Origin of the sequence: Pseudomonas sp. LP_7_YM (genome assembly GCF_004364435.1) — a bacterium.
GTDB lineage: Bacteria > Pseudomonadota > Gammaproteobacteria > Pseudomonadales > Pseudomonadaceae > Aquipseudomonas.
This window is the reverse complement of the sequence record NZ_SOCT01000013.1, coordinates 1-57,671: the sequence shown is the minus strand read 5'-3', so window position 1 is coordinate 57,671 and position 57,671 is coordinate 1. Positions and strand designations below refer to the sequence as shown.

The following is a 57,671-nucleotide window of genomic DNA, read 5'->3' as shown; positions in this document are numbered from 1 at the left end:
TCCGCAATGAGACATGGAACGGCTACACCTGGCAGGTGCTCCTGTCACCGCAAGTCATCGGCTGGGGCCTGATTTGCGCGTTGCTGTTCTCGCTGGTAATCGAAAGCTTCGTCCTGTTTATCGACTGGGTGTTCGTGGGGCGGCATCACGTGCGTCCGGTCAATCGCGACTCGCGTTAAGGGTGCCGTTGTCGGGGTCCTGACAGCAATTCTGTGGGAGCGATTCATACGCAAGCAGCCAGTGCAAGCGACATAAATGCAGGGTTGATCAAGCGCATCGCCAGTGAATTCCCCCACAGAAAATGGCTGCGCGCCTGGGCGCGAGGTCCGTGCAGCGATGAATTCCGGGGCGGATTTCTTCCAGCAGACGACAGCGGTGCCAGCGCTGCAAAGACAAGCGTTGCAGGCGTACACTCAGCGTGTCCTTCACCTTCATCCGCACAGGAGACAAGCCTTGGGCCGCCTGTTATTGAATTGCGATATTGGCGAAAGCTACGGCGCCTGGACCATGGGGCTCGACGCCGAAGTCATGCCTTACATCGATTGCGCCAACATCGCCTGCGGCTTTCACGCCGGAGACCCCAGTGTCATGCGCAAGACGGTGGCCTTGGCGTTGAGTCACAACGTCACCCTCGGCGCGCACCCGGCATACCCCGATCTGGTCGGGTTCGGACGTCGCTCCATGGCGTGCACGACGCAGGAAATCCAGGACCTGCTGCATTATCAGATTGGCGCGCTCGATGGCGTCTGTCGTGCCCAGGGCGGGCGCGTCAGCTATGTCAAACCTCATGGCGCGATGTACAACGACATGATGGCCAATCCCGCCCAGCTGCGTGCGGTGATCGAGGGTATCGCACGCTACAGCCCGCAATTGCCGCTGATGTTGCTGTCGATGCGCGACAACAGCGTAGCGCAGGCCATCGCCGATGAGTTCAGCGTCACGCTGTGGTTCGAAGCCTTTGCCGACCGGGCCTATGACAGTGTTGGCCGGCTGGTTTCACGGACTTTGCCAGGCGCGGTGCATCATGACCCGGAGCTGATCGTTGGTCAGGCCCTTACCTTATCCCGCGGGCAAGCCCTGATCGCCAGCGACGGCAGCGAACTGCTGCTGAAGGTCGATACACTCTGCGTGCACGGTGACAACGCCAGTTCCATCGCGGCGGTGCAGCGCATACGCGAGGCCTTGAGCAAGACGTCCGGTTCATGAATCCGCGTATCGAAGTCGTCGCAATCGACTGCCTGATGGTGCGCCTGTTCGACGCCATAGATGAGGCCAACATGCCGTGGATGCTCGCCGCCAGCCTGCGCCTGCACGAGGGCTTTGGCGCGCATCTGATTGATCTGGTGCCGTCCTACACCACCTTGATGGTGCATTACGACCTGATAGCGCTGGATCCGCAGCAGGCCCGTGAAATCATCGTCAACGTGTTGCACGACCTGTCGCCCGGCGCCGCAAGCGGCGGCAGGCAGCACGTGTTGCCAGTCTGGTACGACCTCAGCGTCGGGCCCGAACTGAGGTTACTGTCCGAGCGCAGCGGGTTGCCGGTGGGCGAAGTGATCAAGCGTCACAGCCAGCGCGAGTATCAGGTGTTCGCCTTGGGTTTCGCGCCGGGCTTCGCGTTTATGGGATTGGTTGAAGACGCCCTCGCCGCGCCACGCATCAAGACCCCGCGCAAACGGGTCGCGGCGGGGAGCGTGGGCATCGCCGAACGGCAGACCGCCGCCTACCCGCTGGAATCGCCCGGCGGCTGGAATATCCTCGGCCGCACCCCGGCCATGCTGTTTGATCGTGAAATTGATGGCTACAGCCTCATGCAGCCCGGCGATATGGTGCGTTTCGCGGCCATCGATCACGACGAATTCATTCGTCTGGGCGGCGACGATACCCCGCTGGAAGCGCTGCTATGAGTGCGCTGACGGTTAAACACAGTACGCCGTTGTGCCAACTGCAGGACGCCGGCCGCTTCGGCGTGCGTCATCTGGGCGTGACCCAAGGCGGCGCGCTGGATTGGGTATCCATGGCCTGGGCCAACAAACTGCTGAACAACCCGCCGCATGCTGCAGTGATCGAAGTGACGCTGGGTGGCCTGACCCTGATTGCCGAAGAGGACTGCTGCCTAGCCCTGGCCGGCGCGGACCTCGGCGCCTTGCTCGACGAGCGCCCGATTACACCGTGGCGCAGCTTTTTTCTGCGCAAGGGCCAGCAACTGCGCTTCATCCAGCCGATTTCCGGCGCGCGGGCCTACCTCGCAGCGCCTGGCGGTTTCGATGCACTCGAGGTACTGGGCAGCTGCGCCACAGTCGGCAGAGAAGGGCTGGGGGGGCTGGACGGCTCCGGCAAGGCGCTGCGCGAAGGTGATCAACTGAACTACTCGGGTACCTCATTTGAGCTGCAAGTGCTTGCCGATCATCTGACCCCCGACTTGAACGATCAGCGGCCTCTGGACGTCGTGCTCGGCGCGCAGATCGGCCAGTTCAGTGGGACGAGTCTGTTCGACGCCTTCAACAGCGACTGGACACTCGACAGCCGCGCTGATCGCATGGGCATGCGTCTGATGGGGCCGGAACTGGTCTACCAGGGCAGACCGATGATCTCCGAAGGCATCCCACTGGGCGCAATTCAGGTTCCACCCGACGGCCAGCCCATCATTCTGCTCAACGACCGGCAGACCATTGGCGGCTACCCAAGGCTGGGCGCTTTGACCCCGCTGTCCCTGGCACGACTGGCGCAGAAACTGCCGGGGACTGTGGTGCGCGTGAGGGCGGTGGTGCAGGAAGTGGCGCGCCGAGAGCAGGTCCGGTTTGTAAAGCGGTTTCAGGTCTGAAGCTGCAGATCGACGTGAAACGTGCACAAGACGTCGCAGGTTACGACGGCAGCGAACGCGGTGAGGTCAGTCAATATCTTCGTGGCTGACACACCGCGTTCCTGCAGTCTCAGCATCACTTCGCCAAATACCGCATCCCTTCTTCCAGCCCGCGCAACGTCAGCGGATACATCTGATCTTCGATCAGATCGCGCACGATGTTGGTCGAGGTGGTGTAGGCCCAGGCGTCCTTGGGATAGGGGTTGATCCAGATGATCTTCTTGAACTTGGCCATGAACCGGTGCATCCAGACGTAGCCTGCTTCTTCGTTCCAGTGCTCGACGCTGCCGCCGGGTTGGGTGATTTCATAAGGCGCCATGGCGGCGTCGCCGATGAAGATCACTTTGTAGTCGGCGCCGTATTTGTGCAGCAGATCCTGGGTGCTGGTGCGTTCGGAGGTGCGGCGCAGGTTGTTCTTCCACACCGATTCGTAGATGAAGTTATGGAAATAGAAATACTCCATGTGCTTGAACTCGGTCTTGCAGGCCGAGAACAACTCTTCGCAGATTTTTACGTGGGCATCCATCGAGCCGCCGATGTCGAACAGCAGCAATAGCTTGATCGTGTTGCGTCGCTCCGGGCGCATCTGGATATTCAGCAGGCCGGCATCGCGGGCGGTGTGGTCGATGGTGCTATCGATGTCCAGCTCGTCAGCGGCGCCTTGGCGGGCAAATTTGCGCAGCCTGCGCAGCGCGACTTTTATATTGCGCGTGCCAAGCTCGACCTGATCATCGAGGTTCTTGTACTCGCGCTGCTCCCAGACCTTGGCCGCCTTGCCCTGGCGCTTGCCTGCGTCGCCGACGCGAATACCTTCAGGGTTATATCCGCCGGAACCGAACGGGCTGGTGCCGCCGGTGCCGATCCACTTGTTGCCACCGGCGTGGCGTTCTTTCTGTTCTTCCAGACGCTTTTTGAATGCTTCGATGAGTTTGTCCAGACCGCCTAGGGACTGAATCTGCGCACGCTCCTCGTCGGTCAACGAACGCTCAAATTCCTTGCGCAGCCAGTCTTCGGGGATCAGCGCCTGCAAATGATCGTCGAGCTTTTCCAGCCCGTTGAAATAGGCGCCGAAGGCCCGGTCGAATTTGTCGAAGTGGCGCTCGTCCTTGACCAGAATCGTGCGCGACAAGTAATAAAACTCGTCCATGTCGGCGAAGGTGACGCGCTGCTTCAAGGCATTGATCAGGTCTAGCAGCTCGCGCACCGAGACCGGCACTTTGGCTGCGCGCATTTCATTGAACAGGTTAAGCAGCATGGCAAACGCCCTTATCGATTACCGCGACGGCTCATGAACGCCAGACGCTCCAACAGCTGGACGTCCTGTTCGTTCTTGACCAGCGCCCCGGCCAGCGGCGGAATGGCCTTGGTCGGATCGCGTTCGCGCAGTACCGCTTCACTAATGTTGTCGGCCATGAGCAGTTTCAGCCAGTCCACCAGCTCGGAGGTCGAAGGTTTTTTCTTCAGGCCCGGCACCTTGCGCACGTCGAAGAACACGTCCAATGCTTCGCTGACCAGATCCTTCTTGATGTCCGGGTAGTGCATATCGACGATCTGCTGCAGCGTACTGCGATCCGGGAAGGCGATGTAGTGAAAGAAGCAGCGACGCAGGAAGGCATCTGGCAGTTCTTTTTCGTTGTTTGAGGTAATGATGATGATCGGGCGCTTTTTGGCCTTGATCGTCTCGTCGGTCTCGTAAACGTAGAACTCCATCTTGTCGAGTTCCTGCAACAGGTCGTTGGGAAACTCGATATCGGCCTTGTCGATTTCATCGATCAGCAGAATCACTCGCTCCTCGGATTCAAAAGCCTCCCAGAGCTTTCCTTTCTTCAGGTAATTGCGTATGTCGTGGACCTTGTCGACACCCATTTGTGAATCACGCAGACGGCTGACCGCATCGTATTCGTACAGCCCCTGATGCGCTTTAGTGGTCGACTTGATATGCCAGGTGATCAACTTCGCGCCAAAGGATTCGGCCAGTTGTTCGGCGAGCATGGTTTTGCCTGTGCCCGGCTCGCCCTTGACCAGCAGTGGGCGCTCAAGCGTGATGGCGGCGTTGACGGCAAGCTTCAGGTCGTCAGTGGCGACGTAGGCGCGGGTGCCTTCGAACTTCATCGAAAAATCCTCGAACAGGGCGTGCGGACCACGGGCCGGACGCCGAAAAGAATGCAGCGACTATAACGCGCACGCTGCTCGGCTGTGAACGCACACGCTTTATTCAGTCGCTCAATGGCGGGTCGCGATTTGACCGCAGAGAAAATTGTAACGCTGATTTCTGTATAGCCAAATTGGCTATGTATTGCGCAGCATGCAATCCAATACAGTGCAGGGGCGGCGACGGATGAGACCACCCGCAGCTTCATCGGCTGGCGCGCGCGGACCGGATTGCCCCTGGTATTGGCGGCTGAAGCGCTCGGAGTCAGCACCCGCAGCATCACTCGTTACAGCAATGCCCGAGAAGCGACGCCGCGCACGTTGCGCCTTGGCGTGTATCGGTTGGGACTCGCTGCAGAGTCAAGGGCAGGGCGGCATTCTTGGTGCAGAACACCGCCCTGTTTATGGCGTTGAGTCAGAGGGCAAGACGGATTGCCAGTCCGTCACTTCGCCTCGCTTTTGCCACTGTCATACCGCGTATTGAATGCCTGAACGAAAGCGTTGCGCAGAATCTGCAGAAACGCCTGAAAGGCACTGATGTCCTGCTTGTGAACACTGCCGCTGAGTTCCACGCGGGTGGCGAACTGGTTCTTGCTCTGATTCTTCAAGAGGGTCTGGCTGCCGCCGACGATGGCTTCCCAGACCGAGCGGAAGAAGCCCTTGTTCTGATTCTCGACGTCCTGCTGCCAGTTGAAGATATCCACGTCGCGCAGCAGGGGTTTGATGTAACCACTGAGCTGACCTTTATTGGCCTGGGCTTCGATGATGAGGTCGCCGTTGCCTGCGTTGAAGTCGAACTTGCCGTAGGCCGAGGCGAAATCGTTCATGCGTTTTAACTGCAGGCCGGTGACCCGCAGTTTGAAATCGAAGTCTTCAAAGTTGCTGAACGGGTCGAACGTGGCGTTGGTTTCCAGTGGTGCATGCCCCAATAGCATGGCCTTGCCCTCGAACCGCGCGTCGCGCTTGCCAGCGGTGTCGACGACGTTGGTCAGGTTATAAAGGCTGGCATTGACCTTGTCGGCCTCGATTTTCACCTTGGGCGTGGAGGTGAAGTTGCTGAACGTGATTTTGCCGTCGTCGATCCGGACCTCGTTAAGCGTAATCGGCAGTAGCTTGTTCAACTGTGCGCGCCAGTCAGTGCCGGCACCGGTCTGCGATTGTTGTTTGTTTGCGCCGCCATCGACGAAATTAAGTTCGGGGCTGACGAACGCGACCTTTGCCACCACCGCATGGTCGTACCAGAGCGAATGCCAGCTGACAGCTATATCGATCACCGGCACCTTGAGCAGCGGCACCGGGACCTTGCCGTCGACCTTGACGATGTTCAGGCCATTGATCTTGTAAGCGCCGCGCCACAATGCCAGATCGACATCCGTCACTTGTCCCCGATAGTCGCCCATGTCGGCGAGTTTTTCGTTGAGGTAGTTACGCACCACGTAGGGCAGCGCGATGTGCAAGGCAATCAACAACACAACCAGTCCCAGGACTGTCCACAGTGGCCAGCTATAGCGACGTTTCATGGCGGTACTCTCCGGTTTTCCTACGTTTGTTGACTACCGACGCCGCCGTCCGTTCGCATGACTGGACTCAATATGCACCCAAGGCATAGGCTTTGCGTTTTTCCCCACCTGCACGAGGACCCGGTCATGAGCCGTATTTACGCAGACAACGCCCATTCCATCGGCAATACGCCGCTGGTGCAGATCAACCGAATCGCGCCGCGCGGGGTCACGATTCTGGCCAAGATCGAAGGGCGTAATCCGGGGTATTCGGTCAAATGCCGTATCGGCGCGAACATGATCTGGGACGCCGAGAGCAGGGGCGCACTCAAGCCCGGCATGACCATCGTCGAGCCGACCTCCGGCAATACCGGTATCGGTCTGGCTTTCGTTGCCGCAGCCCGTGGCTATAAATTGGTGCTGACCATGCCCGCGTCCATGAGCATCGAGCGGCGCAAGGTGCTCAAGGCGCTGGGTGCCGAACTGGAACTGACCGAGCCTGCCAAGGGCATGAAAGGCGCAATCGCCAAGGCTGAAGAACTGGTGGCCAGCGATCCAGGCAAGTACTTCATGCCCGGGCAGTTCGAAAACCCGGCCAACCCGGCGATTCACGAAAAGACCACCGGTCCGGAAATCTGGAACGACACCGACGGCGCAATTGACGTGTTGGTAGCAGGCGTCGGCACGGGCGGCACCATCACCGGCGTATCGCGCTACATCAAGCACACCATGGGCAAGCCGATCACCTCGGTGGCCGTGGAACCGATGATCTCGCCGATCATCACCCAGGCTTTGGCGGGCGAGGAAATCACCCCCAGCCCGCACAAGATCCAGGGGATTGGCGCAGGCTTCATCCCGAAGAATCTTGATCTGTCGATCATCGACAAGGTCGAGTTGGTCAGCGATGAAGAAGCCAAGGCGATGGCGCTGCGCCTGATGCAGGAAGAGGGGATTCTCTGTGGCATTTCCTGCGGCGCGGCGATGCAGGCAGCCGTGCGTCTGGCAGAAAAGCCGGAAATGCAGGGCAAGACCATCGTCGTGATCCTGCCCGACTCTGGCGAGCGCTACCTGTCGAGCATGCTGTTCAGCGACCTGTTCACGGAACAAGAACTGGCCCAATAGTCGTATTGGCGAAGTCTTCGGCTTTTTACCTGGGCGACGAAGGCTTATGATGGCCGCCATTCAGAACCTTTCGTGCACCTGCTCCAGGTCAAGCGACAGGGTTGTGCAGCCATTTAGACTGCCCCATAGCGACGGTCGCCTGTGCTGATACCCGCCTTCGTTTAGACGCTGGCGGTGCGCAGACCAAGCGTTCAACGGATGTCGCCGTTGACGGCGCAACGACACTGTTCCAAGGAGAGCTTCATGACCTTTTCTTTCGCTGCCAAAGCGGCGATTCTGCTGCTGTTCATCGGCAGCACGCTGTACGTGCATCTGCGCGGCAAGGCGCGTCTGCCGGTGCTGCGCCAGTTCGTGAACCACTCCGCATTGTTTGCTCCGTACAACGCCTTGATGTACCTGTTCTCCAGCGTGCCATCCAGACCTTATCTGGATCGCAGCAAGTTCCCTGAACTCGATGTGTTGCGCGACAACTGGGAGACCATTCGCGACGAGGCCATGCACCTCTTTGATGAGGGGTACATTCGCGCCGCCGCCAAGGATAACGACGCCGGTTTCGGTTCGTTCTTCAAAAAAGGCTGGAAGCGGTTTTACCTGAAGTGGTACGACAAACCGCTGCCGTCCGCCGAAACACTGTGCCCGAAGACGGTCGAGCTGGTCAGCCGTATTCCCAACGTCAAGGGCGCGATGTTTGCCCTGTTGCCCGGTGGCAGTCACCTCAACCCGCACCGCGATCCTTTCGCCGGTTCGTTGCGTTACCACCTGGGCCTGTCGACACCCAACTCCGACGATTGCCGGATCTTCGTCGATGGCAAGGTCTACGCCTGGCGCGACGGTGAAGACGTGATGTTCGACGAGACCTACGTGCACTGGGTCAAGAACGAAACCGACGTCACTCGCGTGATCCTGTTCTGTGACATCGAGCGTCCGTTGAGCAACCGCTTCATGACGTCGGTCAACCGCAGCGTCAGCGCTTTCCTCGGCCGCGCCACTGCGCCGCAGAATACCGATGACGAACGCGTCGGCGGGATCAATCAGGCCTATGCCTACAGCAAGCGGTTCAGTAACGGCATCAGCGGCAAGGTCAAACAGTTCAAACGCGCCAACCCCAAGGCCTATCGCATCCTGCGTCCGGTACTGGCAGTCATCGTGCTGGCTTTGCTGGGCTACTGGCTGTTCGGCTGATCACTAGACGTTGCGTCCTGCACCGCGCGCTGGTTATATTCAGCGCCGGTGTTTTGAAACAAGTCGAAACATCCCTCCCCATTTCGAAGAAGACCAGCGCATGCCTGCTTCCCATTCGCCATTCGTGTTCAGGACTGCAGCATTTGCTGTGGGCGAGCCGTGCGGGTGCCAGCAGGCTTTCTACATCACGCGCTATCCACCTCCCTCTCCTGTGACCGGCCCGGTTGCGTGCGTTGTCTCGCCGCCAGCCTTGGTTGTGCTGGGCTGATTGACGGCTCTGATGCTGTCGAATCACGCCTGCAAGCCGCCAACAAAACATCAGTGAATCCGGTTTACGCCGGGTCCGATTTTGTCTGAATCACAGGTGATATCCATGTTTGCTAAGAAAACGCTGGCCTCTATGGCCACGACTACGCTGTTCGTGCTGCTCTGGAGCAGCGGGGCGATTGTCTCCAAGTGGGGCCTGACCCACGCATCGCCTTTCGCATTTCTGTTGTTCCGATTTTTGCTGTCGCTGATGGCGTTGGCGATTCTGATCCCCGCTCTTGGCTACACACTTCCCGTCACGCGCCAATCGATGCGCTACGCCCTGATGACCGGCGCGGTGCTGCTTGGCGCTTACCAGATCTGCTACCTGCTGGCGCTGGACATGAAGGTCGCGCCCGGCGTGATGGCGACCATCATGGGGGTGCAGCCCATCCTCACCGCGGTATTGGTCGAACGCAGCCGCTCGTGGTCACGCACATTTGGCTTGGGCATGGGGCTGGCAGGCTTGGTGCTGGTGGTGTTTCAAGGCATTGGAGACGGCGGCTCGTTGGCCGGAATGCTGTTCGGCGTGCTGGGCATGTTGAGCATGACCGGCGGCTCGATCATGCAGAAACGCATCACCGATAACCCGCTCGGTACACTGCCGGTCCAGTACTTAGCCGGTACGCTTGTCTGCGCGGTGTTTGTGCCTTTCCAGCCGTTTCACTTCGAGCACAGCGTCGGCTTCTATGTGCCGGTCCTGTACATGGCCCTGGTCGTGTCGGTGCTGGCGACCTTCCTGCTGTATCGGCTGATCGCTCAGGGCAATCTGGTCAATGTCACCAGCCTGTTCTATCTGGTGCCAGCGGTGACGGCGATCATGGATTACCTGATCTTCGGCAATCGCCTGGCACTGCTGAGCATGCTGGGCATGGTACTGATTGTGGTGGGACTGGTGTTTGTGTTCAGGAAGGTGAAGTAGGAGGCATCGCCACTTCTAGCGCTGGACGCTAACCGCGCAGGAGCCGACAGCCGGCTCCTGCACGAGGGCGCGTTGCTTGAGCTACAAGACAAACCGCGTCACCAACCCATTCAAATCCACTGCCAGTCGCGACAGCTCCTGGCTGGCGGCGGAGGTTTGCGTGGCGCCCGCCGCAGTCTGGGTCGACAGGTCGCGAATGTTTACCAGGCTGCGATCCACCTCCCGCGCCACCAGCGACTGCTGCTCGGCGGCGCTGGCGATCACCAGGTTGCGCTGGTTGATCTGCGAGATCGCGGCGGTGATCTTTTGCAGTGCCTGGCCTGCGTTGCTCGCCCGTTGCAGCGTCTGTTCGGCCTGACTGGTGCTGTTCTGCATGGCGTCGACCGTATCTTGGGTACCGGTCTGGATGCCGCTGATCATTTCCTCGATTTCCCGGGTTGAATCCTGAGTGCGCTGCGCCAGTGAGCGTACTTCATCAGCGACCACCGCAAACCCGCGGCCTGCCTCACCGGCACGCGCCGCTTCGATGGCCGCGTTGAGCGCCAGCAGGTTGGTCTGCCCGGCGATGCCGCGAATCACTTCCAGCACCTTGCTGATGTCCTGCGACTGACCCGCCAGCCCCTGTGCCTGGGTGGATGCATTCATCACTTCGCCCACCAGCCCCTGGATCGACTCGATGGTTTCGCTCACTTGCCGTTGCCCATGCTGGCTGTCGGCATCGGAAGCTTTTGATGCCTCTGAGGTTGCCACTGCGTTGTTCGCCACTTCGTCCACCGCTGTGCTCATCTGCGTCACGGCGGTTGCGGCCAGCTCGATTTCGTCGTTCTGCGCCTGAAGGCTGCGCGTGCTTTGTTCCATCACCGAGGTCATTTCTTCGGCCGCCGATGCCAGTTGCTGCGATGATTCGCTGATGCCGCGAATGGTCGAGCGCAGGTTTTGTTGCATGGCCGACAAGGCTGTCAGCAGCTGCGCGGGTTCATCGTTGCCCTGATGCTCAAAGGAGGCGGTGAGATTGCCGCCGGCAATGGTTTGCGCCACCTCCAGAGCCTCGCTGATCGGCTGACGATGCTGCGTGTCAGTGCCCAGGCAAGCCATAGGCTCAGGAGCAGGGAGAGAACGATGGCTGAGGCCAGGATGGTTTGCGACCTGTCATACAGGCTGGCGGCGTCTTTGGCGGCGGTGTCGGCGCCTTTCTGATTGAGCTGGATCATGGACTTCAGCGCAGAATCAAGTTTGCCGCCGATGGGGGCCAGTTGCGTATTGAGCAGCGTATTGGCCTGTTCGGTCTGACCGGCGTCGATGTGGGCAGCGACCTGATCGAGTACGCGTTGATACGTGTCAAACACGCCCTGGACATCATTGAGTAGCGCCAGCTCCTGCGCAGAATCGCTGAGCCGTTTGTAGTCGCTGAAATGCCTGCCCCAATTGGCGCGCTCCTCGGCGATCACGGCCTGGCTTTTCCGGTGGCTGGCGGCATCGCTGTTGGCGATCAGGCGCAAGGCCTCGATGCGGATGGTCATGACGTTATCTGCGGCGTCATGTATGGCCTCGATCTTTGGCATCCAGGTTTGTTCGATCACTTCGGCGCTGGTGCGCAATGCGGCCATCTTACCCAGGCTGAATACGCCGAACGACGCCAGCAACACTCCAACCAGCCCGAAACCCAGGCCAGCCCTGATTCCAATACGCATGTTTCTGATGAACATCTACAGCTCCTTCGTTTTTGCATTTCAAGGGTCCTCCAAGCCTTTTCTTGTTTTTAAGGGATGGCTCAGCGCACCTGTATATCAAATGGCCATTGCTTACAGAAGCGCGCGATTTTGATTGCAGAGGGCATTTTTTAGACGTGACGATGCATTGCCGGACTTATAAAGAGGCGCAGCAGGGTGAGGCTGCAAGGAACTCCAGCCAAAACGGCTTAAAGATTCGCAGGCATTTTTTACATCGCTGGCAAGCGCGGGCTCTGTTTTCGAGCTTACGGTCGATCAAAAACATGTATTGCTAAACAATTGCTGGCGTCCGCGTCGAACGGGCGGGTGATTGGGTAGCGCTTGTTGCTGTTCGGGCCAGCCTCAAGGGCTAATTCAAACTCACATGCCGACTCAACAATGCCCGCAGTGCTGCAGGCTTCACCGGTTTGGCCAGGTATTCCAGGCCCGCCGCGTGTACCTGAGCCACCAGTTCGGGTCTGCCGTCGGCGCTGATTAGCACGCCGGGCACCGGCTGGCCCAGCTGTGTACGCAGCCAGGCCATCAGTTCGGTGCCGGTCTCGCCGTGGTCCAGGTGGTAGTCCACCAGGGCCAGGTGGGGACGAATGCCCTGGTCCAGCAGGGCTTGGCATTCCTCCCGGTTGCGCGCTGTCCATACCTGACAACCCCAGCGGCTGAGCAGGCTGTTCATGCCGATCAGGATGCTGTCTTCATTGTCGATGCACAGCACCTGGGTGCCATTGAGCACGGCACGTTGCAGTTCGGCGCTTGCTGATTGCGGCAAGGTCTGGCTTGGCGCCAGCGGCACGGTGACGCTGAACACACTGCCTTTGCCAGACCAGGAGCGCACCTCAAGGGTGTGACCGAGAACCCGACACAAGCCATCGGCAATCGCCAGGCCCAACCCCAGGCCTTTTTCGGCCCGGGTCTGGTGGCTGTCCAGGCGTTTGAATTCCTCGAAAATCACCTGACGCTTGTCCTCCGGGATCCCAGGCCCGCGATCCCAGACTTCCAGGCTAAGGTCGGTGCCCTTGCGCCGCACGCCCAGCAGAATCGGACCCTTCGCATAACGGAAGGCGTTGGTCAGAAAATTCTGCAACACGCGACGCAGCAGCTTCACGTCGCTGGCGATTGGCAGGCGACTGCCTCGAACGCGGAAACTCAAACCCTGCTCCTGAGCCAACGCCTTGAACTCCGCCCCCAAGGTGTCGAACAGCGTGTTAAGCGCAAATGGCGCGAGGGTAGGGGTGAACTTGCCGTTTTCCAGGCGAGAGATATCCAGCAGGTCGCTGATCAAATCCTCGGCCGAGCGCAACGAACTGTCCAGGTGCTGAATCAGCTTTTGTGCTTCGTCGGGAATGTTGTTATCGACGTGCAGTAGCGCAGCGGAGAACAGCCGAGCGGCGTTCATCGGTTGCATCAGGTCATGACTGACCGCCGCCAGAAAACGGGTCTTCGACTGGTTGGCCGCTTCTGCATGGGCCTTGGCATCGGTGAGCGCGACATTCAGTTGTGACAGCTCGCGGGTACGTTCGGCGACGCGCTGTTCCAGGCTTTCGTTAACGCCCTTGAGTGCCTGCTCGGCCTCACGGAAGGCGGTGATGTCGGTAAAACTCATGACAAAACCGCCGCCGGGCATGGGATTGCCGATCAACTCGATCACCCGGCCATTGGGGAACAGCCGCTCGGAGGTGTGCGCACGACCCTGACGCATCCAGTGCAAGCGGCGAGCGACGTGCACTTCGGCCTCGCCCGGCCCGAGCAATCCGCGTTCGGCGTTGTAGCGAATGATATCGGCGATGGGCCGGCCTACGCTGATCAGGCCTTCGGGATAGTTGAACAGCTCCAGATAACGGTCGTTCCAGGCCACCAGTTTGAGCGACTGATCGACCACGCTGATACCTTGGGTGATGTTCTCGATAGCGCCTTGCAACAGCGCGCGGTTGAACTGCAACACCTCGGAGGCTTCGTCGGCGATGCGCACCACATCTTCCAGCTGCATGTCGCGACCTTCGATGGCGGCCTTGACCACGGCGCGGGTCGACGAGGTGCCGAGCACACCGGCCAGCAGGCGCTCGGTGTGGGCGATCCATTCAGCATTGGCATTCTGATTGGGGTTGAAGCCTTTGCCCTGGCGGTAGGCAAAGCGGATGAAACTTTGCTGCGCGCGTTCTTCGCCAACGAAGCGCGCCGAGAGCTTGAGCAGGTCTTCGATCTGCACCGCCAGCAGCGAGCGGTTGTTGTGCCGGGCCTGCAGTTCCTGGCCTATGAAGCGCCCCGCCTGCCAGTGCTCCGAAACCCGGGTGCGCGACAGCAGCGAGACCCAGACGAACAAGATGAAATTGCCCGCCATCGACAGCACCACGCCTTGGGTCAGCGGGGTGATTGGCAGGTTGAGCGGATTGCCATGCAGCCACGCCAGCAGCGGAAAACTGCTCAGTGACCAGCCCATGCTGTGAGCGATCAGCGGCAGCACCAGGGTGTAGAACCAGATGAACACCCCGGCTGCCAGGCCTGCGAACACGCCCCGGCGGTTGGCCGGTTTCCAGTACAGAGCGCCGATCATCGCCGGGGCCAGTTGCGTGATGGCAGCAAAGGCGATCTGGCCGATAGTCGCCAGACTCGCCGTGGAGCCAAGCAACCGGTAGCTGACATAGGCCAGCAACAGGATTGCCACGATGCTGACCCGGCGCACCGAGAGCATCCAGTAGCGGAACACCTCGAACGGACGCTCGGCGGTTTTGCGTCGCAGCAGCCACGGCAGCAGCATGTCGTTGGAGACCATGGTCGACAGGGCGACGCTGGCGACGATCACCATGCCGGTGGCCGCCGATGCGCCACCGATGAACGCCAGCAGCGCCAGCGCCGGGTGAGCATGCGCCAGCGGCACACTGATCACGAAGGAGTCCGGCAGCACCGACCCCGGCAGCAACATTTGCCCGGCCAGCGCGATGGGCACTACGAACAGCCCGGCCAGCAGCAGGTAGATCGGGAAAACCCATTTCGCCAGACGCAGATCCTGTGGCTCGATGTTCTCGACGACGGTCACGTGAAACTGCCGTGGCAGGCAGACGATTGCCATCATTGCCACGCCGGTCTGCACCACCATCGAGGGCCAGTTGATCGTCTCTTTCCAATATTCTTCCAGGCGTGGCGCGAGCATCGCCTGATTGAACAGATCATCGACTCCGTCATACAGGCCGAAGGTCACGAACACGCCCACGGCCATGAACGCGAATAGCTTGACCAGCGCCTCGAACGCAATGGCCAGCACCATGCCGCGGTGGTGTTCGGTGGCGTCCAGATTGCGCGTGCCGAAGACGATGGTGAACAGCGCCAGCACCAGCGACACGATCAGCGCGGTGTCTTGCGCACGGGTGCCGGTAGCGTCCGCACCCGCGCCGATCAGAATGTTCACCCCCAGGACGATGCCTTTGAGTTGCAGTGCGATGTACGGCAGTACACCAATCAGGCAGATCAGCGCGACGACCACGGCCAGTGTCTGGGATTTACCGTAGCGGGCGGCGATGAAGTCGGCGATGGAGGTAATGCTCTCCTGCTTGCTGATCAGCACCATTTTCTGCAGAACCCAGGGTGCCAGCACCATCATCACGATGGGCCCCAGGTAGATCGGCAGGAACGACCATAACTGCTCAGCGGCCTGGCCCACTGCGCCAAAGAAGGTCCAGCTGGTGCAGTACACCGCCAGCGACAAGCTGTACACCCACGCGCGCAGTCGCGGCGGCAAGGCGCCGCTGCGACGGTCGCCATAGAAGGCAATGGCAAACATGATGGCCATATAGGCCAGGGCGACGGCAGCGATCAGCCCGCTGGACAGCGACATGGGGACTCCAGAATCAAGCGATAACGGTTCTGCGATCCGTCGCAGGCCACACAGTCTCGCACGCCGACTGTCGTTCGTCTTTGTCGACCAAGGTCTGAGCGGCGTGGTGTCGCAGGGGCTACCCGGCGGCGGGGCCTTTCGCACATTTTGCAAACGACGATGAGCTGTGGGAGTAAGCTGGCTCACAAAAGCGGTTTTTCATGCGTCATCCAAGCGAAAGTCAATTAGCACTCGAGAGCAAGCCCGCTCACACGGGGGGCTGTCGCTCTGGATAGAGCCGTCAATGCTGCGGGCCGTATTTCCATATCTGCAAAATCTATGACCTATAGTGAAACTACCCGCTTAATAGATAACCGGTCGCGCCGTACCATGGGCACTCCCTCACACGAGGACAGGAGCGCGCCATGAATCCCCGTCAGTTCATCCCGACCAGACCCTTAAACCAACTGACTCATCCTCGGGAAGTCATTCGCCAATTCACTCCCAACTGGTTTGCCGCGACCATGGGCACCGGGATTCTGTCCGCCGTGCTGACCCAGCTTCCGGTGCACATACCTTGTGTGTATCAAGTGGCTGAAGCGCTGTGGGTGCTCAACATCGCTCTGTTCCTGCTTTTCAGTTTTCTGTATGCCGCGCGCTGGGTGCTGTTCTTCGACGAGGCGCGGCGAATCTTCGGGCATTCGACGGTTTCGATGTTCTTCGGCACGATCCCCATGGGCTTGGCGACGATCATCAACGGTCTGCTGACCTTCGGCCTGCCGCGCTGGGGTAGCGGCGTACTCCCCCTGGCCGAGGCACTGTGGTGGCTCGATGTGGCGATGGCCATGGCTTGTGGGGTGGTGATCCCGTTCATGATGTTCACCCGCCAGGAGCATCGCATCGACCAGATGACAGCCGTGTGGCTGCTGCCGGTGGTGGCGGCCGAAGTCGCAGCCGCCAGTGGCGGCTTGCTGGCACCGCATCTGGCTGACAGTCAATTTAGCGTGCTCATCACCTGTTACGTGCTGTGGGGATTGTCGGTGCCCGTGGCGTTCAGCATCCTGACCATCCTGTTGTTGCGCATGGCCCTGCACAAACTGCCTCACGAAAGCATGGCTGCATCGAGTTGGCTGGCGCTGGGCCCGATCAGCACCGGTGCCTTCGGACTGCTGGTGCTCGGCGCCGACGCACCTGCCATCTTCGCGGGTCATGGCATGCGCGGGGCAGGGGAGATCGCCGCAGGACTGGGGTTGATCGCGGGCATTGTTCTCTGGGGCGTTGGCGTGTGGTGGCTGTTGCTGGCCGGGCTGATCACCGCACGCTATCTGCGTAACGGTATCCCGTTCAACCTCGGTTGGTGGGGCTTCACCTTCCCGTTAGGGGTGTTTGCCCTGACCACGCTGAAATTGTATGCCGTGTTGAATCTGGGGTTCTTCGCAGTGCTCGGCAGTTTGTTGGCGGCGGGGTTGGCTGCGCTTTGGCTGATGATCATGAAGCGCACGCTGGTGGGGGCTTATAAAGGAGAGCTATTCGTCTCGCCGTGCATTGCGGGTCTCAAGCCCTGACTGCTTCCTTGTCTTGGCGCGGCACCTGCGAAGAAAGCTTTGGATAGGGGGTTGTGTCTGCCCCTGGTGACTGAATTCGCTGCGACAGAATGTATGCCTATCGACAGGGACGCCGGTTACGTCTTCAATGTGGCTCGGATCGACACCCCGGCGTTCCAATTCCAAAAGCCGATAGCGGCGCCATTAAGGACACGTTTGATGAGTCAGTCGCAATTCAGTCTGTTGGGCAAACGGCGCTTTCTGCCCTTTTTCGTAACCCAGTCCCTTGGGGCGTTCAACGACAACATCTTCAAGCAATCGCTGATCCTCGCCATTCTCTACAAACTGACCATCGACGGCGATCGCTCGATCTACGTCAATCTGTGCGCCATGCTGTTTATCTTGCCGTTCTTCCTGTTCTCGGCGTTGGCCGGGCAGTTTGGCGAAAAGTACCCCAAGGACCGGCTGATCCGCATGATCAAGGTGCTGGAGATCGGCATCATGCTGCTCGGCGCGGTGGGGTTTGTCTTCGGACATCTGTCCTTGATGCTCGCGGCGTTGTTCGCCATGGGCACGCATTCGGCGCTGTTCGGCCCGGTCAAATACTCGATCCTGCCGCAGCACCTGCACGAGAACGAACTGGTGGGCGGCAACGGCCTGGTGGAAATGGGCACCTTCCTGGCGATTCTGGCCGGGACCATAAGCGCCGGCATCATGATGTCCGCCACCCATTACGCGGCCCTTGTCTCGACTGCCATGGTGCTGGTGGCCTGTCTGGGTTACCTCGCCAGCCGCAGCATTCCGCCGGCTGCCGCGGCCAGCCCGGACATGCGCGTGAACTGGAACATCTTCAGCGAATCCTGGGCCACGCTGAAACTGGGCCTGGGTCAGACCCAAGCCGTATCGCGCTCCATCGTTGGCAACTCGTGGTTCTGGTTCGTCGGCGCGATCTACCTGACGCAGATTCCGGCTTATGCCAAGCAATTCCTCTACGGCGATGAAACGGTCGTCACGCTGATTCTTACAGTGTTCTCCATCGGCATCGCGGCAGGCTCGATGCTCTGTGAGCGGCTGTCGGGTCGCAAAGTGGAAATCGGTCTGGTGCCGTTCGGCTCCATGGGGCTGACCGTGTTTGGCCTGCTGCTGTGGTGGCATTCGGGAGAGTTCCCGCAGAACGTCCAGGCCAACGACTGGCTGGCGGTTCTCGGGTACAGGCAAGCCTGGTGGGTGCTGCTGGATATTCTCGGCATCGGTATCTTCGGCGGCTTCTACATCGTGCCGCTGTACGCGCTGATCCAGTCGCGCACGCCGGAGAAAGAGCGCTCGCGGGTGATCGCCTCGAACAACATCCTCAACGCGCTGTTCATGGTGGTGTCGGCGATCGTGTCGATCATTTTTCTGAGCGTGGTGAAGCTGTCGATCCCGCAGCTGTTCCTGGTCATCTCGCTGATGAACATCGCGGTCAACACCTACATCTTCAAGATCGTCCCCGAGTTCACCATGCGCTTCATGATCTGGCTGCTCAGCCACTCCATGTACCGCGTCGAGCACCGCGATCTGGAGCAGATTCCCGATGAAGGCGCAGCTTTATTGGTGTGCAACCACGTGTCGTTCGTTGATGCGTTGCTGATCGCAGGCTCGGTGCGGCGGCCGATCCGTTTTGTCATGTACTACAAGATCTTCAACCTGCCGGTGCTCAACTTCGTCTTCCGCACGGCGGGCGCTATCCCGATTGCCGGTCGCGGCGAAGATGTGCAGATTTACGATCAGGCATTCAAGCGCATCGCCGAGTACCTGAAGGAAGGCGAACTGGTGTGCATTTTTCCGGAAGGCAAGCTGACCATCACCGGCGATATCGACGAGTTCAAGAGCGGCATGACCCGGGTGCTGCAAGAAACCGAGGTGCCGGTGATTCCGATGGCGCTGCAGGGACTATGGGGCAGCTTCTTCAGCCGCGACCCCGATAAGGGCGTGTTTCGCAGGCTGCGGTCGCAGGTGACACTGGTGGCAGGGCCGGCGATCACAGGAGATGAGTCGCGCCCTGCGTTGCTGCGCGAGCGAGTGGCCGAGCTGCGCGGAAACCGTCGGTAGTCGCTTCAGATGAGGGGGCCTCAACGTGCCTGGACTGCCTGACGTATGGGCGGGTGTTTCTGGAACTGTTCCTGGTTTTTGACCACGCATCGATGAGAAGTCTTGTCTTGATGACACGACCTTTAGCTTCAACCCGCCGCCGAGGCCACCACTCCTGCCGTTTCACGTTAAGCGGTGGCCTCGGGTGCCAACTCATCAATAATAAGAGTTCTAATAATTATGGCTTCCGAACACTATCGACAGTTCGTCGATCAAATCTGCCAGCACCTCCTTATCCCCGATGTCGCTGCGCTCTATCACGACACCCACCTGGCGGTGCGCGATGTCAACTTTTCCCTGTATTACCTTGATGACGTCGGGCAGGGGACTGTCTCTGTCCTGTGCGACTTCGGTCCTCTACCGACCCGAAAATCCGAAGAGGTCATGAAGCGTCTGCTGGAAACCAATTTCTATTTGTTCGACAGCCCTGGCGCGCCCGGACTGTCGTTCAATGAGGTGACGCAGCGTGTGGTGCTGGCGTGCCGCGTTCCCCTCAAAGACATCGACGCGCCGACCTTTTCAGGTCTGCTCGGGCAGTTTTCCGATATGGCAAAGGCCTGGCGTTTAAACCATTTTCTGTCTGACTCAGCGAAGGAATCACCCACGCGGGCGTCTGCACCCTTGAGCGCCACACAGCGGGCCCTGCAATCCAGTCCGGCACTGAGGAGCACCTTATGACCATTCCCGGCATGAGCTCGCTTCACCGGACGAGCAGCATCGACAGCATTACCAATGCCAGGGTTGAAGAGGCCAGCACCTCGCGTCAGCCGCCCGCTATCGAAGCGCGTGTTTCCAACCAACCCGTCGCTACCTCTGGCCAGTTGCGTTCAGCTTCATCAGAGCGACGTGACAGTGCCAAGGCTTCTGGCGCGTTGCGTGAGGCGGCCGGCCGATTGGCGGCCAGGTTTCAAAGCGGTGAGCACAGCCTGCAACTGCACATCGAACAGTTCGCATTACAGGGGAAGTTGCTCAAGGCGCTGCCTGACATGCTGTATGAAAATGTCGCGGGCAACCTGCATGAAGACCTGGCGGCCGCGCACGTTCAGGATCATTCGGCATTGGTCGAAAGCGGTCAGCGGGTTAAAGATGCTTTGGAACTCCTGGGCACACAAAAACCCGGATCGGATCTGCAGACACAGGCAGTGGTTCAGGCCTTGGCTGACAGTGATCAGGCCCTGGTCCGCTCGCTGGAAATCAGCCACTCTCGTTATGAGGAAGCGCTCAACTCCGAGGGGCTGAGTCCGGAAGACAAGCGCCATGTCGAGTCCAGCCGGCAGGCCTTCATCGAATATGCGGTTCGTGTCGGGACTAATACCTCGCGCCAGCTCGACGCCTGCATTGGCACCAGTCAGCAACGGTTGACGGATCTGGATGAAGAGCTGAAGAAGGTCAGTAGCGAGCTCAAACAGCAACCTGCACCGGGTGCGCAGTCCAGACAGACTGAACTGCAAGCAGAACGTGGTAACTGGCAGGCCGTGCACGCAACGCTGACTGACATCAAACAAGCCTACAATCCGCCGGAACAGATGAAGGCGGCATTGGGGAATGTGAAGCTGCCGCAGATCCTTGCCAGGTACGAGCAGCAACGCAGTTACGCGAATATTTTGCGCGCCGCTACGCCAGCCGCATTCGCTCAATTGATTGCGTCGGCCCTTCATTTCGGCGCCACTCGCGGCACCATCGAATCGACTCAGGCGGACGAAGGTTTTGCCCGGCGCGTAGGCACGGCGGGACTCGGGCTGGGCGTGGCACACGAGCTGGTCAATAACACCGTTCGTCCTGCCAGTCAGGAAGTGATGGGCGCCATGGGGGGCAAAGGCGTGCGTACGGTTGCCGCCACCGAAGTCATTCCCAATCCTGTGCGCACGTTCACGCGTGACGGTGTGGTCCACACGCGCACCGATGCACAGATGAAGGAGGCGAAGGCCAGCATCGATAAGCTGCGCGCTACTTTTACCCAAGCGCAAAACAACCACAAATTCGGCACCATGAAAGGCGAACTGACAGGCTTTGGCTCATTTGGTGCTGCGCAGCTTGCATTGGAGGCATTGGTCGATGCTGGGGTGCTGCCGAAAAAAAGCATTCCCGCACTGATATTGGCGTCGGCCTCCGGCGGCTTTCTGATGGCTCTGCTGCAAACCTTTAATCAATTGACGACCACGGTGGAAGACGATCAAGGACGCAAACTGCCCACCCATGTACCGAAGGATGTAGACGGTAAGCTGCTGGATCGGCTGGCCAAGGTCGGCAGTGACGGCGTCAAGGCAGTGGACCTGCGCGAAAGGGAAGTGCTGGAAGCCTTCCTGAGCAAGATAGCCGGATCAATCCAGGGTGTAGGCATCTCGACTGCCGTTTCAGACAGCGTGAAGCATCTGGGCCACGATTCTCCGGCGCATATCACCAGCAAGTTGCTGGTGGCCGGCTTTGGCCCATCGCTGACTTTGTCATCGTTTTTTGCGGCCATGCAGACCAAACCGGAGGCTAAAAAGGGCGGAACCGGTCGCATGGGGAACGTGGGCAATAATCTGGTGGCGCCAGGTCGTGACACGTTGCCGCATACCACTGCCGAGGGCACTAAGTCCCGGGCCGTGGAAAATGCCGTTCACCGGGGACGCGGCGTACTGCAGGCACCCTCTCAGGCGGCAGTCGTGGCCACCAGCGCGGGGGTTCGAAAGGTTGGGGAAGGGCTGGCTTATGGAGGAAAGGCGTTAGTCGATTTCATGAAAGGTGAGTCGCAGAGCGGTCAGGAGAGCGATCTGGAGCTGGGCGTCAGGAACCCCCCTCAGGCTTCATAGTCATCCTGGGTAATGGAGCGAGGGCTTTACTCGCTCACTTGCCTACCCAGATCGACTTGCCGCGCGGGCGGCAAGTCGATCACGCTTCACGGACGCTCATTCACCACCGGCTCATCCTGCGCCACTACCCCGTCCGGGGTCATCTTCCTGAAATACGTCGAAAGCAGCGCACCCGAGATGTTATGCCACACGCTGAACAGTGCGCTTGGCACTGCCGCCAACGGTGAGAAATGCGCGGCGGCGAGGGCGGCACCCAGGCCTGAGTTCTGCATGCCGACTTCCAGCGACAGCGACTTGCGCTGGGCCAGCGGCAGCTTGAACAGCTTGCCGGTGAAGTAGCCCAACAGGAAACCGAAGCTGTTGTGCAGGATTACTACGGCCATGATCAGCAGGCCGGATTCGGCGATCCTGCCCTGGCTGGCTGAGACCACTGCGCACACGATCATCACGATGCTCACCACCGAGATCAGCGGCAGCACGTCCACCGCGTATCGCACCTTGTCGCCAAGCAGACGCTGCGCGATGACGCCGAGCACGATGGGTAGCATCACCAATTGCAGAATCGACCAGAACATCTCCATGAAGGACACCGGCAGCCACGCCGAAGCCAGCAACCAGATCAGCGCCGGGGTCAGCAGCGGAGCGAGCAGGGTGGTGACAGCTGCGATGGCCACCGACAGCGCAAGATCCCCTTTGGCCAGCCAGGTCATCACGTTGGACGACGTACCGCTGGGGCAGCAACCTACCAAAATCACACCCACGGCGATTTCGGCTGGCAGATGGAAAGCCTGACACAGCAACCAGGCAACGCCCGGCATGATCATGAAGTGTGCGATCACGCCAAGTGCCACTCGCCACGGATGTCGCACGACTTCGGAGAAGTCGTCCAGTTTCAGGGTCAGCCCCATGCCAAACATGACCAGCCCCAGCAGCGGCACGATCAGAACCTTGAGGCTGATGAACCAGCTCGGGAACAGGAATGCCAGCACAGCGAACAGCAGCACCCAGTACGCAAAGGTGTTACCGACAAAACGACTCAATGCAGCCAGGGCACGCATGGCTTGCTCCTTTTATTGTGGGCTCAGCAACGCCAACTGCGGGAGCCGGCCTGCAATGGGTCCGCTCCTGCAGGGCAGTCCGATCAGATACCTTGCGGAATCTCTTCGCCGCCCAATGCTTCGAACAGTTCCGGCAGGAACTCGCCGAAGGTCAGCATCATCAGGGTGAAGCTGGCATCCTGCTGACCCAGTGCATCGTCACCGCCATCCTGTTCGGCCTGATCCTGCAGCAGGTCTTCGAACTTCAGGCGCTTGACGCCCAGCTTGTCGTCCAGCACGAAAGACAGCTTGTCCTGCCAGGCCAGCGACAGCTGCGTCACCACCTTGCCGGTACTCAGGTGCAGCTGGATTTCATCGCTGGTCAGGTCCTGGCGTTTGCATTTCACAATGCCGCCGTCTTCATGGGTATCGCGAAGCTCGCATTCATCAAGGACGAAGAAGTTCTCGGCGGTCTGACCGCTCTTGACCCACTCGGTCATGACAGCAGTGGGTGCGGTCTTCACGGTGACCGGACGTACGGGCAAGGAGCCAACCACTTCACGCAGGGTGGAGAGCAGGTCTTCGGCGCGTTTGGGGCTCGAAGCGTTGACCAGGATGACGCCTTGCTTGGGCGCGATGGCAGCAAAGGTCATTGAACGACGGATAAAGGCACGCGGCAGGAAGGCCTGGATGATTTCGTCCTTGAGCTGATCGCGTTCCTTTTTATAGACCTTGCGCATTTGCTCGGTCTCGATCTCTTCGACTTTCTCTTTAAGCGCATCATTGACCACGCTGCCCGGCAGGATGCGTTCTTCCTTGCGCGCCGAGACCAGCATGAAATCACCGCTGACGTGGACCAGCGGGGCGTCTTCGCCCTTGCCGAACGGGGCGACAAAACCGTAAGTGGTCAACTCCTGGCTGGCACACGCGCGTGCGGGCTTGGTCGCCAATGCGGTTTCCAGCGCCTCGGCGTCAAATGGCAGGTCCTGGGTCAGGCGATAGACAAGCAGGTTTTTGAACCACATGGGGTACATCTCTCCTTTATACAAAGGGGGGCATTATTCGCTGCCCTGACCCTGCGGCCAACCCTGATGTAAGCCTTTGGTTGGATTATAAAATTATTTGCAAAAGTGCTTGCCAGAGTTTTGAGCGCTCCGTAGAATGCGCGCCACACCGAAGCGAAGGGTGATTAGCTCAGCTGGGAGAGCGTCTGCCTTACAAGCAGAATGTCGGCGGTTCGATCCCGTCATCACCCACCATTCGTTTCATGTGTTACGCGCAGCGGTAGTTCAGTCGGTTAGAATACCGGCCTGTCACGCCGGGGGTCGCGGGTTCGAGTCCCGTCCGCTGCGCCATATTAAGTTGCGAGGCCCTTGAACTCCTCGTAACGACAAAGAAAGCGACCTTAGGGTCGCTTTTTTTGTTTCTGGACCCGTAGCAGCGTGCTGCCCCAAACGGGCTTCAAACCTGGTGGGCTACGCCGCCGGCCCGGTTTCACGATTTCCCGCGCATCGTTTTTTGTTCATCACCATCAGCAAGGAGGCTGCATGCCGGGCAGGGTCACTCCAAAGACGCACTCACCGAAGCTCACGTGTTTGTTGTGCAGGGCAATCTGTGTATCGGTACGGCACTTGCTAGCAGCGGTAGTGATTTGCTTGGGCGTCCGCCAACGGCTTATGAAGACCTCGATGATTGTCCTCATCGTCTCCCTTGGGAAACCGATCCCGCCACTGCTCGACCTGCGCTGAGGGACCTGCCATTACAGTCGTTTCCAACCTGGCCCAAAACCATTGTGCTGGCTCATCGTGCAGGCCTTCCGGGTCTGCGCGGCTACTACCTGCAGGTACGTGAGTGGTACCGCGACAACCTGATGCGGATATTCTTCCGCCTGCACCATGCCATGCCGATCGAAGATCGAGCCCATTGGTTCGCACCCCGGTTACCCGTGAGTACACGATGGTCGATCAGCATTGGACAGAGCAACGATGGATAACGTCGGGTTGCGGTGGACGCCATCGGCTCCTGGGCTGAACCGCAACTGAACAGTTTTCTCGATCAAACCAGAAATCCTTTGGCTACCTGAACTTATCTGACTTTTCCCCCTCTCATGCCGGTAGCCATTGATCGCGGCAGCCTGATAAGCTCGCGGCTTTACTCGTTTGCCCTATTGGCGCATGAACAAGGAAACAGGATGAAACAGCATCGGTTGGCAGCGGCGATTGCCCTGGTTGGTCTGGTACTCGCGGGCTGCGACAAGCAAGCCAGCACCGTTGAGCTGAAAACCCCGGCACAAAAAGCCTCTTATGGCATCGGTCTGAACATGGGCAAAAGCCTGGCTCAGGAAGGTATGGACGATCTGGATTCCAAAGCCGTAGCGCTGGGTATCGAAGATGCGGTCGGCAAGAAAGATCAGAAACTCAAAGATGAAGAGCTGGTAGCAGCTTTCGGCGAGCTGCAAAAGCGTGCTGAAGAGCGCATGACCAAGATGAGCGAAGAGTCGGCGACGGCTGGCAAGAAATTCCTCGAAGAAAACGGCAAGCGCAAGGAAGTGACTACCACCGCTTCCGGTCTGCAGTACGAAGTCATCAAGAAAGCTGACGGCCCGGTGCCCAAGCCTACTGATGTCGTGACCGTTCACTACGAAGGCAAGCTGACTAACGGCAAGGTGTTCGACAGCTCCGTAGAACGCGGCAGCCCGATCGATCTGCCTGTCAGCGGTGTGATCCCTGGCTGGGTTGAAGGTCTGCAACTGATGCATGTCGGCGAGAAAGTCAAACTCTACATTCCCAGCGATCTGGCGTACGGCGCGCAAAGCCCAAGCCCGATGATCCCGGCCAACTCGGTTCTGGTCTTCGACCTTGAACTGTTAGGCATCAAGGATCCGGCAGCAGCAGGTAAGGCTGCAGCTGGCGCGGACGAGGAAGAAGCTGCTCCGGCCGCAGAGCCTGCCAAGCCGGCAGCCAAGAAGTAATCGATTCATAGATTACCGCTTGTATGAAATGCCCCGTCTCGACGGGGCATTTTCATTTCGCCAGAAAAATCGAACCGGCCAGCTCACGTACAGTCCCATTACTGATGACGTAATACGCGAATGCCGGGATATGTCGATCCTTGCTCAGAGCATCGCAGCGGGGTGGTTAGCGCCTGTCAGGTGTTCAAGTCAACGATTTTTTGTGTTTTTTCATGTGAGTAAAAAACGCGCGTTTTGAGCCAAGCCCTGATAATACGGGCGTTTCAGGGCCACATTGCGGCTATGTTCACAAGGTTATCCACAATTTGTGTGGATAACCCTGGCGCGCTATCAGTTGCGCTAACGGGACAGGTTTTTCTACCAGAAGCGATTGACCATTGGTCGATTTTTATCGATATCGCTGGAGCGGATATGAAAGCACCGTGGAATTTCATTCGTTATCTCCCCATGGCCAAGCGCTTGATGGCAGCGGGGCGGTTGCCTGCCTTGCTGTTTGCTGTTGCAGGTAAGGCCGCCAGCGAAGGTAATCGACTGGGCAAGCTCAAGGATGACCTGAAGCTGCTGCAGGCGCTTTGTCTGGCTTATTGGCGCGGCGAATACCGCGCTATCAGTGGCAAAGCAATGCTGTCAGTCGTTGCCGGATTGATGTACTTCCTCAGCCCGCTTGATGCCATCCCCGACTGGATTCCGGGGCTGGGTATGCTTGATGACATCGCCGTGCTGGCGTGGGTGATGAAAAATCTTGACGCAGAGCTCAGCGCCTTTCGCGTCTGGCGTGAGCGGCAGAATCCAGAGAAGTTGGCAGTGGTCGAGCGTCTGCCCGATACGCCCAAATTGCTGGAGCTGGAGAAGAAAGACTAGACTGCGCTGCAAGCCTTTCATTCTCATGAAGGCTTGAACACGCTGATTATTGCGAGAACTCAATGGATTGAGCGCATCCTTTCATCCCTCATCCGCTGTTAAGATGCCGCCCATATCAGCAAACATGACAAGAAACGGATTTTGTCCTACAGGGGGGTGGTATGGATCTTCAGGTTATTCTTCGCAATGGAGAGCCAGAGTACGCGGTGCTGCCGTGGGCGCAATATCAGGCTTTGCTGCAGGAGGCCGGCGTCTGCGGCACCCCTCAGCCAACGCCCGCTGTGCAATGTGACGACAGGGACACTGCTGTTTCCACTGATCTCCCTTCGTTCGACCAACTGGCCTCCCTGCGACAGGCCAAGGGGCTTGATGTGGTGCAATTGGCGCGCGCGGTCGGCATCAGTCGTTCTTATCTGGAGTTGATCGAAACCGGCGCCCGCCAGCCTGATGCAGCCATCCGACGAAGCCTGGCCTGGGAGTTGGGAGTGCCCGGCTGGCGGGGTGAGGCATGAGCGTGCGTATCAGCCGTGTGCATTGGGACGCGTTGCTCAATGAGCTGGAGCTGGTGCGTCAGCAGCGCCATCTGGTCACCTATCGCGCGCTGCTGGAACGCTTGCAGTTGCCCACCCCTGCAATGCAAACCCTGACCGCCGCCCTCGAACACCTTGCCGCTCTCGATGCCCGCGCCGAACAGCCCTTGCGCAGCTCACTGGTTATCAGCCAGGGCGCCAGCCGGCTTCCACGCACGGGTTTTTTCGAATGCGCCGAACGACTGAACCGCTTCTGCGGCCCTTCCGACGGCATCGCCGCCGCTTCATGGCATGCCGCTGAAGTGGTTCGGGTGTTTGAGTTCCAATACCCGCAACCGGCCAAGCCAAAGTAAATGGCGCGTGGATGACAGACTGTGCCGCTTGAAATCCTGCTGCGCTTGGAACGGCAGTGATACGTGCGAAGGTTGCTTTTGAGTACGCCTCCCAGCGTATCTCGGGACAAGAAAAAAGGGGTTCGACGCTTAGCGTCGAACCCCTTTTCTTTCACGACGGGTTCATGACTTTGCAGGGATTATTTGCCGTCCCCGCTGCATCCTGCAAACCGTCGCAATTTCCGGGCCCGGGACGCCGTTAAGCGTGCCCAGGACCCTTTTACCTCACTTCTTCGTCACAGACCCGCTCAGACCCAGATAGTCGATCAGAATCCGCCCTGTTTCGGCCAGGTAAGCGTCGTCTTCCGGTTTGGTCTTGTCGTCGTCCGCTGGCAGCGCGTCTTCGTCTTCCTTCTTCAGCTCCTTGAGCGGTTCTTCGCCCTTGGCCTTGCGACGCACGTTCTCCATTACCAGCTGTTTGCTGTCGATGTCGGCATGCTCGCGGCGACGCTCTGCTTCGTTGAGACTGACGGTTTTTTCGCTCATCAGCTTCTTGGCCAGTGCCAGCTTCTGTTCGACGAACACGAATTCGGCGTCTTTGGCAGAGCGGATGTCGTGACCCGATTGCAACTGGGCCAGGAACGGTTTGAACGGGTCCACCGCTGGTTTGATCGCAGGCTTGATGGTGTCGTAGGCCATCGCTTCCGGAAGTGCGCTTTCGCCGATTTCCTTGGTGTCAATGATCGACGGATAAGCAATGTCCGGCAGTACGCCCTGATGCTGGGTGCTCTGACCGGAAACCCTATAGAACTTCGCCAGTGTCAGTTTCAGCTCACCGTGATTGAGCGGCTGAATGGTTTGTACAGTGCCTTTACCGAAGGTCTGGCCGCCGATGATTAGCGCGCGGTGATAGTCCTGCATGGCACCGGCGAAAATCTCTGAAGCCGAGGCCGAGAGGCGGTTGACCAGCAATGCCATTGGCCCCTTGTAGAACGCGCCGCTGTTTTCATCTTCAAGCACGTCGACCTTACCGTCGGCATTACGCACCAGTACGGTCGGGCCCTTGTCGATAAACAGGCTGGTCAGCTCGGTGGCTTCCTGCAGCGAACCGCCGCCGTTGTTGCGCAGGTCGATGACTACGCCGTCGACTTTGTCGGACTGCAGTTCGGTCAGCAGTTTTTTCACGTCGCGCGTGGTGCTCTTGTATTCGGGATCGCCGGCACGGTACGCCTTGAAGTCCAGATAGAAGGCGGGCACCTCGATTACGCCCAGCTTGTAATCCTTGCCGTCCTGATTGAGGTGCAGGATTGACTTCTTGGCTGCCTGCTCTTCGAGCTTCACCGCTTCGCGGGTGATCGACACGATCTTGGTGGTCTGATCGCTCGGCGCGTTGCTGGCCGGCACGATTTCAAGACGTACGACCGAGCCTTTCGGACCGCGGATCAGTTTGACCACTTCGTCCAGGCGCCAGCCGATCACGTCGACCATCTCTTTATCGCCCTGGGCAACGCCGATGATCTTGTCTGCGGTGGCGACTTGCTTGGTCTTGGCGGCAGGACCGGCCGGCACCAGGCGCACGATCTTGACGTTGTCGTTATCGCTTTGCAGGACGGCGCCGATGCCTTCCAGCGACAGACTCATATTGATATCGAAGTTTTCCGCGCTGTCAGGCGACAGGTAGTTGGTGTGCGGATCGTAGGACATCGCGAAGGTGTTCAGGTATGCCTGAAAGATGTCTTCGCTGCGGGTCTGACCCAGGCGCGCCAGCTGGTTCTTGTAGCGCTTGGTCAGGGTTTCCTGAATCTTCGCCGGGTCTTTGCCCGCGATCTTCAGGCGCAGTACCTCGTCCTTGACGCGCTTGCGCCACAGGTCATCGAGTTCGGCTTCGTTCTTGGGCCAAGGCGCGTCCTTGCGATCGACCAGCAAGGTTTCGTTGGTGGTCAGGTCGATTTTGTCGACGCCTTTATCCAATTGGGCCAGGGCGAAATCCAGACGCGATTTGATGCGGTCCAGATAGCGCTTGTAGATAGTGAATCCCGGGTTCAGATCGCCGCCCTTGAGGAAGTCGTCGAACTGAAAGCGCCACTTGTCGAACTCGACGATGTCGCTGGCCAGAAAGTAACTGCGCGCAGGGTCGAGGAGCTTGAGGTAGCTCTGATAGATAATCTCCGAGCGTTTGTCATCCAGCGGCGGCTTGCTGTAGTGGTGGCGCTTGAGCAGTTCCACGACATTCAGGCTGGCGGTGACTTCATCGCGATCCGGTTGAAGATTGTCCCAGCTATTGGCTGCGAACGTGCTGGCTGACATTGGCAGGGCAGTCAGGCCAATGACTAATGCAAGGGTGCTGCCGGGTAAGAAATGCTTCATGCTGATTCGACGCGGGGACAATTGATAACGCATATTAGGCCGTCTTTGAGGTCGCCGGTTCCTTTCAGGCTCCGTGAAAACGACTGCGCTTGGCTACCTGTGTTGCCGTCGCTCGTGACGTATTTCACACAACCTGGGGCGAAACCCGGTCGCATAATGCAAAAAGCCCGTGTGCCATGAAGCACAACGGGCTCAGTCGAGACTCACTATGGAGGCACCGTGAAAGCATTGCAAGGCGTTGAAGGTCACGTGGTATGGGCTGAACAGCCATCGCCGGCACTGGATGTAGGGCAAGTTCGCATCAAGGTCGCTGCGGCAGGACTCAATCGAGCCGATTTGTTGCAGCGGGCGGGCCTGTATCCGCCACCGCCTGGCGTCACGGAAATCCTGGGTATGGAGTGTTCCGGGGTGATCGCCGAAGTGGGGTCCGGAACCGCGTGGGAAGTCGGAGACCGCGTGTGTGCGCTGGTTGCCGGTGGCGCGATGGCCGAAGAGGTCGTGGTCGACGCGCGGCACGTTTTGCCCGTTCCGCAGGGGATGTCGCTGCACGAGGCTGCCGGCATCCCGGAGGTTTATGCGACGGCCTGGCTCAACCTGTTTCAGTTGGCGGCCTTGAAGCCAGGTGAAAAAGTGTTGTTGCATGCCGGAGCAAGTGGTGTTGGTTCAGCCGCCATTCAGCTGTGCAAGGCATTTGGCAGTCCGTGCTGGGTCAGCGTCGGCTCGGCCGAGCGCCTGGCGTACTGCGAGGAACTGGGGGCGCAGGGCGGAGTGATTCGCAGCGAGAGCCTCGATGCTCTCAGTGATTTCGGACCTTTCAACGTGGTTCTCGATCCGGTGGGCGCCAACTATGCTGCGCTGAACCTTAAGGTGATGGCAAACGACGGGCGTGTGGTGCTGATCGGTCTGATGGGCGGACGCAAGGCCGAAGTGGATTTCGCTCAGGTGCTGAGCAAGCGTATTCACATTCTGGGTTCAACCCTGCGCAGCCGCGATGATCAATTCAAGGCCGACCTGCTCAGCGATCTGGGGCAGCATGTCTGGCCGTTATTCACCGAAGGCCGGTTGAAGCCGCAGCTGGCGCGCAGTTTTCCGATCAGTGCAGCCGAAGAGGCTTACGCGCAACTGGCGACCAATCAGGTGTCGGGCAAGGTGGTGTTGGTGATCGATCCTACGCTGGACTGAGTTCATCGTCAGGTCCGCCGGGTCGACGGTGACCTGGCGCTGCATGGCACGGTGCCAGGTATCGCTTACCACCGCCAGGCACCCATGTCTACTGTCAAGGTTGACAGTAGACATGGATTTTGCAGGCGCATCTAATGAATCCAGTTCTTCTGTCGGCGGCATCTCCATCGTAATACCCGGCAGACAATCCCTTCCATGGACTGGAGTGGCATGTAATGGTCAATGACGACGCTTCAACTGTCAGCGGGTTGGGTCTCTACCTCGAAGTTGACGCCGATTTCTATCTCGATTTCAACTTTGAACCCGTCCCGATGAACCTTGGAGAAGTGGAAGTGGTCGGGGTAATCGATGCGAATGACCCTGAGGGGTTAATGCCTGCCGGCAGTCATCTCAAGGACCTGGAAGTCAAAGTGCCGCTCTGGCCAGTGCCTGCCCCGCCAGGATTTAACGATCAGTTGGTGCTGTATTTCAAAACCGGGCCAGGTGACTATGAAGTCCGGAGCATGTCGTTTCCGGGACCGCTCAATCCCGGAGACTTTCCGTACCCCCTGTTCATCGAAAAATCCGCTTTGCCGACTGACGGACGATGCGAAGTCCGTTACGTGGTCAAAAGTTTCAACGGCTATTTCAGCGGATCGAATATCCGCAACGTTACATTTGACAGCCTGCCGCCGAGTTTCGACAAGCAGCTCCAGCCGCTGCTGCTGCCGGACGATCTGGCGGACGGCAGGGTTACCGAAGAATACCTGGCCGATCATGGCGACCATGTCGAATTGCGCGTCCCCCAGCCGTTGTATCTGGATGCCCGTGAGGGTGACGTCATCAGTCTTTACTGGTCACAGGACAATCCACCGACGTCTGGCCCAATCGATACGAAAACCGTGACGGCGCCGGAGATCGTGTCCGGGGAAATTCGATTGACGCTGTCAGGGGATGCTATTCGATCTTCCGGCAAAGACGGCACGTTTTACCTGACGTATAAAGTCCGTGATCGGGCAGGCAACGAAACCCCCTTTTCGTTGCAAACCGCCGTCGATGTGCAATTGGTACCCATTCCAGAGTTACCCGACTTGCCAGAACCGGAATTTCCGGATGCCACTATTTATGGATACATCAATTGCGCAAATGAACCCTGGAACGGTATCAGGGTTCGGCTGCCTTTCCCGCCAGGGGAAGTCGCTGTGGGCGATGAAATCCTCCTGTCTTGGCAGGGGTATGAAACCCTCAACGGTATAACACCCATCGAGGGCACCGAGGGTGAGTTTCCGGGCACCGTGAGCGCGGCCGACCTGTCGGCAGGTTCCAAGGACATGATGATTGAACCCTATGTGCCCCACATCGAACCTATCCTGGAAGGTTCTGCGATCGCTCGTTATCAATTGAAAAAAAGTAACGGGCAATCGGCTCTTTCTTATGAAGGACTGGTGAAAATCACCCGTAAGTTAGCTGCCGGTGGAACATGCGAGCCCCCCAGGGCTATTTGAATTCCGTGGGTGATGGAGCGCTATTTGGAACCCGTCCGCCGCTTGTCAAGTTGCGTAACAGCAAAGTATTCGTCGTACTCACCGGTGGTCATTTTTTCAAGTACACCCGCGTGCTCGGTTATTCCTGTTTGTGAAGCCCTGCAGTTATTGCGGGAACAGTGAAATGGAAGTTTAAATATCTATATACATGGAGAGTTGTCATGGACGCTCAGCAAAAAATAATCGCTCAATACTATGTAAACCGGTATCTGGAAAAAGGAAATCGCTCACGCAGTGGCGCTGGGGTTCAGGAACTCAGTGCCCCCAAATTACCGGTATGGTGGGGAGGTGATCCGGACTTCGCCGGTCTGGTCCCTCGCGAGGATCAGGAAAAGGACATGGAGATCCAGATTCCCGCTTGGCCTAATGGTTCTCCCGTTCCAGTATTTTCCGACATCCTCACATTCGAATACCGACGCCGCGGTGACCTGACTTGGAGATTGGCGCAGGAGTGTACGATTCCCGGCCCGACGTCTCCGGGTGAACCCGACAAGTCGGTCACCTTCCTCCAAGAGAACTTTCCCGGTCACGGTCAATACCTGCTGCGCTATAGGGTCAAGACCTACAACAATATTGAGGAGGAATCTGTTGAGGTCGCGTTCATCATTGATAAAGAAGCGCCTCACTATGGCGGCCAGTCCCCCGACGTACTAACGTTCCGAGATGATGCGCTGATCAAGGCAGAAGGCGTGACCGATGCATATCTGGCCGCCAATGGCGATAAGCTGGCAGTGGTTATTCCGGCCTATAACGATGAGCAACTGGGCGATACGGTGCAGGTTTTTGTGGGCGCATCGACGCCCGATCCCGACGGGACACCCGCCTATGAGGGGTCATTTAATCCTGCGACTCGCGAAGTGCCCATTCCTGGTGACCGTCTGCGCGCTCTGCCGGACGGGAGACTGTATATAACCTACCGACTGTTGGATAAGGTGGGTAACCGCGGACAGGCGTCCGATGCGGCTGTAGTCGATCTGCTTATCATGCCGTTGCCCATCGAGCCGCTGCCAGCACCCCGTGTACCCGGGATCGAAGACAGCGATACACAGTTCAACCTGGACGATGTGCGCGAGGGGCGCGATAGCGTACTGATCGAGCTGTATGCGAACTGGCTACACAACGATCGTATCGTGGTGACATGGGGAAGCGTCGAAATTGCCCCTTATATTGTTGTTAACCCGGGCGATACGATCCAGGTGAAAATTCCCTACAGTGCTCTGGCGCAGGCTTTCGGAGCTTCCACGACTCCCGTGCCCACACAGGTTGGTTATCGGGTGGAGCGCGGTAGAAGGAGATTCGACTCCGATCTCGTCACCGTCGAAGTGGATCTGTACGTGCCAGGCCCGGTCAACCCCGAAAGGCCCGATCCAATCAACCCGAACCTCAAACCGGTTACGGTTCGCGGGGGCGGTACCAACGCCGAGGACAACAAGATCAACGCCGACGATATTGGCTTGGATGCAACAGCGGTTGTGCAGCTGCATGATCCTATCGACGCGGGTTCTAGGCTGAGATTGTATTGGGGCAATATCGATAACCTGGCCGATGAATATGAGCCAGACGCGGCAGACGCCGGTATGCCTTACACCTTCACCATCGCTTGGGAAACCATCGACAAAGGGCCGGTCAGTACTGATGTGCCGGTGTTCTACACCCTCGATCAGGTCACAGGGGGCAACTATGAGATGTGCCCTCCGACCGGGGTAGATGTCAGTGAGGCGGTGATTGTCGAGTTATCTGCGCCGGATTTCCCGGATGCAGATTTGATGAACGACGGCGTCACCCCCATTCTCAACTGCAGATCTTTCGTCGGTTCAGATCATCATTTGAATGTAGCAATTCCACCTAATCCAGGGGCATTGGAGGAAGGCGATGAAATCGAGGTGATCGTTCAAGGGTACAGCGACTATCTAGGGGATGTGCCGGCCGGTGATGAGTGGAGCGATACCATTACAGTAACGGCTACTCAGATCGAGGAGGGTTTTACGCTGCAAGTGGAACCTTATGAGGATCATCTCCTTCCTATCGGAGCGTTGGGTCTGGTCAAAGTGACCTACCGGACCAGCGGCGCGCCGGTCAAAATTGGCAGGGCACAGATCTATGCATCGACAACCACGCCAGGAGGCACATGCTTTCCGCCTTTCCTTAACAGGAACTAGGCACTAAACAGCAAAGCCGGATGATACATCCGGCTTTGCTTATAGGGTCGGAGTTAGAAAACGTTGCATGCACAGTTCGCTGTTTTACGCATGTGAAATTTAACTTCCTTCCGTCACTGTAGGATGCTTCGCTCATAGACCACGGAAATATCCTACATCTTACTGGCAGTGAGGTCGGTAGTCTTCGCGCCAGTTTCCTTCGACCCTTATTTTTTTCTTGCAGTCGGAGGCCCTCCACTTACTCAAGGAACTCGTTATGCCCGTATTCAAGGCAACACGGATGTCTTTGCTCGTTCGCTCTGCCGTTGGTTCTTTTGTGCTGTTCGGCATCAGCCCGGTCGTTCATGGCTTATCGATCGTCGCCCCTGGGGAGACCCGGACATTGCGTCCCGGAGAGCTGCTGGACAGTTGGGAAGTGCAAAGCGGTGCAACACTCAATGTCAATGGCGCCAACACCCAGTCCATCAGGACCACGGGCGCGACTTTAAATATGACGGACGGCAGTTCAGCGCAAGACATCACCCTCGGTATCGGCTCGCAGGCTGATATCGCAGGCGCGAACATTACCGGTGGTACCGCCAGTACCGGACTTAGACTTACTGCCAGTAGTGCACAAATTCTCAATTCCGATATCAACGCCACAACTAATGCATTCGCCACAGGTCTGGAGTTGAACTCAGCCGCTGCTACTGGCCAAGGCTCCGCTGTAACGATGAGTGGTGGTTCAGTAACGGGCAACCTGGGGGGAGTCAGTACATCGGTCCACAGCACGCTCGTTTTGAACAACGTTCAGGTCAGCGGCGTGCGCGCCGACGGTTTCGGGCTCAGGGCTTTTTCTTCCGAAATCGGCGTGACGGGCGGCTCGGTGCATGGCGGCCTCAACGGCATTCAATACTTCGCTGATCCCACCGCTCCGCGCGAAGGGACAATAAGCCTTTCCGGTACGTCAGTCACAGGCGACAACGGCGCAGCCATCGCCTTCGACGGTTTCGGCCTGGGTCTGGTTGCCAACCTCCAGTTGTTGGACGGCACTACGTTGACGGGTGGCAACGGCAACGCGCTGGAAATCAACGGTGACGCCACGCTCAACGCCCTTGTACGCAACAGTTTGCTCGACGGCACATTCGCTGTCACCAACGGCAGCACGGGCAACTTTACTTTCGATAATGCTTCGCTCACCGGCGACATCACCGCTGACCAGACCAGCAGCGCGCACGTGACGATGGCCAACAACTCCAGCCTGACCGGCAACCTGATCAATGTCGACAGTGCGGCGCTGGATGGCAGCTCGTTCACCGGTGAATACATGGTCAATGATAGCCGTGCTGCCAACCTGACCCTTCAGAACGGCTCGCAGTTCACCGGCAACCTGATCAATGTCGACCGTGCCACGCTGGACAGCAGTTCGTTCGAGGGTGATTACACCATCAGTGACACTCGCATGGGCGACCTCGCGTTGCGCAATGGCTCTCAGTTCAATGGCAACGTGAGCAACGTTGACAGCGTTGCGCTGGAGCGCAGTGCGTTTACAGGCGATTACACGATCGCCGACGGTCGTAACGGCACTCTGACGCTGCAGAACGGCTCGCAGTTCAGCGGCAACCTGATCAATGTCGACCGTGCCACGCTGGACGGCAGTTCGTTCGAGGGTAATTACGCGATCAGTGACACCCGCACGGGCGACCTCACGTTGCGCAATGGCTCGCAGTTCAATGGCAACGTGGACAACGTTGACAGCGTCGCGCTGGAGCGCAGTGCGTTTACAGGCGATTACACGATCACTGACGGTCGTAACGGCACTCTGACGCTGCAGAACGGCTCCCAGTTCACCGGCAACCTGCTCAATGTTGAAGGCCTTACGCTGGCTGATCAGTCAATTTGGAACATGGTTGCTTCCAACAGTGTTGGCGTTCTGTCCATCAACGACAGTACGGTGAAGTTCGGAGCCCCCAATGAGTTCTTCCAGCTGGATGTCGGAACCCTGGCCGGTAACGGCACTTTCGTCATGGATGTTGATTTCGCCACCAACCAGCATGACGTTCTGAACGTGACGGGGTCTGCCACAGGCACCCATTCGCTGCTGATCGCCGGTTCCGGTGTCGACCCGGTGTCGCCCGAGCCACTGACGGTGGTGCGCACCGGCGGCGGGGATGCCACATTTGCCCTGGCGGGGGCAGGGGTGGTGGACGTTGGCACTTTTTCATATGCACTGGGTTCAGTGGACAACGGTTCCAGCGGTACTGATTGGTTCCTCGATCCGAGTACCAAGACCATCAGCCCCGGTACGGCTTCAGTGCTGGCGCTTTTCAACACCGCGCCGACCGTCTGGTACGGCGAGCTGACCTCGTTGCGCAGCCGTATGGGTGAACTGCGTTTTAACGGAGGCAAGGCCGGTGGCTGGGTTCGGACCTACGGCAACAAGTACGATGTGAGTGAGTCGTCGGGCGTTGGCTATCAGCAGACGCAGCAGGGTTTCTCGCTGGGTGCCGATGCGCCGCTGCCGGTCGGCGACGGTCACTGGCTGGTCGGTGTGCTTGCTGGTCACAGCAAGTCTGATCTTGATCTGAATCGTGGCACATCAGGCACCGTGAAAAGCTACTACGCGGGCGTCTACACCACCTGGCTGGATCAGGACAGCGGTTACTATTTCGACGGCGTGATCAAGGCCAACCGCTTTCGCAACGACTCGAAAGTGAGCATCAGCGACGGCACCCGTGCCAAGGGTGACTATGACAACCTTGGGGTGGGTGGCTCGGTGGAGTTCGGCCGGCATATCAAACTGGACGACGGCTATTTCGTCGAACCGTTCACCCAGTTCTCTTCGGTGGTGATCCAGGGCAAGGACTACCGTCTGAACAACGACATGCAGGCCGAAGGTGATCGTACGCGTTCGTTGCTGGGCAAGGCCGGCGCCACCGCAGGTCGCAATTTCACCCTCAGCGATGGCAAGGTGGTGCAGCCTTACGTTCGGGCAGCCGGTGTGCATGAGTTCGCCAAAAACAACAAGGTTCAGGTCAACAACAACACGTTCAACAACGACCTGTCCGGTTCCCGTGCGGAGCTGGGCGCCGGTGTTGCGGTTGCCTTCTCCGATAACCTGCAGTTGCACGCCGACTTCGATTACTCCAATGGTCAGCATATCGAACAGCCATTCGGCGCGAACGTCGGTTTGCGGTATAGCTGGTAAAAAGTGACCCCGCCGTTACTGGCGGGGTCACTTTAGTGATCAGCCTTCAGTTCACGTATCCAGAGGCGTGCCAATTGTCAATTCCAGTACTCTCGAATACTGGTACATCCCTGTATTCGCTAGTTTCAAGCTGTAGTACACCTTCACCGTCTTGCCGATGTTAGGTTCGATCACCGCTCTGGGAACGTAGAACGTTACCGGCTTGCCGGCGGTCAAGGTGGTAGTGGGAACCCAATCACTGGCGCTGCCGCTTAGCGAATCACCTTGCCAGTACCAGGTCAGGATATCGTTTACGACAGTGCCGGTGTAGGCCACCTGCAGCGTGGCTTGCACAGGCACCCGCGCAGGATCCAGCAGGCCGCCAGCGGCTTCGTCCACGGACGGGGCGGGCAGTTGCGCGTCGCGTTGAGTGACGTTGAATATTTCGTGGTCCGAAACGCGCACGTCAAGGGCGGCCAGGTTGTCGTTGGATACCCGGTAACTGAGATCCAGCTCACCATTGGCGAGCGGAAGGATATGTGCCGCCGCGATCTGAATATGAATCACTACGCCAACCTCGTTGGCCGACACAAATCGCTCTGCCTCATAAAGGTACGGTGTGCCGTTTTGCAGTGTGCCTAGCCAGATGACGTTGATCAGGTCGCCATCCGCCATTAGAGGATAAACGGGGATCTGCACATGGGCCCGCTCAAGGTTCGGATCGAGTGTATCGCCGACGGCCTCAAAGACCGTCGCGGCGGGCAGTCTGATTTGTCCTGTGATTCTGGCAGTTGCTCGTCTGGACGATTGCGGTGCCGAACCATCGGCCTTGTTCAGCACATAGGACGCGATTGCACGTCCACCCAGGATGGCGCGGACAGTTGCATTGGGAACTTTGGCTTCAAAAATCGTAGGGATGTTGTCCAGGATGAAGGTCTGCGTGTAATTCACCGGCGAGCCCGTTGCGCTCGTACCTGCCCAGGTCATGGTGACCGAGTCACGAAGTGCGAACGGCGGGCCCCCTAGGTTTATCTCGATGGTGACATCGCGAGTGCCCAACTGGCCAAGATCTATGATGCTGTTTACGGCTTCAGCGATAAAGGGCGCCCGCAGCTGTTGCGCACCGGCTTCTACGCTTACGGTGGTATAGCGGGACCAGTCTGTGGCGAAATTCCATACCTCATCAAACACCTCGTAGATCACTCTGAGTTGAGGATCATCCCCCCCGGCCAGAATCGTTGCCTGATCGACATTGATGGTAATGGACGTTGTATCTGCGGCTTCTGATGGCGTGACAACACGAGAAATCTCGGCCGCGCCCCACTCGAGTCTTATCGTGTCCTGAGCGGCTCGCCCAGGGTAGGCGGCGATCTGGACGGGTACACCGGCGGCGGCCCATTTCTCATCGACACCATTGTCGATTACCTCTTTTGGCAGAACGGGGGAAAGGAGCTCCGAGTGACCTGGCAGGTGCGGCTCTCTGTCTGTTCCGGCGGGCAGGTCAAGCTTGACTCTGATCCTTAATGGCGCTGAGTCCTCGGAGGTTGTGGAGCCTTGGCGGGTCACCCGATAAAACACCTTTTCCGCCCATTCCGGAACGACCAGATCCTTGGGAATGAAAAACAGAACCCTTTCATCTACTTCTTCCGGACGCCCGATCAGGCGTTCAGCTGCCTTGATATCGTCCCAATAAACAGCGACATGATCTCCTATCGACATGGACCGCCAAGGGTCCACGCTGACCAGCAGACCCGACGGTCTTGAGACCATTTGCGCGTTGACCCCGCCATCGCCGCCGACTACCGGCGTGACCAGGTCGCTGATCAATAATGGTCGCAATACGAGTGTCGAGAGCCCAGTATCCGGGGCGGGAAATAGCGTTAATGAGTAGCGTCTCATGGTGATCTCCTTATCTGCAGCGATGGTGGAGCGTGAGCTGATGCTTATTGGTATGGGGTCTGTGGGGTGTCACTCGGTTGCACCGCACTATGGCGGTGGGACTGTGCTTTGCGGTCTGGTGCCAAATGAACTCAGCGAAGGCGCCCCAGGCGCAAGTTGTTGCGCAGGATCATAAGAGAACATCACTCCGCCTGGTGCTCCCAGATTCATAGTCATGATCGGAAGAAAGCGTCCGGTCTGCTGGAAATAGTCATTCTGGATGAACTGGGCATTGGGCAATCCGCCGCTGTCGCTTTGGTAATACAAAGACTCCAGCGGTAACTGGTTTGGAATGCTTAGAGGCCACGCCGCCAGCATGATTTCGTTCCAGTCGACTCTGTTGGGAATGGCTTTGCGTACGTCGATGCTCAACTGAAACTGTTCGGCGTCGGCGCTGAATGCGCACCCCAAAATAGGATTGCCGCGATAGCGAGCGAGCCACAAGTCCACGCTGGTTATACCAATGGCGCTGCATACCTGGCGGAAGGTGCAGGGGTCAGGGCTCCCGCTGGTCCCTGCATCGTACGGATATGCGCAGCGGAGGGTGGGGGTATAAACGGCGGGAGCGGCCAGTTCCTTGAAGGTGAAGCCAAAGTGCCGGTTGTAGACCACGCTGCTAATCACGATATCGCTGCGGATATAAGAAAACGACACACCATTATTTCTCACCGAGCCGGGGCTTGGGTCCCAGGCATGGAAGGCAGTGGTTGCAGCATTCGAACGGAATAATATTCCGTTGCAGAAATACGCCGCCTGTTGATTCGAGCATTCGGGGCGCGTGTCGGTATAGCGTGCGTTCATGCCTGCGGCAATCGCGTAGCCGACGTACAGCTGGTCCTGGCCATTGAAGCCAAATACTTGTCCATCGCTGTCGTTCAGGTTCATACGCAACACAGGCAGCCACTGGCCGGTGGCGTTAAAGTAATCGCGCTGGTCCTTCTGTGCGGCGGTCAGCGTACCCACTTGATTGATGTCATAGAACAGCGCTTGCACAGGCACTCTCTGAGGGATGCTGGCGTCCCAGTTGCGTACTTGTAAGCGATTGGCTCTTGCCGACCATTCACTGCCCAACCCTCGGTGGGCCTTGAGGCTGGCATCAAATTGTTGAGGCAACAGACTGCTCAGTGAACATTGCTGTGCCGGCTGATTGCCCGATTGTTGAAAATGCGCAAGCCAGGTCGGACTGTCGGTCACTCCCAGGGCTGCGCAGGAACTCACATCGGCGGTCGTCGCTGAGGTCATCAGGGCGCAACCGTAATCGCTTCGGCTGGCGTCCAGCTCCTGAGTGAAAGGGTAGGCACAGAGCACGTCCAGCGTCTTGCCTTCGCCGATGGCCGTGAACAGGTCACTGAAGATCACGCCGTTGGCTTGAGTGAGTTGGGATATGCCCAGATCCTTGCGTAGATAGACCACGCCTTCGGCGCCCAGGGCTGTGGCGTTGCTGTCATGCTGCCAGAACGGCTGGCCTGCTACAGGTGTTCGCGTTTTCACCAGTACGCCGTTGCAATACCAGGCAGGTTTGCTGGCTGCGCAGGTGGTAGTGGTGCTCTGGTAGCGGTTGTTGAGTAGCTGCGTCGTTTCCGGGCCGGTGAGGGCAGCCTGGGCGTTGAGTGCGTAGAGTAATAGCAACAGGGCCACCCTCTTGATGGCGGTCGATAGCATGTTCATCGTCGTCCTGACATAAGTGTGCAAAGCCGCAGAACCGCCCGGCCCAATAGACCGGGCGGATACCTTTGTGGTTACTGCTGACCAGTTGCGGGCGCAGCTGAAACTCCTGCTCCTGTCCGTGAGATGCCCAGTGCCTGCATGGGCAACTCTGCGTCTGCGGCACTGGCGTTCTGATTGATGTCGCTGCCGCTTAGGTCGTAGGTCCAGTACGTACCTGCTCCAGCTGAGTCGTTCGTCCAGAACGGATAATTAAGCCATCCCAGGTATGTGGTAACCGGCAAGCTATCGGCGTAGCGGCTCCACAGCGCCTTGATGTCAGTTAGCGAAACCGGCTCCAGGCCAAGCTGCGCGCACGTACTCTGCATCACCGCCCATGTGGCACTGGCGGTCACGAAGTGAACGACGACGATCCCCTGCACGGTAAGGGTGTAGCTGGCAGTCGTACCGACGCTGTCTTCGGCGGTGATTGTGGTTTTGCCGTTGGCCAGAGCAGTGACTGTCCCACTGCTATTCACGGTGGCGATACTCTCGTCGGAGCTGGTGTAGGTATAGGGCCCGGTCCCCCAGTCGCCGGTTCGGGTCACTTGCGCAAAATCCGGAATCTTTGCAGGCGCTTTGGCTTCTGCGACAACATAGTTGTGGGCGCTGAGGTCCAGCGTGGCGTCGTCCTCAAATCCACCGCTGATGGTCAGCAGCAGAATGTCGGAGGGTTGCTCCTCAGTGTCACCGCTAGGCACGACGCCGTACCACACTCGCATTTGTCCGCCGGTATAAGCTATGAACTCGCTGGCCGGTACATCGTATTCAATACCATTGCCAGGGCCGTTGCGCCCCACGATGGCGTAGTCGAACAGGTCATCCTCGATGTACAGGTTGACCCGATCCCTGTATTGGAGCGCCCCCGGTGGCACCGCTACCACGATGGGACGATCAGGGCTGTTGCCTGGATCCAGCAGATCGCCCGGCGCTTCACTGATCCGGGGTTTGGCCCACTGGGAAAGGCTCAACGAGAAGGCGCTGAGCGATGACATTGATCGGGTAGACTTCGATCCGGCGGGAGAGCTGATTGAACGCCGCGTTTGATTAAGCACGCCTTGTGACCTGAGTGCCTGACTGCTGACGGCCAGGCTACGTTCATACGATACCCGATTGCGCAGCAGCGACTGGACAGCACTGCTGTCACCGCCACCGGCCGCATTGCCCCAAGTGACGATTTCACCATCGGACCTCAAGGCGACGAAACTCTGACTATTGGCGTAGACCGCTTTCACCTTGATCAATTGAGTCACTACCGCGGCGGTATTGCCGCCAACCGTTGCGTCTCCCCATGCGACCACTGTCCCATTGCGGCGTAGTGCCGCGAATGCCTTGGAATTGCCAACCACCTGCACAATGTCGTTCAGGGTCGCGATATCGGGGGGTACGATTCCGCCTGCAGCGTCGACGCCCCAAGCAACCACTCGGCCATTGCCCCGCAATGCCGCAAAAGCCTGCCAGGTTGCGCTGACCTCCCGGATATCGGTAAAGGTCCTGATGTCAGCGGGCACATTGCCGCCGTAGGTCAGATCGCCCCAAGCCACAACCTGCCCGGAGGTGGTGATTAACGAGAAAGCACGAGCGGTGCTGGCACCCAACTGGGCGACGGTGGCTGCGGCGGCTTCCTGGCTCACTGTACCGCCATTGGCGGCAGTACCCCATGCCACCACTCGGCCATTGCGTCGCAGAGCCGCGAAGGCAGTGAAGTTGCCGGAAACCTTGATGATGTCGGTGAAGGTTCCGATGTCTGGAGGAACTACCCCGCCCGCCGCCGGCGTCCCCCAAGCGACTACCTGACCGGTGTTGCGAATTGCGGCAAATGCGGTTCCCGCGCCTATTATCTGGGTAATATCGCTGAAAGCCTGAATAGGGTCTGGAACCGTACCGCCTGCCGCAGCATTACCCCATCCATAGACTTTGCCATCGGCCTTGATACCGGCGAAGGCAATGCTGTTACTTGAAAGCGAGACGAAATTATCAGATGCTACCGCGCCCAATGAGCCGCCCTCGACAGTATTTCCCCACGCCACCACATGGCTATTCTCGCGACGCGCGGCATAAGCACTGCGTGTGCAGCACACTTCGACGATATCGTCCATGGTGATGATCGTGGCCGGGATCGCGCCGCCATAGGCCGCATGGCCCCAACCCACCACATCACCTATATCGCGATGAGCAACCTGCGCTGCGTCACCGGCAGTGGTGGTGTCGTTGCCGTTACCAATAAAATTGATAGGTTTAAGCACTACATGGTCGTCGCTGGTGCGCACATGCAGCTCAATCTCAGGGCGGGTGTCCTCCCAGGTGTTGCCTTGAATCCAGGTGGTGTCGTCCTGGTATTGCCATTCGGCGACCAGTGGATTACCAGTGGTATCGTTAAAGGCGCTGATCCTGCTCGGGCCTGCCGATGCCCTATACGTGCCACGGCAGAATCGGGCCCCCATGACGTTAAGCAGCCCCGGGGCAATGGCGCTTTTGACATCATATTTGTTGGCGGGTGAGGGGCCTTCAGCCGTGCCATCAGCACGTCTGACGGTGTAGCTGAGAGTGACCTGGAAGCCGTCGTTGGCTTTCACCGTGGCATACGCGATCGGAATCAACAACTCGCCATTCGAAACGACCGGTTGAGTCGGTTTAACGCTGCCGTTACCCGGCTGTCCTGCCCAGGTCAGTGTCACCGAATCGCCGGTCTTGAGCTGAGCCTCGACTGCGATGCGCACTTTGGCTCCGTTGAGCACGTTTTCGGGGTCCAGTAGGCCGCCGACGGCTTCAACGATGACCGGTAAGGGCAGCTGGATTGGTAATTCATCGCGAACATCGAACGAATGAATCTGAGAGGAGAAATCGCCGCCCTCTAGGGGTTCGACCCGATAGCTGACGCTCACATTACCGTTAACGTTCTTCGTCACCTCGACCAGTGGCACCGTGAAAGTTATGTCTGTACCTAGGTCGCTGCCTCGAATTGATCTGTCTAGCGTGAAGGCAGGTGTATCCTGATCATCGGCCCAGGTCATGTAAACCTGGTCACCAACGGCCATATCAAGCCAGGCGGCGATTACAACCGACGCACCATTGGGCACTTCTGCCAGATCCAGCGTGCCGTCCTCGCTGCCGGGCACTCTCGGTGGTGGCAGAAGCTGTTGCTCCGTGCCGACCTTGAATTCGAGAATCTCGGAATTGCTGCGCCGCCCTTCGATACGGTCTACCCAGTACGAAGCGGCTACGCTGCCTTCTTCGTTGCCCTTGATGAATTCGGCCTCAATGTTGAAAACGACGTCCTTGTCTTTGCTGAACGATGTAATTCTGAGAGAGTCCTCCAGTTCTTCGGTATGGGTGCCATCCCACAGGTAATGCACTACATCGCCAATCTGCATGTTCGAATAACGTGGAGCGGTGAGCGTGGTGCCCGGCAGGTCCGGGTTTATTACGCCGTCTTCGACACCCTCCACAATGGGTAGGGGCAATTCGGCTCGCGGCGCACCGACGGCCAGTAAGGTAGCCCTGGCAGACTCTCGCACGACAGGTCCTTCGGGAGTGTCCTTGGCCAGTTCGAAAAACAGCTGCAACGTACCCCCGTCAATCGCTCTGAGGTGGACACCGTCCACAATGATGGAAAGGGGGAGTTTGTTGGCCTCATCGCGACCGGTGATGGAGCGTGGGGCCAAGACGGGGTCGTAGACCGTGAGGTCAGCGCGGATGCCGATCCAGCGCAAAGTGACTTGATCGCCTGAGGCCATGTTGTCATCCCAGGGGATCTCGATATAGGTTCTTGTCAGCTCAGGGGCGAGTGCGCCCTGTACCGCATCCTTGGCGATAGGCGCCGCCATACCGACAGCGCTGCCTATGACGTTGACGAATTGGCTACGCGAGCGGGTAATGTTGCCTGCTCGGGTTCGGGTGTAGGAAAAAACCGCCTGCGTTTTGGCCAGACGACGAACGATCGCGTTTGGGATCTGTATCACGTAGACCCGGTTGAGTGCGTTAACGGTTACGGCGGGTGACTCATAACTCACCAGCGCGCCGTCGTCGGCGGTCCCTGAGACCCTCCCGATCAGTTGGTCACCAAGGGCGAAGTTAGCACTGGCTGCCCAGATTTGCAGTGTTGCAACTGCGGCTCCCAGAACATCCAGATCCAATGTACCGTTCACGGCCTCTTCGACGAAGGGGGCATCCAGGCGTGAGTTACCTGTATCAACAGTGATACGCTTTTCGGCGCTCCAGTCAGAAGAGCGGTTGAGTACCAGATCATAGACTTCGAACGTTACCGACAATCCTGGATCGTCGACGTCACCCGCCGCGAGAATGGTTTGCTCGTCGATGATGATCTTGATGTCCTTGTTGATTTCCGCCTGGCTGACCGGATGATGATGGACAAACTGGCCGCCCCAGGACAACTTGATGTCATCACCTTCGGCCATATTCGGATAAGGATGGATGGTGGCGATCACGCCGGCCTTGGCATCCGCAGCGTCCACGCCGCCTTGCTCTATGTTGTCGGGGAGCGAGAAATTCAGCTCCGAATGTCCGGGCGTACTGCCATCCTCATCAACCCCTCCCGGGGCATTTTGTTTGACGGTTAGTTGTAGCTCGCCAGACTGCTCGGGGTTTTGTCCGGGGCGCCGAATAACATAGCTCAAGCTATGCTGACCGCTAGCGTTGATCAGGTTTGAGCTGGGCACGAACGCGACTACGCGCGCGTTTGCCTCACCTTCTCCGAGGACACCCGAAGCTACTTGTCTGTTGTCGAGCATAATCTGATAGCTGTTGCCAGTGGCCATGTCAGACCAGGGCTGGATGTACAACTGCAGGCCCTGCAGGGGGAAGTTGGTCTGTGCTGCGGCGATGTTGATCCCCAAAGACCCGTCTGGGAGAGGGCCTATGGCGCCGGGAATCTCCAAGTCCATCAATGCGTGGAAAGCAAGAGGAGTGAGAGCTGAAGATGAGGTAGGGGTGGCATCCATTGGAATGACTCCGTGTCAGTTAGACAGAGGAGTAATTAAGCGCTGGAGTGCAGATTCTGCCTACTGTCAGAAATGACAGGTTTTGCTACCGTCGGTCCGGCCATAACGGGCTGCAAGCGGGCAGCCCCGGGTGCTTACCTCCAGTGATGAATCGGCCACCCGGCCTCTTCTGCAACCTCGCGCAACGCAGGGTCGGGATTGACTGCATGGGGGAAATCCACCTTCTGCAGCAGCGGTAAATCATTGCGCGAATCGGAATAGAAACTCGCGCCTTCGAGGTTTTCGCCTTCCTGATCCAGCCACTGCAGCAGGCGAGTGATCTTGCCTTCGCGGTAGGTGAGCACGCCTGTGGTTTGGCCGCTGTAGACACCGTGGATGATTTCCAGGTCGATGGCCAGCACTTCATCCACACCGATGCGCTCGGCGATGGCCTTTACCAGATGCATGCCGGAGGCGGAAATGATCAGGATGCGGTCGCCGGCGGCACGGTGTTGGGCGATGGCTTTGGTCGCGTCGCTAAAGATGATCGGCTCGATGAAGTCCTCGACCCACGGGCCCACCAGGAACTCCACCTCCTGCGGCGTGCGGCCAATCATCGGATCCAGGCTGAAGACCATGTAGTCCTCCATCGCCAGCTCGCCCTTGCTGTAGGCCTCCATCAGCTGATGGTCTTTGTTCATGAACGACTCGGGATCGACCCAGCCCAGCCGGCCCATCTGCTCGCTCCAGAGGCTTGAGCAGTCGCCGTGAATCAGGGTTTCGTCCAGGTCAAAAATGGCTAACGCCATGCGCGCGCTCCTTAAAACATTGTCGATGGGGCCGGTGTACGGCGCACAGTGGCAAGTTTCGAGCGGCGAGTTGCAAGAGGGAGCCGCAGTAATGCGGTTTTTCTTGTAGCTTGCAGCTCGTCACTTGTCGCTACTCTTTAAGCGACTTCACACAGCGCTGACGCTTCGATGTGCAGGGTGACGCGTCGACCGTTGGGGTGCAAGTCATTGGCCGAGCGGTTGAGCACATCGACCACCAGTTCGACGCCGCGCGCCTCGACCCGGTAGCGGATCACGTTACCCAGCAGGCTGTGGCTGCGCACTTCACCTTCCAGCGCGCCGGTCAGGCTCAACTCAATTGCTTCCGGGCGTATCGCAACGCGGCTGTTGATCGGGCGCTGCATCAGACGGCTGGCGTCGTCAGGTTCGAGCAGGTTGTAGTTGCCGATGAAGCCTGCGGCGAATGCATCGACCGGTGCGGTGTACAGGGTTTCCGCGTCGCCGCTCTGCACGATCCGGCCCTGATTCATCAGGAAGATCCGGTCGGACAGGGTCAGCGCTTCTTCCTGGTCGTGGGTGACGAAGATAGTGGTCAGGCCCAATTCCTGCTGAATGGCGCGAATCTGTTCACGCAAGTGCTTGCGAATCCGTGCGTCCAGTGCTGACAGGGGCTCATCGAGCAGCAACAGGCGAGGGCGCGTCACCAGTGAGCGTGCCAACGCCACGCGCTGACATTGCCCACCGGACATCTGGTGCGGGTAACGCTTGGCCAACTCGCTCAGCTCTACCAGCTTCAGCACTTGGGCGACGCGTTGCTTCGTTTCTTCGGCGCTGACCTTTTGCATGCGCAGTCCGAAGGCGACGTTCTGCTCCACGTTCATGTTGGGAAACAGCGCGTAGCTCTGGAACACCATGCCGATGCCGCGTCTCTGCGGCGACACCGGAACAACGTTCTTGCCGTCGAGAAAGATCCGGCCACGGGTCACCGGGGTCAGCCCTGCGATGCAGCGCAGCAGGGTGGATTTGCCGCAGCCGGAAGGGCCGAGCAGGGTGACGAACTCGCCCTTGTTGATCACGCAGTTGATATCGCTGAAGACGGCGGTGCTGGCGTAGTTCTTTTGCAGGTTTTCGACAGTGACGAAGCTCATATCAGTCTTTGTCCTTGTTCAGACGGTTGGCCGCCCAGGTCAGCAGCAACACGAAGAGGAAGTAGGAAATCACCAGCGCACTGTTGAAGTGGCCGCTGCTGTTGCGCATGTTGTTCAGGTAAACCTGCAGCGTCTCGTAGCGTGTGCCCACCAGCAGGTTGGCGAACACGAACTCGCCGAACAGGAAGGAGAACGACAGCAGCAAAGCGATCATCAGGCCCTTGCGCAGATTCGGCAGCACCACCAGAAACGCCGCCTGAAACGTGTTGGCGCCGAGCAGTTGCGCGGCGTCCATCAGGTCGACGAGGTTGATTGCCTGCAAATTGTTGGTGATTGCCCGATACATGAATGGCAAGGCGATGGTGAAGTAGCAGCCGATCAGAATCCAAGGCGTGCCGACCATCGCCAGCGGCCCGGCACCGTAAAGCTGCAACAAGCCCACCGAGGACACCACGGGCGGTACGGCGAACGGCAGCAGGATCAGGATGTTCATCAGCGCGTCGAGTTTCGGGAAGTGGTAATGCACCACGAACAGCAGTGGCAGAATCAGCACCACCGACAGGATCAGCGCACCGACGCAGACCAGTAACGACTGCGCGAACGCCATGAGAAAGCGTGGATCGCTCCAGAGCGCCACGTACCACTTGTAAGTGAAGCCTGCGGGCAGAATGGTCGCCGACCAACTGGTGGCGATCGAGTAAACGAAGGTGCCCAGCAGCGGCGCCAGCAGAATCAGAAACAGGATGTACACCACCACCCGGTGGTAAAGCCCGACCGGCCTATGTTCAGCGCGAGACATGGTAGCTCCTCTTCAACAGCCACTGATGGACCACCGTGACCAGGGTCATCATGCCTACCAGAATCATGGCCAGCGCGCTGGCCATGTTCGGGTCCAGCGTGATGTCACCGGCGACCATCGCTGCGATGCGAATCGGCAGCACGTTGAAGTTGCCGGTGGTCAGCGCATACACCGTGGCATAGGCGCCCAGCGCGTTGGCCAGCAGGATGACGAAGGTGCCGAGCAGGGCAGGGGTGAGCACCGGAATCCCGATGTGCCGCCAGAAGTCCCAGCTGCTGGCACCCAGCAGCGATGCGGATTCACGCCAGTCTTCGCGCAGCGCATCAAAGGCCGGGTACAGCAGCAGCACGCCCAGGGGAATCTGGAAGTAGGTGTAGAGAATGATCAGGCCGGTCTTGGAGTACAGGTTGAAGTCGTCGATGATCCCGGCCTGCTTCAGAATCAGCGTCAGTGCACCGTTGAAACCCAGCAGGATGATGAAAGCGAACGCCAACGGCACGCCGGAAAAGTTGCTGGTCATGTTGGCGAAGGCGCTGACGAAGTCCCGCAGCCGCCCCGGCACTTTTCGCAGTGAATAACTGCCGAGGATGGCGATGAAGATGCCGATCAGGCTCGACCAGAAACTTATCTCCAGGCTGTATTGCATTGCCTGGCGGTAGAAGCGCGAGTGGAACGCCTTGACGAAGTTGTCCAGGCCCCAGCCCGCGTCCGAGTGCAGGCTGTTGACCGCGACCCAGGCCAGCGGCGCGATCTGAAACGCGATGAAGAAAATCGCAAACGGCACCAGGCACAACAGCCCCAGCCATTTGCCGCGACTCTGTGAATTCACTTGAGCACCTCTGTGCAGACAGGTTTGTCGTGGGGCACGCCCAGCAGTTCGCACACCATTCCGCAAACCTCAGTCTGTTTGGGTTTTGCCCCCGGATCGAGGCTGAAGGCATCGCCGATGACGAACAGCGGCACTTCACGTTCCTCGGGCAAGATGCCGTTGTGCGAGCGGTCATTGTTCATGCCGTGGTCGGCGGTCACCAGCACCTGATATCCGGCGTCCAGCCAGCGCTGCAGGTACTCGGCGAGAATCACATCGGCAGAGCGTGCGCTGTTGCGGTATTGCGGGCTGTCCAGGCCGTGTTTGTGGCCCGCGTCGTCGATGTTCATCGGGTGAACAAAGAGGAAATGCGGCTGATGCGTTACGCGCAAATGGTCGGCATCGTCGAACACGTGCGAGTCGGGATAGTGATCGACGTAGTAGAAGTGGCCGTGCTGGATAGGCAGTCCGGGGTCATCGGTATGGCGGTCGCGGGCTGCAACGAACGGGCTGCGGTTGTACAGCTCACTGACCCAGTGGTAGGCCGCCGCGGCGGTCGTCAGGCCAGCTGCGGCGGCATAATGAAACACGCTGCGCTGGTTGGACAGGCGCGATACATGGTTGTGCACGATGCCGCTGTCGATCGGTGCAACGCCGGTGAGAATGGATTCGTAAAGCGGTCGGGACAAGGCGGGTAATTCACATTCGAGCTTGTACAGTGCTGCGCGGTCTGCGTTCCGGTAGGCCAGCAAATGCCCCATCGCGTGCTGCGCCACGCTGTAACTCAGGCCGTCCAGCAGAATCAGGATGACGTTGTGTTTCATGGCCTCTCCGGGGGTGTTCGAATTCTCTGTGCGGGTCGTCGCAGACCCTGGTAGCAGTCCGGCTTGCCGGCAGTGGCGATATTGCGGACGCCACCGTGGGCAAGCCGGACTGCTACAGGATCATTTCTATACGCTGAACGGCAGCGTGTTATCCGTGATACACCACGGCGCGAATCACTGCATCTCCACAATGACTTGCTCGTTCCACTGCTGCGGCAGGGCCTTCGAGGTTTTTTCCCACGCTGCCGGGTCTTTGATCGGCGTCACGTTCTTGTACTGCTCGTTGGGCAGCAGCTTGGCCTGTACTTCAGGCGGCAGCTTCAGGTGTTCGGCGCGGATCGGGCGGGCGTTACCGTTTGCCAGGTTGATCTGGCCGGCATCACTGAAGATGTACTCGCGCGCCAGCTTGGCGGCGTTCGGGTGCTTGGCGTACTTGTTGATGAGGGTGGTGTAACCGGAAATCACCGAGCCATCAGATGGGATCAGCACCACGTAGTCATCCGGGTTGGCCATCTTGGCCTTGTAGCTCAGGCCGTTGAAGTCCCACACCACGCCGACTTCCACTTCGCCTTTTTCCAGGGTCTGGATGGTCGGGTTGTTGATGCCCAGACGTTTCTGTTTGGCCAACTCGGTGAACAGTTGCAGGCCGGGCGCGACATTGGTTTCGTCGCCTTTCATCGCGATGGCCGCAGCCAGCACGCCATTCGCTGCTTGGGCCGCGGTGCCCACGTCGCCGATGGTGACTTTGTATTTCCCGGTTTTAAGGTCAGCCCAGGATTTCGGCACGTCGGAACCGTGCAGCAACTTTTTGTTGACGATGAAAGCGATGGTGCCGGTATAGGCCAGTGCCCAATGGCCGTCTTTATCCTTGGCCCAGTCCGGCACCTGATCCCAAGTGGTCGGTTTGTAGGGCTGGGTTACGTCCTTGGCAACGGCGATGGGGCCGAAGGCGGCACCCACGTCACCGATATCGGCGCTGGCGTTATCCTTTTCCGCGTCGAACTTGGCCACCTCCTGTGCCGAACTCATGTCGGTGTCCATGTGCACCAGGCCGTATTTGGCGGTCAGGTCGGTCCAGGTGCCTTTCCAGTTGGCCCAGTCATCGGGCATACCCACGCTGTTGACCGCGCCTTCGGCTTTGGCGGCAGCTTCCAGCGTTTTGAGGTCGGTGTCCGCGGCCATGGCCGATGTGCTCAGCGCGATAGCCGAACCCAGGAGTGATGCCAGCAAAAGGTGTTTCATTCGAAGCTCCTTCGTACACTTCTCGATACCGCTATGGAAAGGGTCAGTGAAGTGTTCATTGCGGGTGGGATGTCGTGTGGATACGCCTAGAGAGCTGGTCTAGGTCAGCAATACCTGAGCCAGGTTAGGCCGGTTACATGACATTTTCATGTCTGGACCGACTCTTGCTGATGAAAGCGCAGGCTTGGGCTATGGCTGTGAAGTAAGCGTAGACCATGGCCAACTCGCTGATCTGAAAGGGTAAAGGCCCGTATAAGATCAGGCAGCCCAAGCGGTTCAAGCTGGATTGTCACGCAACGGTCATCTACGCTGCCTAGGCTTTATGGCACCGACAAGGGCCAGGCAGCGGTGTATCTTGCCCCTGAATAGCGCTGGTCTAGTCCAGATAGGTAACGTAATGCGCCAAGAAGTGCCTCGAGCGGTGACGACCATCTGCAACGCCTTGCAGGAGCAGATCGAGCACGGTCTGTTGCCACCGGGCAGCAAGTTGCCTGCGGAACGCAAGCTCAGCGAAGTCTTCGATACCACACGCATCACCTTGCGCGAGGCATTGGTGCAACTCGAGGCGCGGGGCCTGATTTATCGGGAAGAACGTCGCGGATGGTTCGTCTCGCCGCCGCGCCTGGCCTATGACCTGATGCGTCGCAGCCATTTTCACGCCATGGTTCAGGCCCAGGGCCGGGTCCCGGCAACCCAGGTCATCTCCGCGCGCCTGCAACCGGCCTCGGCGGTCGTTTGCGGATTGCTGCAACTGCCCGCGCTGTCCAGTGTGATCCAGATCAGCCGCGCACGGCGCATCGATGAGCGACTGGTTCTGTACGTCGAGCATTACCTCAACCCGCAATACTTTCCCGGCATTCTGAAGTTCGATCTGAATCAGTCATTGACCGAGCTGTACGCCAGTCATTACCAGACGCTTTACGGTCAGGTGCGTTTCGAGATAGTCCCCACAGCATTGCCCGTAGAAGCTGCGGCGGCGCTGAAGGTTTCCATTGGCAGCCCCGGTTTGCGCATTGCCAGGGTCAACCATGATCAGCGTGGTCGCCTGATCGATTGCGATCTGGAGTATTGGCGGCACGATGCGATTCATGTCAGCGCGGTGGTGGGGGAGATTTGAGAATCAAGCATTGCGGCTGCAAATGGCAGAGTTCTCTGCGGATTAACTTGCTCAGGAAAGCGGCACTCCACCCACAGCCTCTGCGGGATGAAATGCCGTCTTCGCAAGCAAGCTCAAGCCCACGGGCTGCGTCAGTTAGCTGAAGCCTCTTCCTTCTTCCCGCGAACCCCGGTCACGCTCCCGCCACTGGTGCTCACCTGTACATTCAGACGCGGCGTTGCCAGATCCATCCCGGCTTCATCCATATAACGCTTGAGTGACAGGTTGAACGCGCGGGACACCTCCCACTGCTTGATCGGCGCGGTCTTGAAGCGTGCACGCAGGATTGCGTTGCCGGCATCGAAACTTTCAACACCCTGAATCTCCAGCGCAGACCAGATGTTGCGGCGCTGCAACGGGTCGGTGCGCATCTTCTGGCCGACGTCGCGGATCATCTTTAAGGCGTCGTCGATGTTCATGTTCGACGGAATGGCGATGCGGAAGATCGCGTAACCGAACTCGCGGGAGTAGTTCTGGATGCTCTTGATTTCGCTGAACGGAATGGTGTGGACGATGCCGTCGATGTCGCGCAGACGCACGGTACGAATGGTCAATCCTTCGACCGTACCCAGATGCCCGCCGACATCTACGTAATCGTCGATGGCTAGCGAGTCCTCGATGATGATGAAAAGCCCGGTGATCAAATCCGCCACCAGGGACTGCGCGCCGAAACCGATGGCCAGACCGATGACACCGGCACCGGCCAGCAGTGGCGTCACGTTCATGCCCATGTTCGCCAGCGCGACGATCACGGCGATGATCAGGATCGTCACGAACAACACGTTGCGAATCAGCGGCATCATGGTCTGCGCGCGGGCATTGGCCAGGCCTTTGCGCGAACGGGTCAAGGCGTGGTGAATCGCGGTGTCCGCCAGAATCCAGACCAGCCAGGCAAACATCAGCGTGGTTGCCAGGCCCAGGATACGCACGCTGATGTCATGGCCATCGCCCTCGGAGAAGCGGATCAGCGACAGGCCCCAGACGCGCAGGCCCAGCTCGATGAACAACAGCCAGACCAGCAGATGCGCCACGGTGTAGCAAAAGTTTTTCAGACGCTCGGAGTACAGCGCATGGCGTTTATGGCCATGCGCAGGTTTTTGCGAGTGGCGATGCACCAGACCGTTGATGACCATGCACAGCACCAGCAGCACCGTGCAGATCAGCGACTGGCGCAGGGCGGTGCTGGTGTCCCCGGCCGAGAAAAAGGTAGCGAACAGCGATACGCCCACCAGCACCAGTGCGGGCAGATACCAGAAGCTGCCAAGGATCTCGATGGTATCGCTCAGCGCACGGCGTTTCAGGCGACGGGACAACGGCTGATTGCGGATCAGGTGTGCGATCGGCCTGCGGAAACGGATGATGAACAACCCTGTGGAGATCGCCGCCATGACGTTGGCCAGGGTCGCTGCGGTGTGTGCCAGATGCACGCCAAGACTGGCGACCAGACGCGGATCGCTCAGCGCCTCACCGAATGCGGCAAAGCTGCCGATCCACCACAGCGGACGAAACGCCTGATGCCGCAGGATGTAAAGCGCCCGATGACGATGCGGGCCGTCGAGCAGCGAAAAGGCGATCACGCAGATGGCCGAGAACAGCGTGCCGATCACCAGCGCATACGCCAGCACCATGGCCAGGTCACGACCCAGGGATGGCGGTAGCGAGTAGCTGAGATAGATCGTGATCACCAGAGCGATCAACCACGGGCCCAGCTTGCGCAAGGCGAAACGCAGCATGTCTGTGGGACGCGGATGTTGCGGCAGTTCTTCCGACAGCCCAAAACGCACCCTGACCCGGTGACTGAGCCAGATCAGGGCTGCGGCGAGCAGACTCCACAGTGCGATCACCACCGCAAAGCTGAAGATGATCGGCCACCACTGACTGGCAGGGAGCATCAGGCCGACGAGCTCCTGTTCGGCCAGCGCCACTTCATCCCCCCAGCGGCTGAGGGGGCTGTCGTCGCCGGTGAACTGCCTTTCGAATTCAGACAGCGTGCCGCCGATCAAGCCCAGAACCCCTTGTGCGGTGCCGGGTTGGGCTTTTTTGGTGGCGTCGCGCAGTTTCTTGAGGTCGTCCAGCAATTTGCTGCGCTGTTGATCGTTCTCCAGGGACGTGATCACCTCGTCCAGCGACTGACCTAAAGGTTCCTGCGCCTGAGGCTGGGATTTTTGACTGTTCAGCAGCCCGGGCAGACCGGCCGCCTGGGTCACCGCGACAGGGAGAAACGCCAGCAGACAGATCAACAACAGACGCGGCAAAGCGGAAAGGCGGGCGGAAGCAATCACCAGGCAATGAACCTCAAATCGACAAGCACCAGACGCCGCGATGCGAAGCTAGCCGGGCGTTGGCAGGACTGATGAGTTTACGAGGGGTGTCCGGTATTTGGCGAGGGGCATTTTCGGCATGTCCAAAGACTTGGCGAGCAGCCCAAGACCTGTCGCAGAACTCGCGGGTTACGGCGGCAGCGAATGCGGGGGTCAGTCGATACCTGCTCAGCTGCCCCCCGCAATCGCGCTCGCGCACATGAGCGCGCTCATCCCCCTCAGCGCTTAGGGCAATTCGGCGCTCGCGTAAAACGCCGTCAATACCTTCACCAGATGCGCCAGGTCCTGGCTGCCTGCCAGCTCGCGGATCGAGTGCATGGCGAAGGTTGGCAGGCCGATGTCCACGGTACGTACGCCCAGATGACCTGCGGTGATCGGGCCAATGGTCGAGCCACACGCCATGTCGCTGCGCACCACGAAGCTCTGCACCGGCACTTCTTCGGCCATGCACAGATGACGGAAAAACCCCGCCGTTTCGCTGTTGGTGGCGTAGCGCTGGTTGCTGTTGACCTTGATCACCGGCCCGGCATTGAGCTTGGGTCCGTGATTGCCGTCATGCTTCTCTGCGTAGTTGGGGTGCACCCCGTGGGCATTGTCGGCAGAGATCAGGAGGGACTTCTGGATGGTGCGCACGTAGTCGTCGCTTTCGGGCAGCAGACGTTGCAGCACTTGCTCCAGCATCGGGCCGTCAGCGCCACAGGCGGACGTGGAGCCGACTTCTTCGTGGTCAGTGCAGATCAACAGGCAGGTCTCGTCGCCATCGGCGTTGAGCAGTGCCTGCAGACCGGCGAAGCATGACAGCAGGTTGTCCAGACGCGCGCCAGCGATGAAGTCGCCGTTCAGGCCGATCACTGCGGCGCTCTGGGTGTCGTAGAAGCTCAACTCATAGTCGAGCACCACATCGGCGTTGAGGCCGTGCTCACGTGCAAGCTGATCGGTCAGCAGGGCACGGAAGTCGGCACGTTCGTCGCCCGCGACCTGGGCGAGGATCGGCGGCAGTTCGTTCTGCGGGTTGATCGGCCAGCCTTCGTTGGCAGTGCGGTTAAGGTGAATCGCCAGATTGGGGATGATCGCGATGGGCAGCTTGAAGTCGATCAGCTGGCTTTCGACTTTGCCGTCGCGGCGGAAGGTCACGCGGCCGGCGAGCGAGAGGTCACGGTCGAACCACGGCGCGAGCAGGGCGCCGCCATAGACTTCGACGCCCAGTTGCCAGAAACCCTGACGTTGCAGTTCAGGTTGCGGTTTGACCCGCAGGCAGGGACTGTCGGTGTGGGCACCCACCAGACGGATGCCGCCAATCAGGGGTGACAGGCGACCGAGTTTGAAGGCGACGATGGAGGAGTCGTTGCGGGTGACGTAATAGCGGCCGCCGGTTTCTGTATGCCACGGCTCGCGTTCGTCCAGGCGCTGATAGCCTGCGCCTTCGAGCCGTTGCACCAGGCTTGCGGTAGCGTGAAACGGGGTAGGGGAGGCCTTGAGGAAGTCGATCAGGCCTTGGTTCAGCTCTTCGCGCATAAGTTACTCCAGACAGCAATGGCGCGAGTTTACAGGCCAATCTGTGTGGGGGCGAGCGCTTGTGGTGGGTGGCTTCTCAGGTGCTGTGTATGGGTGATTGTCCGTTATCCAGTTTGACGCTGATATCGGTTCCACTCTTACAGCGGGTTACTTCTGTCGCTTTTCAAAAGTAGCTCGACGAAGTCGAAACGCTTCGGGCGTTAGGGCGAATCGATACCAGGGGGTGTCAGAAATTTTGTGTTCGGGCATAACATGAGCAAGAGGTGCATGTATGCCAACCAAAAAGAAACCTGCGTTACGCGAGCTACCAAAAA

40 protein-coding genes, 2 tRNA genes and 2 pseudogenes (1 of these 44 running past the window's edge) are annotated in these 57,671 nt (G+C 58.8%); 24 read left to right on the top strand and 20 right to left on the bottom strand.

Features of this window, described 5'->3' with window-relative positions:
• From EC915_RS21605 to EC915_RS21590, 4 genes are all read left to right on the top strand, one after another.
• Window positions 1-179 carry the end of a DUF2937 family protein gene (locus EC915_RS21605; RefSeq protein ID WP_133752543.1) on the top strand. The gene continues 346 nt to the left of window position 1, outside the view, so 179 of the gene's 525 nt are visible here — the last part of the coding sequence; its start codon lies beyond the left edge, outside the window; its stop codon occupies window positions 177-179.
• Window positions 180-453: 274 nt separating this feature from the next.
• Window positions 454-1,206: a 5-oxoprolinase subunit PxpA gene (locus EC915_RS21600; protein ID WP_133752542.1), complete on the top strand. Its 753-nt coding sequence runs from the start codon at window positions 454-456 to the stop codon at window positions 1,204-1,206.
• Window positions 1,203-1,907, top strand: a complete 705-nt coding sequence (locus EC915_RS21595) for an allophanate hydrolase subunit 1 (RefSeq protein ID WP_133752541.1) — start codon at window positions 1,203-1,205, stop codon at window positions 1,905-1,907. Before EC915_RS21600 ends, EC915_RS21595 begins: the two co-directional genes overlap by 4 nt.
• A complete protein-coding gene (locus EC915_RS21590; RefSeq protein WP_133752540.1) occupies window positions 1,904-2,824 on the top strand; it encodes a biotin-dependent carboxyltransferase family protein in 921 nt (306 codons plus the stop codon). Before EC915_RS21595 ends, EC915_RS21590 begins: the two co-directional genes overlap by 4 nt.
• A gap of 115 nt (window positions 2,825-2,939) precedes the next feature.
• Here the strand turns inward: EC915_RS21590 and EC915_RS21585 are convergent, their stop codons facing one another.
• Together EC915_RS21585 and EC915_RS21580 are read right to left on the bottom strand one after the other, a co-directional pair.
• Window positions 2,940-4,118, bottom strand: coding sequence for a VWA domain-containing protein (locus EC915_RS21585; protein WP_133752539.1), 1,179 nt, complete (start codon window positions 4,116-4,118; stop codon window positions 2,940-2,942).
• Between the two features lie 11 nt (window positions 4,119-4,129).
• Complete coding sequence (locus tag EC915_RS21580; protein WP_133752538.1) at window positions 4,130-4,975, bottom strand: MoxR family ATPase; 846 nt, start codon at window positions 4,973-4,975, stop codon at window positions 4,130-4,132.
• 210 nt (window positions 4,976-5,185) lie between these two features.
• On the opposite strand from EC915_RS21580, the pseudogene EC915_RS21575 reads away from it, so the two are divergent.
• Window positions 5,186-5,498 (top strand): annotated as a pseudogene (locus tag EC915_RS21575) (hypothetical protein); the annotation flags it as partial.
• Here EC915_RS21575 and EC915_RS21570 read toward each other — a convergent pair.
• Window positions 5,458-6,534: a DUF748 domain-containing protein gene (locus EC915_RS21570; RefSeq protein ID WP_133752537.1), complete on the bottom strand. Its 1,077-nt coding sequence runs from the start codon at window positions 6,532-6,534 to the stop codon at window positions 5,458-5,460. The pseudogene EC915_RS21575 and the gene EC915_RS21570 sit on opposite strands and share 41 nt — an antisense overlap.
• Window positions 6,535-6,660: 126 nt before the next feature.
• Here EC915_RS21570 and cysK point away from each other — a divergent pair, with 126 nt between their 5' ends.
• From cysK to EC915_RS21555, 3 genes are all read left to right on the top strand, one after another.
• Window positions 6,661-7,635: a cysteine synthase A gene (gene cysK, locus EC915_RS21565; RefSeq protein ID WP_133752536.1), complete on the top strand. Its 975-nt coding sequence runs from the start codon at window positions 6,661-6,663 to the stop codon at window positions 7,633-7,635.
• A gap of 243 nt (window positions 7,636-7,878) precedes the next feature.
• Window positions 7,879-8,817, top strand: a complete 939-nt coding sequence (locus EC915_RS21560; protein ID WP_133752535.1) for an aspartyl/asparaginyl beta-hydroxylase domain-containing protein — start codon at window positions 7,879-7,881, stop codon at window positions 8,815-8,817.
• Between the two features lie 373 nt (window positions 8,818-9,190).
• Window positions 9,191-10,045: a DMT family transporter gene (locus EC915_RS21555; protein ID WP_372237940.1), complete on the top strand. Its 855-nt coding sequence runs from the start codon at window positions 9,191-9,193 to the stop codon at window positions 10,043-10,045.
• An 81-nt stretch (window positions 10,046-10,126) separates the two neighbouring features.
• Here EC915_RS21555 and EC915_RS25730 read toward each other — a convergent pair whose 3' ends face one another.
• The 3 genes from EC915_RS25730 to EC915_RS21545 all read right to left on the bottom strand — a co-directional run bounded on the left by EC915_RS25730 (window position 10,127) and on the right by EC915_RS21545 (window position 15,598).
• The gene (locus EC915_RS25730) at window positions 10,127-10,831 is read right to left on the bottom strand and encodes a methyl-accepting chemotaxis protein (RefSeq protein ID WP_372237942.1); all 705 of its coding nucleotides are present in this window, start codon (window positions 10,829-10,831) and stop codon (window positions 10,127-10,129) included.
• 173 nt (window positions 10,832-11,004) lie between these two features.
• Window positions 11,005-11,751 (bottom strand): MCP four helix bundle domain-containing protein, encoded by a 747-nt coding sequence (locus tag EC915_RS25725; protein WP_372237939.1) that lies wholly within the window; start codon window positions 11,749-11,751, stop codon window positions 11,005-11,007.
• Between the two features lie 373 nt (window positions 11,752-12,124).
• Window positions 12,125-15,598: a hybrid sensor histidine kinase/response regulator gene (locus tag EC915_RS21545; RefSeq protein ID WP_133752534.1), complete on the bottom strand. Its 3,474-nt coding sequence runs from the start codon at window positions 15,596-15,598 to the stop codon at window positions 12,125-12,127.
• Between the two features lie 404 nt (window positions 15,599-16,002).
• Between EC915_RS21545 and EC915_RS21540 the strand changes: the two genes are divergently transcribed.
• The 4 genes from EC915_RS21540 to EC915_RS21525 all read left to right on the top strand — a co-directional run bounded on the left by EC915_RS21540 (window position 16,003) and on the right by EC915_RS21525 (window position 22,046).
• A complete protein-coding gene (locus tag EC915_RS21540) occupies window positions 16,003-17,142 on the top strand; it encodes a TDT family transporter (RefSeq protein WP_133752533.1) in 1,140 nt (379 codons plus the stop codon).
• A 195-nt stretch (window positions 17,143-17,337) separates the two neighbouring features.
• Window positions 17,338-19,212, top strand: a complete 1,875-nt coding sequence (locus EC915_RS21535; RefSeq protein ID WP_133752605.1) for an MFS transporter — start codon at window positions 17,338-17,340, stop codon at window positions 19,210-19,212.
• Window positions 19,213-19,431: 219 nt separating this feature from the next.
• Window positions 19,432-19,929: a CesT family type III secretion system chaperone gene (locus EC915_RS21530; protein ID WP_133752532.1), complete on the top strand. Its 498-nt coding sequence runs from the start codon at window positions 19,432-19,434 to the stop codon at window positions 19,927-19,929.
• Window positions 19,926-22,046: a hypothetical protein gene (locus EC915_RS21525; protein ID WP_133752531.1), complete on the top strand. Its 2,121-nt coding sequence runs from the start codon at window positions 19,926-19,928 to the stop codon at window positions 22,044-22,046. Before EC915_RS21530 ends, EC915_RS21525 begins: the two co-directional genes overlap by 4 nt.
• Before the next feature lie 86 nt (window positions 22,047-22,132).
• Here EC915_RS21525 and EC915_RS21520 read toward each other — a convergent pair whose 3' ends face one another.
• Together EC915_RS21520 and rdgC are read right to left on the bottom strand one after the other, a co-directional pair.
• On the bottom strand, window positions 22,133-23,104 hold the full coding sequence (locus EC915_RS21520) for a bile acid:sodium symporter family protein (RefSeq protein ID WP_133752530.1): 972 nt from the start codon (window positions 23,102-23,104) through the stop codon (window positions 22,133-22,135).
• 83 nt (window positions 23,105-23,187) lie between these two features.
• On the bottom strand, window positions 23,188-24,108 hold the full coding sequence (gene rdgC / locus EC915_RS21515; RefSeq protein WP_133752529.1) for a recombination-associated protein RdgC: 921 nt from the start codon (window positions 24,106-24,108) through the stop codon (window positions 23,188-23,190).
• Between the two features lie 158 nt (window positions 24,109-24,266).
• Here rdgC and EC915_RS21510 point away from each other — a divergent pair.
• From EC915_RS21510 to EC915_RS21480, 7 genes and pseudogenes are all read left to right on the top strand, one after another.
• Window positions 24,267-24,342: transfer RNA gene (locus EC915_RS21510), tRNA-Val, on the top strand.
• Between the two features lie 19 nt (window positions 24,343-24,361).
• Window positions 24,362-24,438 (top strand) — tRNA-Asp (locus tag EC915_RS21505).
• 182 nt (window positions 24,439-24,620) lie between these two features.
• Window positions 24,621-25,040 (top strand): annotated as a pseudogene (locus tag EC915_RS21500) (alpha/beta hydrolase); the annotation flags it as partial.
• Window positions 25,041-25,274: 234 nt separating this feature from the next.
• Window positions 25,275-26,054, top strand: a complete 780-nt coding sequence (locus tag EC915_RS21495; protein WP_133752528.1) for an FKBP-type peptidyl-prolyl cis-trans isomerase — start codon at window positions 25,275-25,277, stop codon at window positions 26,052-26,054.
• A 411-nt stretch (window positions 26,055-26,465) separates the two neighbouring features.
• On the top strand, window positions 26,466-26,915 hold the full coding sequence (locus tag EC915_RS21490) for a YkvA family protein (protein ID WP_133752527.1): 450 nt from the start codon (window positions 26,466-26,468) through the stop codon (window positions 26,913-26,915).
• Window positions 26,916-27,076: 161 nt separating this feature from the next.
• Window positions 27,077-27,427: a helix-turn-helix domain-containing protein gene (locus tag EC915_RS21485; protein WP_133752526.1), complete on the top strand. Its 351-nt coding sequence runs from the start codon at window positions 27,077-27,079 to the stop codon at window positions 27,425-27,427.
• On the top strand, window positions 27,424-27,798 hold the full coding sequence (locus tag EC915_RS21480) for a hypothetical protein (RefSeq protein WP_133752525.1): 375 nt from the start codon (window positions 27,424-27,426) through the stop codon (window positions 27,796-27,798). The genes EC915_RS21485 and EC915_RS21480 overlap by 4 nt, the downstream gene beginning before the upstream one ends.
• A 264-nt stretch (window positions 27,799-28,062) precedes the next feature.
• On the opposite strand, the gene EC915_RS21475 is transcribed toward EC915_RS21480, so the two are convergent.
• On the bottom strand, window positions 28,063-30,144 hold the full coding sequence (locus EC915_RS21475; RefSeq protein WP_177413415.1) for a carboxy terminal-processing peptidase: 2,082 nt from the start codon (window positions 30,142-30,144) through the stop codon (window positions 28,063-28,065).
• Window positions 30,145-30,363: 219 nt separating this feature from the next.
• On the opposite strand from EC915_RS21475, the gene EC915_RS21470 reads away from it, so the two are divergent.
• The 4 genes from EC915_RS21470 (at window position 30,364) to EC915_RS21455 (ending at window position 38,195) form a co-directional block, all read left to right on the top strand.
• Window positions 30,364-31,326 carry an NAD(P)H-quinone oxidoreductase gene (locus EC915_RS21470; protein ID WP_133752523.1) on the top strand — a complete coding sequence of 321 codons (963 nt, stop codon included), beginning with the start codon at window positions 30,364-30,366 and terminating at the stop codon, window positions 31,324-31,326.
• Window positions 31,327-31,541: 215 nt separating this feature from the next.
• A complete protein-coding gene (locus EC915_RS21465) occupies window positions 31,542-32,810 on the top strand; it encodes a hypothetical protein (protein WP_133752522.1) in 1,269 nt (422 codons plus the stop codon).
• Window positions 32,811-33,010: 200 nt separating this feature from the next.
• Window positions 33,011-35,008, top strand: a complete 1,998-nt coding sequence (locus EC915_RS21460) for a hypothetical protein (protein ID WP_133752521.1) — start codon at window positions 33,011-33,013, stop codon at window positions 35,006-35,008.
• Window positions 35,009-35,288: 280 nt separating this feature from the next.
• A complete protein-coding gene (locus tag EC915_RS21455; protein ID WP_256658802.1) occupies window positions 35,289-38,195 on the top strand; it encodes an autotransporter outer membrane beta-barrel domain-containing protein in 2,907 nt (968 codons plus the stop codon).
• A 51-nt stretch (window positions 38,196-38,246) separates the two neighbouring features.
• Here the strand turns inward: EC915_RS21455 and EC915_RS21450 are convergent, their stop codons facing one another.
• The 9 genes from EC915_RS21450 to EC915_RS21410 all read right to left on the bottom strand — a co-directional run bounded on the left by EC915_RS21450 (window position 38,247) and on the right by EC915_RS21410 (window position 52,365).
• Entirely contained in the window at window positions 38,247-40,073 is a 1,827-nt protein-coding gene (locus EC915_RS21450; RefSeq protein WP_133752520.1) for a hypothetical protein, read from the bottom strand.
• Window positions 40,074-40,160: 87 nt separating this feature from the next.
• On the bottom strand, window positions 40,161-41,780 hold the full coding sequence (locus tag EC915_RS21445) for a hypothetical protein (RefSeq protein ID WP_133752519.1): 1,620 nt from the start codon (window positions 41,778-41,780) through the stop codon (window positions 40,161-40,163).
• Between the two features lie 71 nt (window positions 41,781-41,851).
• Window positions 41,852-46,777, bottom strand: a complete 4,926-nt coding sequence (locus EC915_RS21440) for an Ig-like domain-containing protein (protein ID WP_133752518.1) — start codon at window positions 46,775-46,777, stop codon at window positions 41,852-41,854.
• A gap of 134 nt (window positions 46,778-46,911) precedes the next feature.
• Entirely contained in the window at window positions 46,912-47,565 is a 654-nt protein-coding gene (locus EC915_RS21435) for an HAD family phosphatase (RefSeq protein ID WP_133752517.1), read from the bottom strand.
• 137 nt (window positions 47,566-47,702) lie between these two features.
• Entirely contained in the window at window positions 47,703-48,692 is a 990-nt protein-coding gene (locus EC915_RS21430; protein ID WP_133752516.1) for an ABC transporter ATP-binding protein, read from the bottom strand.
• 1 nt (window position 48,693) lies between these two features.
• Window positions 48,694-49,491 (bottom strand): ABC transporter permease, encoded by a 798-nt coding sequence (locus tag EC915_RS21425; RefSeq protein WP_133752515.1) that lies wholly within the window; start codon window positions 49,489-49,491, stop codon window positions 48,694-48,696.
• On the bottom strand, window positions 49,478-50,320 hold the full coding sequence (locus EC915_RS21420) for an ABC transporter permease subunit (RefSeq protein ID WP_133752514.1): 843 nt from the start codon (window positions 50,318-50,320) through the stop codon (window positions 49,478-49,480). The genes EC915_RS21425 and EC915_RS21420 overlap by 14 nt, the downstream gene beginning before the upstream one ends.
• Window positions 50,317-51,123 carry an alkaline phosphatase family protein gene (locus tag EC915_RS21415; protein ID WP_133752513.1) on the bottom strand — a complete coding sequence of 269 codons (807 nt, stop codon included), beginning with the start codon at window positions 51,121-51,123 and terminating at the stop codon, window positions 50,317-50,319. Before EC915_RS21415 ends, EC915_RS21420 begins: the two co-directional genes overlap by 4 nt.
• Window positions 51,124-51,297: 174 nt before the next feature.
• The gene (locus EC915_RS21410; protein WP_133752512.1) at window positions 51,298-52,365 is read right to left on the bottom strand and encodes an ABC transporter substrate-binding protein; all 1,068 of its coding nucleotides are present in this window, start codon (window positions 52,363-52,365) and stop codon (window positions 51,298-51,300) included.
• Between the two features lie 397 nt (window positions 52,366-52,762).
• Between EC915_RS21410 and EC915_RS21405 the strand changes: the two genes are divergently transcribed.
• The gene (locus EC915_RS21405; protein WP_133752511.1) at window positions 52,763-53,482 is read left to right on the top strand and encodes a UTRA domain-containing protein; all 720 of its coding nucleotides are present in this window, start codon (window positions 52,763-52,765) and stop codon (window positions 53,480-53,482) included.
• A gap of 131 nt (window positions 53,483-53,613) precedes the next feature.
• On the opposite strand, the gene EC915_RS21400 is transcribed toward EC915_RS21405, so the two are convergent.
• Both EC915_RS21400 and EC915_RS21395 read right to left on the bottom strand, forming a co-directional pair.
• The gene (locus EC915_RS21400; protein WP_256658800.1) at window positions 53,614-55,803 is read right to left on the bottom strand and encodes a mechanosensitive ion channel family protein; all 2,190 of its coding nucleotides are present in this window, start codon (window positions 55,801-55,803) and stop codon (window positions 53,614-53,616) included.
• A 264-nt stretch (window positions 55,804-56,067) separates the two neighbouring features.
• Entirely contained in the window at window positions 56,068-57,357 is a 1,290-nt protein-coding gene (locus EC915_RS21395) for a M18 family aminopeptidase (RefSeq protein WP_133752510.1), read from the bottom strand.
• Between the last annotated feature and the right edge of the window lie 314 nt (window positions 57,358-57,671).

Bases quoted from the DNA above. Each gene is read 5' to 3' on its own strand.
- EC915_RS25725 (WP_372237939.1), bottom strand. From the start codon at position 11,751: ATGTTCATCAGAAACATGCGTATTGGAATCAGGGCTGGCCTGGGTTTC.
- EC915_RS21425 (WP_133752515.1), bottom strand. From the start codon at position 49,491: ATGTCTCGCGCTGAACATAGGCCGGTCGGGCTTTACCACCGGGTGGTG.
- rdgC (WP_133752529.1), bottom strand. From the start codon at position 24,108: ATGTGGTTCAAAAACCTGCTTGTCTATCGCCTGACCCAGGACCTGCCA.
- EC915_RS21485 (WP_133752526.1), top strand. From the start codon at position 27,077: ATGGATCTTCAGGTTATTCTTCGCAATGGAGAGCCAGAGTACGCGGTG.
- EC915_RS21530 (WP_133752532.1), top strand. From the start codon at position 19,432: ATGGCTTCCGAACACTATCGACAGTTCGTCGATCAAATCTGCCAGCAC.
- EC915_RS21445 (WP_133752519.1), bottom strand. From the start codon at position 41,780: ATGAACATGCTATCGACCGCCATCAAGAGGGTGGCCCTGTTGCTATTA.
- cysK (WP_133752536.1), top strand. From the start codon at position 6,661: ATGAGCCGTATTTACGCAGACAACGCCCATTCCATCGGCAATACGCCG.
- EC915_RS21490 (WP_133752527.1), top strand. From the start codon at position 26,466: ATGAAAGCACCGTGGAATTTCATTCGTTATCTCCCCATGGCCAAGCGC.
- EC915_RS21475 (WP_177413415.1), bottom strand. From the start codon at position 30,144: ATGAAGCATTTCTTACCCGGCAGCACCCTTGCATTAGTCATTGGCCTG.
- EC915_RS21570 (WP_133752537.1), bottom strand. From the start codon at position 6,534: ATGAAACGTCGCTATAGCTGGCCACTGTGGACAGTCCTGGGACTGGTT.
- EC915_RS21560 (WP_133752535.1), top strand. From the start codon at position 7,879: ATGACCTTTTCTTTCGCTGCCAAAGCGGCGATTCTGCTGCTGTTCATC.
- EC915_RS21455 (WP_256658802.1), top strand. From the start codon at position 35,289: ATGTCTTTGCTCGTTCGCTCTGCCGTTGGTTCTTTTGTGCTGTTCGGC.
- EC915_RS21415 (WP_133752513.1), bottom strand. From the start codon at position 51,123: ATGAAACACAACGTCATCCTGATTCTGCTGGACGGCCTGAGTTACAGC.
- EC915_RS21525 (WP_133752531.1), top strand. From the start codon at position 19,926: ATGACCATTCCCGGCATGAGCTCGCTTCACCGGACGAGCAGCATCGAC.
- EC915_RS25730 (WP_372237942.1), bottom strand. From the start codon at position 10,831: ATGAGCACAGCGGTGGACGAAGTGGCGAACAACGCAGTGGCAACCTCA.
- EC915_RS21410 (WP_133752512.1), bottom strand. From the start codon at position 52,365: ATGAAACACCTTTTGCTGGCATCACTCCTGGGTTCGGCTATCGCGCTG.
- EC915_RS21450 (WP_133752520.1), bottom strand. From the start codon at position 40,073: ATGAGACGCTACTCATTAACGCTATTTCCCGCCCCGGATACTGGGCTC.
- EC915_RS21540 (WP_133752533.1), top strand. From the start codon at position 16,003: ATGAATCCCCGTCAGTTCATCCCGACCAGACCCTTAAACCAACTGACT.
- EC915_RS21590 (WP_133752540.1), top strand. From the start codon at position 1,904: ATGAGTGCGCTGACGGTTAAACACAGTACGCCGTTGTGCCAACTGCAG.
- EC915_RS21495 (WP_133752528.1), top strand. From the start codon at position 25,275: ATGAAACAGCATCGGTTGGCAGCGGCGATTGCCCTGGTTGGTCTGGTA.
- EC915_RS21520 (WP_133752530.1), bottom strand. From the start codon at position 23,104: ATGCGTGCCCTGGCTGCATTGAGTCGTTTTGTCGGTAACACCTTTGCG.
- EC915_RS21465 (WP_133752522.1), top strand. From the start codon at position 31,542: ATGGTCAATGACGACGCTTCAACTGTCAGCGGGTTGGGTCTCTACCTC.
- EC915_RS21480 (WP_133752525.1), top strand. From the start codon at position 27,424: ATGAGCGTGCGTATCAGCCGTGTGCATTGGGACGCGTTGCTCAATGAG.
- EC915_RS21430 (WP_133752516.1), bottom strand. From the start codon at position 48,692: ATGAGCTTCGTCACTGTCGAAAACCTGCAAAAGAACTACGCCAGCACC.
- EC915_RS21585 (WP_133752539.1), bottom strand. From the start codon at position 4,118: ATGCTGCTTAACCTGTTCAATGAAATGCGCGCAGCCAAAGTGCCGGTC.
- EC915_RS21545 (WP_133752534.1), bottom strand. From the start codon at position 15,598: ATGTCGCTGTCCAGCGGGCTGATCGCTGCCGTCGCCCTGGCCTATATG.
- EC915_RS21405 (WP_133752511.1), top strand. From the start codon at position 52,763: ATGCGCCAAGAAGTGCCTCGAGCGGTGACGACCATCTGCAACGCCTTG.
- EC915_RS21555 (WP_372237940.1), top strand. From the start codon at position 9,191: ATGTTTGCTAAGAAAACGCTGGCCTCTATGGCCACGACTACGCTGTTC.
- EC915_RS21580 (WP_133752538.1), bottom strand. From the start codon at position 4,975: ATGAAGTTCGAAGGCACCCGCGCCTACGTCGCCACTGACGACCTGAAG.
- EC915_RS21460 (WP_133752521.1), top strand. From the start codon at position 33,011: ATGGACGCTCAGCAAAAAATAATCGCTCAATACTATGTAAACCGGTAT.
- EC915_RS21440 (WP_133752518.1), bottom strand. From the start codon at position 46,777: ATGGATGCCACCCCTACCTCATCTTCAGCTCTCACTCCTCTTGCTTTC.
- EC915_RS21595 (WP_133752541.1), top strand. From the start codon at position 1,203: ATGAATCCGCGTATCGAAGTCGTCGCAATCGACTGCCTGATGGTGCGC.
- EC915_RS21395 (WP_133752510.1), bottom strand. From the start codon at position 57,357: ATGCGCGAAGAGCTGAACCAAGGCCTGATCGACTTCCTCAAGGCCTCC.
- EC915_RS21435 (WP_133752517.1), bottom strand. From the start codon at position 47,565: ATGGCGTTAGCCATTTTTGACCTGGACGAAACCCTGATTCACGGCGAC.